Below are 45335 nucleotides of genomic sequence, written 5' to 3' on the forward strand. Positions count from 1 at the left end.
TGCTTCGCAGCCGGACGCAGCCTTCGGCAGCTGCTACAAGGAAGGCGTAGCGTCTGGGTTCGCCTGACTGATCGGCAATAGGCCATTGCCACAACGCAATCAGTAGCAGCTGGCGTAGCCTGCGTCCGGCTGCGCAGCAGTCGTAAAATCAGCGTTCGCGGTACGTCAGAGAGGTCGTGCAAGCCGGATTTACGACTGCTTCGCAGCCGGACGCAGCCTTCGGCAGCTGCTACAAGGAAGGCGTAGCGTCTGGGTTCGCCTGACTGATCGGCATTAGGCGAGAAGGGCCGCTTTTGACTGTGAATGGGCCAGGTTTCAGGCTTTCGCCAACCACGCCTGCTGGCGAGCACGAACAGACATGGCGGATTCGCCAACCAGTTCGGCATAGACACCTGGAGCCGTGGCGCCCTCAGTGCTTATCAAAAGAATCCGTGACTGAGCGTCGATGCCGACTTCAGCGGCAAGGCTTGGCGAGTTTGTGATGCGTATCAGGCCTGCAAGCCCCGCAACGGCCGATTCACCTGCTTCCAGTGGAATGTCCCGCTGGCTGCCGGCCGCGAGGCGACGCATAGCATTGACCGCTTCGTGGTCTTGAATCGTCATGAAAAAATCGATGCTGGGTTGCAGGAACCTCCAGGCCAAGGGGGACGTTTCGCCACAAGCCAGGCCGGCCATCACCGAGTCCACCGAACCCGTGGCCCTGGCAGCTTTCCCCGCTATTACACTTTGGTACAGGCAGTCCGCCTGCTCCGGCTCAACGACAATAAACGTCGGTCGCTGCTCGCCTTGAAGCTCCCAGAGATAGCTGGCGATACCCGCTGCCAGACCACCGACGCCGCCCTGGAGGAATACATGGGTAAATGCCAGGCCGGTTTCGATGATCTCGGCTGCGATAGTGCCGTAACCCTGCATCACGTCGCGGGGGATGTCCTCGTAACCCTCATAGGAGGTGTCGGAAACCACTCGCCAATCGTTCTTCCGGGCAAGCGCTGCCGCGTCCTCCACCGACTCATCGTAATTGCCGCTGATCCGTATGATCTCGGCACCGTAGGTGGCAATCGCTTGCTCACGTTCGATGCTGACGTTTGCATGCAAGACGATGACGCATCGACACCCGACACTCTGGGCCGCTGCCGCCAATGCTCGACCATGGTTGCCGTCAGTAGCACTGATGACAGTGAAGTCGGCGAGTGCCGAACTGTATTGTCCCGAAAGCAATCCGTGGGGCTCGAAGCGCTGATCCGGGAATTCGCGCAAGATCAGACGAACCAAAGCAATCGGCGCGCCCAACGCCTTGAAACTGCCCAACCCCGAGCGCTTCGATTCATCTTTTACAAGAAGGTCTGCAATCCCGAGTTCTGTGGCCAGATCAGGCAGCGAGTGCAACGGCGTGCTGCCATGGTTAAGTCGCGACCACTGCGACAGCCATGCACTACTCTCATTGGCTTTCTCGACGCTCATGATGTTTTTCAGGGAGTCGGGATAGGCCTGGAATTTTGCTTCAGGGTTGGCAATCAACATAGCGGTTTCCTTTTGGCAAAGCAGGGCCGTCGCCACCGGGGCTGGCCGGTGGCGGGTGAGTTTTTTGGGGAATTACGGGTGAGTGCTCAGTCTATGGACGACTACATCGAGGAGCACTTTTGCGCCATTGAGCAGTTGATCGTCGTCGGTGTGCTCGCGAGGGTTGTGGCTGATGCCTGCACGGCTCGGCACAAAAAATCATCGCTGAGGGTGCAATCCTGGCGATCAGCTGTGCGTCATGGCCTGCACCTGAAGTCATACCCATCATCAAAGGTGCTCGACTACATGGGGCATCTGCTGAGCGCAATGTGCCAAAAATGTTGCCGATGCGATCAACCTGAATCTGCAGGCCAAGTTCCTTCATCCACGCAACGACCTGATCACGCCCCGTTTTTTCTGCATCGGTCAGCGCAATGCGGGTACGACCGCCGTTCACCGGATCAGTACCTACCTCGCCTAAAGCATGGATTTGCTGAAGCAGCACTGGACCGTTGAGGCGAAGATCAGGGTATTTGCTCATGTAGCTCTCCGGGTGCTACGGACGGCCGATAATGCAGCCCACTTGTGAGTTGGCTATGTTTGATGGGTAAATTTTATTTCAATCCAATGCACTATTTTCTTGATTTCTAATCGGTAAATGAATTTTTATTCCGATTTAATCGATGTTAGCGACCTTTTATTCAGAGCCAACGACAAATGAGCCTTGATCATTTTGATTTCGCACTGCTCGAAGCCATCCAGGAGGACGCTACGACCTCGCAGCAGGACCTGGGGGCTCGGGTAAACCTGTCCTCGGCTGCCGTGAATCGCCGTTTGAAGAAGATGAGCACGGATGGCGTCATACGAAAGACCGTGGCGCTGCTGGACCCGGCCCATCTGGGATACAGGCTCACGGTGGTCACAGAAGTAGAAGTGGAAAATGAACGCCTGGATCTACTGGATGAGATGAAGCGCGCATTCCTGGCCTGCCCACAGGTCCAGCAGTGCTACTACGTAGCAGGTGAGTGCGATTTCGTTCTGATCATGTCGGTCAGGAACATGGAGCAGTACACGGAACTGACCAGAACGCTTTTCTTTGAGAGCAATAACGTCAAGCGATTCAAGACATTGGTTTCGATGAGTAATGTCAAGGTAGGACTCAACATCCCGACAACGGTCGGGGAGAGCTGAGGGCGATCAGCTCCTGACCAGGGTCGGTCTTGAACGTGATCTGTCCGGAACAATTTAGTTGGGCACAAAGGTCGTTTCGCAGTCAGGTTTCGTCCTTTAGCGGGCGTGGTTCTCAGGGGGGCCATACCGTAACCTCCCGATCAGAGTCCTTTCAGGAAGCCCAGTAGCAACTCATTGACCTCTGTCGCGCGCTCTTGCTGTATCCAGTGGCCGGCATCTTCGAGGATATGACACCCGCGCAGTCCCGGCAGTGTCTGCGCGAAGGCTTCGATTTGCCGCGGGGAACCCGGAAACCTCAGTACGTCATCGCGCTGCCCGGCAATGAACATCGACGGCTGCCGGATAATGCAACCGCGCCAAGGTGCCAGCAGCGTCCATGAGCGCGTTATGTTGCGGTACCAGTTCAAGCCGCCGCGAAATCCGCTGCGGGTGAATTCGCGGGTGTAGTAGGCAATATCCTCACGGCTTAGCCAGGCTGGCAGGGTTTCGGGCTCGATCATCCCCGCCAGGAAGCCCTGGCCCGGCTGCAGCAGACCGAACATCGGCCGATCAGGCCCGTCCCCCGAGCCACTGAAGTAAATGCGCCGGAGCGACGACTCGACGTCCCTTTCCAACTCGGCCTCGGCCACACCCGGCGTCTGGAAATACTGGATGTAGAAGTTGCTGATTCCCCGGGAGGCAAGTGCGCTCAGGAACTCCACGTGCCCCCGTGGCGAAAAGGGAACGCTCATGCCGACCACTGCGCGGAACAGATCAGGTCGCAGCAATGCTGCGCTCCAGGCCACCGGCGCGCCCCAGTCATGGCCGACGATCACGGCTTGCTGTTCGCCGAGTGCGTTGACCAACTCGACCATGTCGCCTACCAGGTGGAGCGTGGTGTAGGCGTCGAGTTCGGCCGGCGCATCTGTGCCGCCATAGCCGCGCATGTCGGGCGCTACCGCTCTATAGCCGGCGGCCGCCAGTGCAGCAAGCTGGTTGCGCCACGAGTACCACAGCTCCGGGAAACCGTGGCATAGCAGGACCAACGGGCCGGAGCCTTGCGTTGCTACCTGCATGCGGATGCCATTGATGTCGAGCATTTCGAGGTGTGGTTCGTTCATGCGCGCTTCCTGCAATTCAAGCGATGGACCCCAGCAACCGTGGCAGACTCGCCAGAGCCAGCTGCTTGCTGACTGAGAGCCGATGCAGCTGTGCCAGTTTCTCGGTGTCGGTTTCTTGCAGGCCCCTGACTACCGCAGTCTGAAAGTACAAGCGCGCCTGCTTGATCCAGCGGGCCAGGCCTGCGTGCTCTCCCCAGCGTAGTTGGTTACCCAGGTAGACTGCCCAGATTCTGATCCAGTCCGTGGGGACGCGAGGCGCAGGGACCATCATGCAAAGCGCGTTCATTTCCGCTTGATCAGCCAGGTGGCTTTCCACATAAGCGATCAAGGCCGCGCTAAACACGGGTTGGCAGCTGCTTACCATCAACAGGTTGATCTTGCCGCCGTCGAACACCTTCATTTCAGGGAGTGACGGGATTGCACTCGCGCTGCAATCAATGTGCAGAGCATTTGGGCTCGTGGCGATACTGCCCTGGTCGAGCACGATGCGCGTTGGCTCGATAACCCGCACCCTTCCCAGGCGCACGATGTTGTCGATGCGTCGAAGCTCACGTAATTCCGCCTGTGTGACGGTGGCGCAGCGGTAAGCAGTGGGTTCGACGGACTTGTCTATGCGCAGGAGCTGGCCCGCCGCCTCAAGCCTGGAGAACAGGTCCGGGATCGAGTCTGCGGCTGCGATGGCCTCAAATTGCGCCGTGAGGCCGCCGATTGTTCGTTCGAAACTGTCGAGACCAGGTTGCACATTGGCCCGGTCTATCAACCATGGATCGCTCGGCATGATCCAGCAGATTTTTGCGGGCGCAACACCGTTTTGCAGTAACCACAGGCAAGCGTCGATCCCGGTCTTACCCGATCCCACCACTACGTAGCTGGAGTAGGGGTGCTGAATCTTCGGCAGGTTGTTCAGTGGCATGCATTGCACGCCGGGGTCCACCCTGTACTTGGGCGGGTGGGTCGAGGGAACTGCCGTCTGGGCATGGGTGGCATCTACCACCTTTTTGTGCACCTGGATCTGATGGTTTACGCCGCTGACCAGCGAGGTAAAACGGTGGTCGTCAATGCGGTCGCCGGTGTAGTTACACAAGGGAAAGTAACGGACACGACCTGACGGCAGAAACTGTTGATTCATCACCTGGTCGAAGTAACTCACCACTTCGGCGCCGGAGGCTAGCTCATACAAGCCCTCATTCAGTTCCGACTGGTCTTTCGCTCCGCTGCCCAGTTCGCGTGAGTTGACGCCATAGCAGGCCGAGGGCTGGTGCAACCGGACGAACGGGTAGGCATCGTTCCAGTGCCCGCCTGGTCGATCGTGTCGATCCACCATCACGATGCGTGCATTCGTTTCCTTGAGTAGCGTATCGACGAAAGCCATGGCCGTCGCGCCAGCACCGATGATCAGGTAGTCGGTTTCGATCAGATTTTCGTCCATAGGGTTTCGCCTTCCTGAAGGTTGCCTCCCGCTCAACCTCAGTAGATTAGCCACCTGTACCGGGCGCAATAGAATTTATGCTCCTCACACACATAACCAATGGAATTAATCGCTGTAGCCTGAGTGACGACTCAACAGTCGTTCCTGGTTTTGCTGTTTCGATCCCGTCCCGGCTCCGGGCAGACCACTGCCGCTCTGCAATTCACTGCTTGTAGCCAATCTGCCGCAACAGGTTCTTGCGCCACAGGATGTCTTCATCGCCTTCAATGTCTTTGGCACAGAAGCCATCCACCACGCCCAGGATCGCTCGCCCTTGTTCAGTCTCTGCGAGAATCACTTCGGTTGGATTGGCTGTTGCACAAAAAATACGGCATACCTCTGGAACCATTTTTAGGGTGTTTAGCACGTTCAGCGGATAGAAACCGTCGCCCAGGAAAATGATGAAGCTATGGCCTGCGGCAATGGCTCCCGCATTCTTCTGTGCAAGTTCAATCATTGAGATGTCGGTGCCAGACCATCGCACCAGGCATTTGCCAGAGGCCTCACAAAAGGCCACGCCAAACTGGATACCTGGCACGGCATTGACCAGCGCTTCGTGGATGTCCTCGACGGACTTGATGAAGTGCGTCTGGCCCAGAATGAAGTTCGTCACATCCGGCTTGTCGATTTTCAACGTGATGAGTTGCATCTCAAACGCCTCCTTCCACGATGTTGCTACCAGAGTCCGGCAACAAACCAAGCATAGCTACTCATTTGTTGTTGCTCCGTCCACTGACTGCTTTTGGCTGTGGATTCAACCGGGGGATTTGTGATTCATCGGTCATGCAGGATCGGGCGTTATATCACCGTGGACCTAGCGAATGCCGGTACCCGCCATGGTCTCTGGCACCCACTGCGCCGTCGATAGCGGCTCGATGTAGTGGATACCGCCATGAGGGCCGACCACGCCATTGATGTTATAGGTGCCAAGCGACAGGTCATACGTCATGAAAGGGGTGGCATCCGGGACCTGCTGGTCATAGCTCTGGCTGAAGAACGCGAAGGAGCCACGGTAAAGCTGGCCACTGGTGTCGTACTGATCGGAGGCCAGAGCGGCCCAGGTATCTTCATCCAGGTAAAAACGGCGCTTCTGGTAGATGTGCTTTGCCCCAGGCTTGAGGTTGCCCTCCACGACGTAGACCCGGTGCTTTTCCCAGCGTACGAAATCCGGGGCAATGAAGTTTGGCGTGGTCAGCGATTTTGCATCGCGAACGTAGGTCAGTTTGTAGGTGTTGTAGGGCACGATCATTTCTTGCTTGCCCACCAGCGTCCAGTCATACAGCTCCAGTGCTCGGGCGGTACCGGGGTTGGGTGTGTCGTAGGCCAGGATCGAAATCTGTTTGACGCGGCGCTGGGCAGGCATGTACTGCCAGGCGCGGCCAGGACGCTGCAGCGGGTTGGCGGCGTTCTTGAGCATGATCGACTCACCGGCCCGGCGCGCAGGTCCGGTGTAGGACAGTTTCATCTGATGATAAATGTCGGAGTTGTTGAAGGGCTTCGACAGGTTCTCGTAAATCGGGAAGGAGACGAATGCCTCGCCGGTGACCGCCAGGCTCGGCACACCCGCCGAGTCGACGTTCCAGGAGTCGTACTTGGAATGGATGTTGACGCCCTGGTAGCGCAGCAGGAAGTTCCACATCGCTTCGGCGCCTGACTGCGGGATCGGGAACGGCACTCCGGGCATGACATTGTCGATGGCTATCCCGCCATTGAGGGATTTGGCGTTAGTGGCATTAGTGCGACTGTTGTCCAGTATCGCCTGGGGGAGCGACGCGGTGCGGTGGGTTGGATACACGTCGATGCGGTAGCCAGGATAGCGTTTGGCTAACGCGACGGTGGTGGCGGTCAGCATGCCTTTGTACGAATCGACGTTCTTGCCGTTAATCACCAGCAGCGGTTTTTCGCCTGCAAAGGGGTCCGGGCGCATGCTGTCGCCGGCCTTGAAACTGGCCGGGGCGGTGGTCAGGCCACCGTTGTAGGGCGGAATGGAGCCATCGGCATTGCCGGCCTTTTCAGCACCTACCCACGTCAGGCTGGTGCCCAGTCGGGCGGCTTCCTGACCCGATACATAGGCTTGAGCATCAATGGCCAGCGCCATGAAGAGTGGGGCAGCCAAAAGACTTTTCACGAATTTCATATTGTTATTCTCCTGCCTGGCGTACCCGGCAACTCGTGACTCAGGCGCAGCGGTCGCATCCGTCGGCTCAAGCGCCAACAAGACCGGTTCAATCGCCAGAGGCTTTTTCATGACTGCCATTAAAGAGCCCCCGAATCGGGGGCGCTTTTCATTCGACGACAGTCTCTTGGCTATTCATGACAGGCCCGGAATTACCCTCGCAGGCAAGGTGGCTGTGGTTGCCCCGGACAGCTTGCAAACCTGCACCACAAGCCAGTTCTTCTGCCTGGAACAAACCGGGTGTTTCGAAGGTATTGGCGCGGCAGGTGAGCGTGACAATCGCTTGGCTGTATTTCCCTGAGGAATCATTAAGTTACTAAATGGTCATAACCATATGGCTAATCGCTGTCCGGATGAAAACTTCGAGCAGCCACAACCATTCCAAATCTCTGACGTTTAGGACCTTCATATGAATCGCGCAATCATCATGATCCTGGCCATTTTCAGCTCCTTCCTGTTGGGAGGCTGTGCCCCTCACTGGGATGATGGAGAAAGGTATGGCGGATATCACAACCATGATCATCGAGGTGGTTACTACCAAAGGGACGACGATGATCAAGGCTATAACCGCCAATATGATCGTCGTGACTATGATCGACGTGACTATGATCGCGATCACCGTCGCTACCGCGATCGCGACGACAACGACGACTGATGCATCAACGTCCTGGAAAGGTGGGGATTGGTTGATCAGCTTCCGGCCCCACTACCTGGACAACCTCTCTTGCCTGGTAGCAATGGCATAGGACGACGGTGCGGCGAGGCGTTGTTTTTTGGTAATGCTGGCTTAATTCTGATTCGTTGATATCGCACGCTCTCTGCTGCGTAAGGCAGCCGGGAACGTGCGTTCAACCGATTGTTTGTATTATTTCCGACGACTACACTGCAACCCCATGAAACGCTATCTGCGGTTTTTCCTCATCTTCATGATCAGCCTGGCGCTTCCCCTCAGCGGGATGGCGGGCGTTCAGGCAGCGGCAGAACCGTGCCCGATGAAGACGATGGGCATGGCGATGATGGACGACATGGGGATGGACTGCTGCAACGATATGAAAAGTCCTTCCGAGCACGGCAAGCCTTGTAAGCCGGGCCAGGAATGCAAGACGGGGGGGATGCTGCAAGTCTCGATCTTCAAACCTCCTGTAACGATCTTCAGCCCCGAAGTGATTTCATTTTTCAGCGACTCCCTGCCCGTACAGACCCCGTCCGGGGTATGGCGACCCCCTCGCGTTTGATTCCTGCACCTCATTGAGCCTTATTCCGCATTAGCGGGATGGACTGGCTGTGCGCATGTCTTTTGATGCGTGCAGTGGATGATTACAGGAATCGTAAACATGAACTCCAAGTGCTATTGCACAGGTTGGTCCCTTGTGGCTGGCCTGGCGGCAAGCGTACTGGCATTGCCGAGCCTCGCCGCCGCATTGACGCTCGATGAAGCGTTGCGACTTGCCGAAACCAATGCGCCGTCGCTGACCGCACAAGACGCCAAAATTCAGGCTGCCAGCAGCGCAGCCATTCCAGCCGGTGAGCTGCCTGACCCAAAGCTGCTACTGGGTGTGCAGAACTACCCCGTGGGTGGTCCTGATCGCTGGAGCATCGACCAGGACTTCATGACCATGCAAATGGTCGGGGTCAGGCAAGAAATGCCGAACAGCGCCAAGCGCAAGGCGCGCATTGAAGTTGCCGATGCAGCTGTGGATCGAGCAACTGCGGAGCGTCGCGTTGAGCGATTGAACGTTCGCCAGTCCACGGCATTGGCCTGGATCAGCAGCTATTCAATTGAACGTAAAGATGCGCTGTTCCAGGACTTCTACAAAGAAAACCGCCTGCTGGCCGAGACCGTCCGAGCGCAGATTGCCGGTGGCCGCGCTCAACCCGCCGATGCGGTAACGCCCAGGCAAGAAGCGGCTCAACTGGCAGAGCAGCAGGACGATTTGATTCGTCAGCGATCACAGGCCCGGGCAGCCCTCAAGCGCTGGATTGGCTCCGCCGCTAACGACAAACCTGTGGGCCGCTTGCCTGAATGGCCTGTCGATACCTCAGACTACTCCCATAAGCTGCAACACCATCCAGAGTTGGCAGCCTATGCGCCGATGACCCGCGAAGCACAAGCCAAGGTTCGGGAAGCAGAAGCGCAGAAGCAGTCGGACTGGAGCTGGGAACTGGATTACCAGCACCGTGGCCGTGAGTTTGGCGACATGGTCAGCGTGCAGCTTTCATGGGACCTGCCGCTGTTTCCTGACTCTCGCCAGAACCCCAAAATTGCAGCTCAACAGGCTGAACTCAGCCAGCTTGAGGCCGAACGCGAGGCCCTGTCACGCGAGCATACCCAGCAACTGGAGAACGAACTGGCTGACTATGAGCGCCTGAATCGTGCCGTGCGTCGAAACCAGGAAAGCCTGTTGCCGCTGGCCAGGGAAAAGGTAGAACTCAGCATGGCCAGTTATCGTGCCGGCAACGGCGATTTAACCGCCGTGATTGCCGCCCGACGTGAACTCATCGAAGCGCGACTCAAACAGATCGACGTGGAAGAGCAGCGGGCACTGACCAATGCGCGTCTGTATTTTGCTTATGGGGAGTCCAGCCAATGATCCTTAAAAAATGGAACGGGGCATTACTGGTGGGCATCTCGCTGGCCTTGGGAGGTGCCGGTGGATACTGGTTCGCTCAACAGCGTGTGAGCGCAGTACCGGTTACCGCTCCGGAGAAGGGTCCTGATTCACCGGACGAGCGCAAGGCTCTGTATTGGTACGACCCCATGTACCCGCAGCAAAAGTTCGACAAGCCGGGTAAGTCCCCCTTCATGGACATGCAACTGGTCCCCCGGTACGCCAGCGGGGCAGGGGATCATGCGACCGTCAGTATCGATCCAGGCCTTACCCAGAATCTCGGTCTGCGCTTTGCCACAGTCACCCGTGGAATCTTTGACTCCAGCCTCGAGGTGACAGGTGTCCTGGCGTTCAATGAGCGAGATGTCGCCGTGATTCAGGCACGCACCACGGGCTTTGTGGAGCGCGTCTATGCCCATGCTCCCGGCGATGTGCTCAAGGCCAACGCGGCGCTGGCGGATATCCTGGTGCCGGAGTGGGCCGCCGCCCAGACAGAGTTCCTTGCCCTCAAGCGCAACGGGGATGCTGACCTGTTGGCTGCGGCCCGCCAGCGACTACGACTCACAGGGATGCCGGCGACACTCATTACTCAGGTTGAGCGTGGCGGCAAGGTTCAGCCCTACCTGACGCTCACCAGCCCCATTGGCGGTGTGCTGCAAGAACTGAATGTACGTGCCGGTATGACCGTGGCGGAGGGTGAGACTCTGGCCCGCGTCAATGGCTTGAGTAGTGTCTGGCTAGCCGTGGCCGTTCCCGAATCGGATGCCGGATCTATCACCGTGGGGCAGGCAGTCGAAGCGCGTTTGCCAGCCTTCCCCGGGACAATCCTCAGTGGCGAGGTCAGCGCCATTTTGCCCGAGACCAATCCGGACAGTCGCACCCTTCGCTTACGTGTGGAACTGCCTAATCCGGACGGGCGCCTCAGGCCGGGTTTGACGGCGCAGGTACGCCTGAGCCGTTCGACTGAGAAAAGTGTGTTGTGGGTGCCGAGCGAGGCGGTCATTCGCACTGGCCGACGTGCCTTGGTGATGCTTGCCGAGGACGTCGGTCGATACCGTCCGGTGGAGGTGCAGCCCGGGGAGGAAAGCGATGGCAAGACGGCGATATTGAAAGGTCTGGAAGAAGGCCAGAAGGTTATTACGTCTGGCCAGTTTCTGCTCGACTCGGAGGCCAGTCTCAAGGGCATTGTTGCAAGCTCGCAGGAAGAGTCAGCACCCAATGCAGCAGCCTCCAGTTTGCATGAGGCGGATGGGCAGATCGTTGAAATCAACGACAAAGAAGTCACACTCGCCCATGGCCCATTCAAGACGCTGGGCATGCCTGGTATGACGATGACGTTCCCACTCGCCAATCCGGCGCTGAGGCAGGGTCTCAAAACGGGCGACAAGGTTCGGGTTGCGGTGAGCCAGACGGATGACGGTTTGCGTGTCGAGCGCCTGGACAAATCGGGGAGCCAGCCATGATCGCTGCCCTGATTCGTTGGTCGGTAGCCAACCGATTCCTGGTGCTGCTGGCGACTCTGTTCGTCACGGCCTGGGGTGTCTGGTCGGTGCAAAGCACGCCCATTGATGCGCTGCCTGACCTCTCTGATGTACAGGTGATTATCCGCACTCCTTATGCAGGACAAGCGCCGCAGATTGTCGAAAACCAGGTGACCTACCCGTTGGCCACTACCATGCTTTCGGTGCCGGGCGCCAAGACCGTGCGTGGTTATTCCTTCTTTGGCGATAGCTTTGTCTATGTGCTGTTCGAAGACGGTACTGACTTGTACTGGGCCCGCTCGCGTGTGCTGGAATACCTGAGCCAGATACAAAGTCGCTTGCCGGCCAGCGCCAAACCCGCGTTGGGGCCGGATGCAACAGGAGTCGGCTGGATCTATCAGTACGCACTGGTAGATCGCAGTGGCGGACACGACCTGGCGCAATTGCGCGCATTGCAGGACTGGTTCTTGAAGTTTGAACTCAAGACTTTGCCGAACGTTGCGGAAGTGGCAACGGTGGGTGGCATGGTCAAGCAGTACCAGGTGCAACTTGATCCGCTCAAACTGGCCAGTCTTGGCATCACTCAGGCAGAGGTGAGCGACGCTATCGGCAAAGCCAACCAGGAAACCGGTGGGGCCGTGCTGGAGATGGCGGAGACCGAGTTCATCGTGCGGGCTTCCGGCTACCTGAAGACGCTCAATGACTTTCGGGCGATCCCGCTCAAGTTGGGTTCGGGGAGTGTGCCGGTAACCCTTGGCGACGTCGCCACGATTCAGTTGGGACCGGAAATGCGGCGCGGCATCACCGAACTCGACGGTGAAGGCGAGACGGTAGGCGGCGTGGTGATATTGCGCAGCGGCAAGAACGCTCGCGAGACCATTGCAGCGGTCAAGGCCAGGCTCGACGAACTGAAAAGCAGTTTGCCGGCCGGGGTGGAAATCGTCACCACCTACGATCGCAGCAAGCTGATCGACCGCGCCGTTGAAAACCTCAGCCACAAGCTGATCGAAGAGTTCATCGTCGTCGCGTTGGTCTGCGGGATCTTTCTCTGGCACTTGCGCTCATCCCTTGTGGCGATCATTTCGCTGCCGGTGGGGGTGCTGATCGCTTTCATCGTCATGCGCTACCAGGGGATCAACGCCAACATCATGTCCCTGGGCGGGATAGCCATCGCCATCGGTGCGATGGTCGATGCCGCCGTGGTGATGATCGAGAACGCCCACAAGAAAATTGAGGCTTGGCACGTGGCCAATCCAGGAGAGGAATTGAGGGGCGAGCGTCATTGGCATGTAATGACCGAAGCGGCGGCAGAGGTAGGGCCGGCACTGTTCTTCTGTTTGTTGATCATCACCCTGTCGTTCATTCCGGTGTTCACCCTGGAAGCACAAGAGGGACGACTGTTCGGTCCACTGGCGTTCACCAAAACCTACGCCATGGCCGCAGCGGCGGGATTGTCAGTGACCCTGGTGCCAGTGCTCATGGGCTACTGGATTCGCGGACGGATTCCCAGTGAACAACAGAACCCGTTGAACCGCTGGTTGATCAGGATCTACCAGCCAGCCCTGGACGCCGTCTTGCGTCAACCCAGAATCACACTGCTGGTGGCGCTGTTGGTTTTTGTCAGCGCGCTATGGCCAATGTCTCGCCTGGGTGGCGAGTTTCTCCCGGCGTTGGACGAGGGCGACCTGCTCTATATGCCATCGGCCCTACCGGGATTGTCGGCGCAGAAAGCGGCGCAACTGCTGCAACAGACCGATCGCTTGATCAAGACCGTTCCAGAGGTCGAACACGTCTTCGGTAAAGCCGGGCGTGCTGAAACCGCGACAGACCCGGCACCGCTGGAAATGTTCGAAACCACCATTCAGTTCAAGCCGCAAGAGCAATGGCGTCCAGGCATGACTCAGGAAAAGCTGGTGGAAGAATTGGATCGCGTGGTGCGCGTTCCCGGTTTGACCAACATCTGGATACCGCCGATTCGCAACCGTATCGACATGCTGGCTACCGGGATCAAGAGCCCCATCGGCGTGAAGGTTGCCGGCACCAATCTGACGGAGATCGATGCCGCGACTCAGGCGGTCGAGCGGGTGGCCAAAGATGTGCCCGGTGTCAGTTCGGCTCTGGCCGAGCGCCTGACCGGTGGTCGCTATATAGACGTGGACATCGACCGCAAGGCCGCCGCCCGCTATGGGCTGAACATCGCCGATGTGCAATCCATCGTGGCCGGTGCCATCGGTGGTGAAAACGTAGGGGAGACCATTGAAGGGCTTGCGCGTTTCCCGATCAACGTACGTTATCCACGTGAGTGGCGCGACTCGCCAGGTGCCTTGGAGCAATTGCCGATCTACACCTCGTCAGGCAGCCAGATCACCCTCGGCACCGTGGCGAAGATCAAGATCACGGACGGTCCGCCGATGCTCAAGAGCGAGAACGCACGTCCTTCAGGCTGGGTGTACATCGATGTGCGAGGTCGGGACATTGCATCGGTGGTCGCCGATCTGCGTCGGGTCGTCAATCAACAGGTCAAGTTGCAGCCAGGAATGAGCCTGAGCTACTCGGGGCAGTTCGAGTTTCTCGAAAGGGCAAACGCACGCCTGAAACGGGTGGTGCCTGCCACGCTGTTGATCATCTTCGTGCTGCTCTACCTGACGTTCGCTCGCTTCGATGAGGCCTTGCTGATCATGGCCACTCTGCCGTTTGCACTGACGGGAGGGGCGTGGTTCCTCTACCTGCTGGGGTTCAATCTGTCGGTGGCCACGGGGGTCGGTTTTATCGCGCTGGCCGGTGTTTCTGCCGAGTTTGGCGTCATCATGCTGCTCTATTTGAAGAATGCCTGGGCCGAACGTGAAGACCTTGGCGACAGCACTGAGCGCGGGCTGCTGGCAGCGATTCGTGAAGGCGCTGTGCAGCGCGTTCGCCCCAAGGCCATGACCGTCGCCGTGATCATTGCGGGTCTGTTACCCATCCTGTTGGGCAGCGGAACCGGCAGCGAGGTGATGAGTCGCATCGCCGCGCCCATGGTCGGCGGTATGGTCACGGCTCCCTTGCTTTCCCTGTTTGTCATTCCGGCAGCTTATCGCCTGATGCGCCGCCGACACCTGATTGCTGAACCCACTCACCACCAAGGAAAAATCCTATGAAACTGATCCGGATCGCAGTTGCAGGCTCCCTCGTGACGCTGTCTCTTTCGGCCCTGGCAGAAGACATGCCGGGCATGAAAATGGACGGCATGGAGGGCATGCAGATGAAGCAGGAAACAAAGCAGACTCCAGTGGCCAACGCCGACGGAACGATCAAGGCTATCGATACGACGAAGCATACGGTGACCATCTCTCACGGCGCTGTACCAGCCGTGCAATGGCCACCGATGACCATGGCCTTCTCCGTAACGGAAGACCAGCTGACAGGGCTCACGGCCGGAGACCGCGTATCGTTTTCCTTTCGGATAGAGGGCGGCAAGGCCACGATTGTGTCCATTAAAAAGTAAAACAGCAGTAGTGAAAATGACCGACACGCTTTGTCGTGCCGGTCATTACCAATGGATCTACTCGCCGAGGGAGCCGGTATTCAAACGCCGTAACATGCGGCTATAACAGGGCCGTTGACATCAAGGGCTGAAATCACGAACACGATGACGGCAAAGACCGGCAGATTTTCCACACAGTTGGCGTGTGCCCTTGTCCCGCGCCGATACCAGTCCTCGCCTTCAAGCTGATCGCTACGGAAGGAGGCAATCGGAACACTCCCTCGCCACAGGTTGCTTATTGTTCACTCTATCTCTTGAGTGAACAGCATTAGGCTCTTGAGGTGGGTATGTCGCGTTCGGTATTTGCGGAGCGATTCACGGCATTGGTCGGACAGCCACCGATGCAACACCTGCGCGAAGGTCGCGGTAATGTGGCGCAAATCGGCTTTGCAGTTGGCTACGAATCCGAAGCCGCGTTCAGTCGCGCATTCAAACGCCAGATCGGCACATCCCCCGGCACATGGCGCAGACAATCAGCATGAGAAGGGCCGGTGCCGACGGACACTCTGATCAGGCTTAACCTGTTGAGCTCAAGGATTTCGAGGAGGCTCTGGCTGGGCCGCGCTGGCTCTTAGCACTCTGGCTACCTGGGTTTGAATCGCGTAAGCGGGCGCCTCGACGGCTGAATAATCCCGGGTATAGCGAGTGGCAAACTCGTGAACGCCCCATTGCTGGTACTGCTGCACGTGCTTGAGTTCGTGTGCCCACAGCGCGACATTGTTGAGTGCATCATCGGGACTGCGAAAGACGATGATGTCTATGAGGGTGACAGCACTTACATCGGGATTCTGCAGCATTGTGTGTGCGGCGTTCAGCTCCACATCATCACCTACCTTATAGCGAGCCGAATCGAGCACCTGAATGTCGTAGATGGATTCGAGTTGGGCTCGGATATTCAGCGGGATTGTTCGAATATCGCCAGTTGCTGCGGTGTTGCGCGATTGCTCAATCCAACTCTGTAAACCAGAGGCCGCCATTTGGTTCATGTTTTTGAAGATCGTCCCAATTTCCTCTTCGGAGCCCGGAGCACAAAAACAAGCGACCATGCAGACTTGGTACTGCCCTCCTGGGCAGGCCAAAACAGAGGACGAAGAGCCAATGGAAAAGAGCAATATCGCTAAGCGGGAAGCTTGACGCAAAAAGACAGCTAACAATGGGTTCTCCCAAAGGCAATGGCGGTTGGCAGGTGATACTTAGGGCATTTCGCGCCCGTTGTCCGGCACGGGTTGGACCGCTGCAACGGCCGTTCGATTCCCTGGGTTCCAAAGCTTTTTCAGGCCATTTCCGACATTGCCTGAAGAGCCGCTCCTGGCCGATTTCTGCCCGTCGCGACAGACCGAAATCGATCCGAAGCTGTCGTTGGTCAAAGGCTGAAATCGGCCACGGGCAGCCATTCTCGGCAGTCTGATCATTCATCCGCCACAGGAATGACTGCCTCTACGTATGACGAAAGTCGTATGGCGGCCGATCTTGGTGCGTGTTAGTGATCGCTTGTCTTGAAAATGCAATTGGTAATTTGTATCATTCGTTTTCAATTCAGCGAAGCAGGGAACGCAGCGCCCAAACAATAATAAGGTTAAGGCAATGCTCAAAATGCTTCTCGTATACGGTCATCTGCTCGCTACGTGTATTGCCCTGGGGAGGGTGTTGCAGGCTGATCACAAGCTTTGGAGTTGGCGCAAGGAAATACTGGACCGGGCGAGGCTTGAGTACCTTGATGAAACTCAGAAGATCGTCAGCCTCGCACTGCTGGCCCTTTGGGCAAGCGGATTGTTGCTGATGCTTCAGGGTTATCTCATTGAAGGCGACGCCTATCTGCTCAATCAGAAACTCTGGGCGAAGGTGACTGTCGTCGCGCTGCTTAGCCTGAACGGTGCGTTATTGCATCGAGTCGGCTTCCCGCTGCTGCAAAAGGCTCCATTTGTCGCACTGCGCAGTGCAGGCCGTGCGCGGCTCGCCTTGTTGGGTGCACTTTCCATGAGCGGTTGGCTATTCGCCGCTTTCCTGGGGGTGGCTCGAGCCTGGAATCACGTGCTGCCTTATCTGCATGTGATGGGCGCATTCGCCGCATTCTCGTTACTGGCTTGTTGCGTTGCCCTTGGCGTCGCGAGTAGGGCGGGCAGTGTCGGTGCGCAAAAAAACTCGGTGCCGGGGTAGCTATCAATAGCGAGTCGGGGTTCAGGCCTGCGCCGCGCAGACGAGGACCAGAACCCTGTCGGTGAGCGGATCAGGCAATGCTCGTGGGGGTGGCCGGGCTTGCGCCCCATTCGAGGAAACGGATCTTGTGAACCTCGCCCTCGCTGTCTTCATAGACCAGGGTCACCGGTACCATGCCGGTCTTATCGGACGTATCGGTGCGCTGCAGTACCCGCTTCACATCGATTTCCATACCGTAGTGGTATTCGACGGCTGAGACATGCGCGCCGGGCTCTTGCAGGCCGTTCTGGTCAAAGACACTTGGTGCGAGACTGGAAATCACGGCGCTTACTACTGTGGCTATGTTCATAAGGCTGTACCTCTACTGACGTTCGCTTTACAAGGACTGCATGTGACCCGCGGTGAAAGTGAAGTTCACTTCACCGCGACGAACGCGCCTGCCTGCAAAGCCTGTAGTGGCTTCAACCCTTCGGCAATTCCCCGCCCTTGACGCCTCTCGACCGTTCGTCCTTTAAACGCCGTATTTGTTGGCCGAAGTCCGTTCCTGAATGAGGTCATAACATGTCATGACGGATTTTCACGCACGGCGAATCAGCGCTTCCAGTTCTGTCGGCTCAAGTCGAGCGATAGCGAACGGGTGAATCCCGGCTGTCCTTTAGTGATCAGCATTCAATGTCGATGTCCGTTTCGTCCGCAGCTATTTCTTCGGGATCCGCGGACCAGGCATCGATCACCGATTGCAGGAATTGCTCCGACAATCCAGGGTTGTCCAATGCTCTGGCGATCAGTATTGCCCCGGTGATCGATGAAAGGATGCGCAAGGCTTCCTGGTGTTTTTCATCATCGGTTTCACCATCGACCAGTGGCAGCAGTGTTTCGATCAGGGTCTGCACGCCTTTGGTGAACGAATGGCTGATGGCGCCGCCGTTGCGCGCGACATCGGCGCCCAGGGCGGGGATCGGACAGCCTTCGGTCCAGTTGGTCAGGTGGCCTTGGGTCAAGTAACCCTTGAGCAGTTCGGGGATGGATTTAGCCGCTCGCCAGTCTTCGATATTGGATTCGAACGTGCGGCTCACGGCCTCCGACGCCAATTGCTCCTTGCCACCGGGGAACTGTCCGTAAAAGCCGCCATGGGTCAGGCCCACCGAGCGGGAAAGCTCGCCGATACCAATGCCGTCGATGCCTTTTTCCCGGTACATCTTCGAGGCCGCAGTGAGGATTGCATCCTTGTTGGCTGCGGCCTGGTCTTTCGTCACTTTCATGAATGGGTCCTGTCATCCGATGGGCGCCTTGGCAAATTTTTGCTGAGGGGCTGGTATTGATGATGAGTGTCATATAAATTCGCGGCAATGGTTTTGCCGGTTCCGAGCCCATGGCTCAAGTCAAAACACCTCACAGGGTGCTGACCCATGAAACGTAATGATCTGCGCAACATCGACCTCAATCTGCTGGTGGTTTTCGAGGCGCTCATTCAAGAGCGCAATGTCTCGCGCGCTGCAGAAAGGCTTGCCCTGGGACAACCGGCGGTCAGCGGTGCACTGGGTCGTCTACGTACGCTGTTCAACGACCCTCTGTTTAAACGTATTGGTCACAAAATGGAACCGACCACCCGAGCCTTGCAGGTGGCACAAACGCTTGGGCCAGTGTTGGACTCCATTTGTTCCGTCGTCAGTCTGCCGGCTTCCAGTAAAAAACCCAGTTAATTCATAAGCTTGATTTGATCGCTCGTTTTTTTTGCTGTTAAACATGATGGTCATCATTATAGATGATAACCAAGTTCACTCCGTTCAATTCGTCGCTGCCCCATGTGAGGCCGAGAATTCCCCAACCCCTAAACCTCTGGCGGACACTACCCATGGAACAGTCACTCAAACCTTTGCGTTATCCCCTTGCTGCATTGGCGTTGGCGACCATCACTGCTTGCGGCCACGCACCCGATGCCGCCCAGGCTCCGGGTGCGCCGCATGTCACGGTCGCCAAGGTGCTTGAGCAACCCATCACGGAATGGGATGAAGTCACTGCCCGTCTGGAAGCACCGGAAACCGTTGTGGTTCGCCCGCGGGTTTCGGGGCAGATCGATCGTGTCGCCTTCACTGATGGCGAGTCGGTAAAAAAAGGGGATTTGCTGTTCCAGATCGATCCACGTCCGTTCGAACACGAAGTGCATCGCCTCGAAGCGCAGTTGCAACAGACTCGCGCCGCGCTGGTTCGAACCGCTAATGAAGCGCAACGCGGCCAGCGCCTGCTGAGCAGCAATGCGATCTCTGCGGAACTGGCCGACACCCGTAGCACCACCGCCCAGGAAGCCAAGGCCGCCGTCGACGCTGTGCAGGCGCAACTCGATCTCGCACGCTTGAACCTGAGCTTCACTCGCGTCACCGCGCCGATTACCGGCCGGGTCAGCCGTGCCGAAATTACCGCCGGCAACATCGTCACCGCCGATACCTCGGCACTGACCAGCGTGGTCTCCACCGACAAGGTTTACGCCTATTTCGACGCCGATGAGCGCCTGTTCCTCAAGTACGGCCAGCTCTCCCGTCAAGGCCAGCGCAGTCAAACCACGCCGGTGTACATGGGCTTGTCGAACGAGGAGGGCAATAGCCATTTGGGACAGATGAACTTTGTCGATAACCAGGTCAATCCCAAGACGGGCACCATTCGTGGCCGCGCGGTGTTCGACAACGCCGACGGCCAATACACCCCCGGGTTGTACGCCCGATTGAAACTGGTAGGCAGCGCGGCCTATGCCGGCCTGCTGATCAAAGACGAGGCAGTGGGCACCGACCTCGGCAAGAAATTCGTACTGGTGATCGACCAGGACAACAAGGCGGTTTACCGCAGCGTCGATCTGGGTCCGAAGCTGGAAGGCTTGCGCATCGTGCGCAGCGGTTTGCAGAAAGAAGACCGGATCGTCATCAACGGTCTGCAACGGGTTCGTCCCGGCGCGGTGGTCGCCCCTCAGGATGCGCCGATGGCCGATGCGCAAACCGTCGCGACCCTGGCCCGTCAGCGGCAGGCCATCGAGGCGGGCAATCAGCCCGGCGCTCCGTCACCGGCGCTGGTGAAAACCGATGCTGCCGTTTCACCTCGTGGATAAAGGAACACCGTCATGAAGTTCTCTCAGTTCTTTATCACGCGACCGATCTTCGCTGCGGTGCTGTCGCTGCTGATCCTGATCGCCGGCGCCATCGCGCTGTTCCAGTTGCCAATCAGCGAATACCCCGAGGTGGTGCCACCGACCGTCGTCATTCACGCCAACTACCCTGGCGCCAACCCCAAGGTGATTGGCGAAACCGTTGCCGCGCCACTCGAGCAAGCCATCACCGGCGTCGAGAACATGCTGTACATGTATTCGCAGTCCACAGCCGATGGTCGGCTCACCCTCACGGTGACCTTCGCCCTGGGCACCGACCTGGACAACGCCCAGGTGCAGGTACAGAACCGTGTCACGCGCACCGAGCCGAAACTTCCCGAAGAGGTGACGCGCATCGGGATCACCGTGGACAAGGCTTCGCCCGAGCTGACGATGGTGGTGCACCTGACCTCGCCGGACAAACGCTATGACATGCTGTACCTGTCCAACTACGCGATCCTCAACGTCAAGGATGAGCTGTCGCGCCTGAACGGTATCGGTGACGTAAAGATGTTCGGTATCGGCGACTACTCGCTGCGTATCTGGCTCGACCCGAACAAGACCGCTTCACGCAACCTGACCGCGACCGATGTGGTCAACGCGGTCCGAGAACAGAACCGCCAGGTCGCTGCCGGCCAACTGGGCGCACCGCCTGCGCCCAACGCCACGAGCTTCCAGATGTCGATCAACTCTCAGGGACGGCTGGTCACCGAGGAGGAGTTCGAGAACGTGATTATCCGCAGTGGTCCGGACGGCGAAATCACTCGCCTCAAAGACATTGCCCGGATTGAACTCGGCTCCAACCAGTACGCCCTGCGCGCCTTGCTCAATAATCAGGAAGCGGTGGCGATGCCGATCTTTCAGCGCCCGGGTTCGAATGCGATCGACGTCTCCGACCAGGTGCGGGCGAAGATGGCCGAACTGAAGAAGAGCTTCCCGGAGGGCATGGACTACGAGATCGTCTACGACCCGACCATCTTCGTCCGCAGTTCGATTGAAGCGGTGGTTCACACCCTGTTCGAAGCGCTGATCCTCGTGGTGCTGGTGGTGATCCTGTTCCTGCAAACCTGGCGCGCCTCGATCATTCCACTGGTCGCCGTACCGGTGTCGTTGATCGGCACGTTTGCCGTGATGCACCTGTTCGGTTTCTCGCTCAATGCCTTGTCGCTGTTCGGCCTGGTGCTGGCCATCGGGATCGTGGTCGACGATGCGATCGTGGTGGTGGAGAACGTCGAGCGCAATATCGAGTTGGGCCTCGAGCCGATCGAGGCAACCAAGAAAGCCATGGGTGAGGTGACTGGCCCGATCATCGCCACGGCGTTGGTGTTGTGCGCGGTGTTCGTGCCAGCAGCTTTCATCTCGGGATTGACCGGGCAGTTCTACAAGCAATTCGCCCTGACCATTGCCATCTCGACGGTGATCTCGGCCTTCAACTCCTTGACCCTGTCGCCGGCGTTGGCTGCGGTCTTGCTCAAGGCCCACGGTGCGCCGAAAGACCGTTTCTCCAAAGTGCTGGATCGACTGTTCGGTGGCTGGCTGTTCAAACCCTTCAACCGCGTATTCGAAAAGGCCAGCCATGGTTATGTGGTTGCCGTCGCCAAGGTCATTCGTGGCAGCAGTGTGGCCTTGCTGGTGTATGCCGGGCTGATCGCCATGACGTACATGGGCTTCAGCACCACGCCGACTGGTTTCGTGCCGACCCAGGATAAAAAATACCTGGTGACCTTCGCGCAATTGCCGGACGCCGCAAGCCTTGATCGTTCGGAATCGGTGATCCGTCGCATGAGCACCATCGCCATGAACGAGCCGGGTTTCGACAGCGCCGTGGCATTCCCGGGGCTGTCGATCAATGGTTTCACCAACAGCCCGAACGCCGGTATCGCCTTCATCGGCTTGCGGCCCTTCGATGAGCGCAAAGACCCGAGCCTGTCGGCAAAGGCGATTTCCGCTTCACTGAACGCAAAATTCGGCAGCATTCAGGACGCCTACATCGCCGTGTTCCCGCCACCGCCCGTTCAAGGATTGGGCACCATCGGTGGCTTCAAACTGCAGATCGAAGACCGCGGCAACCTGGGCTATGAAGCTCTGTACAAAGAGACCATGAACGTCATCGCCAAGAGCCGTAGCGTTCCGGAACTGGCCAATCTGTTCACCAGCTTCACAGTGAACGTGCCGCAGGTCGATGCCGCCATCGACCGGGAGAAAGCCAAGACTCACGGCGTGGCCGTCAGCGATATCTTCGATACGTTGCAGGTGTACCTGGGTTCGCTGTATGCGAACGACTTCAACCGTTTCGGCCGCACCTGGCAGGTCAACGTTCAGGCTGACCAGCAATTCCGTCTGGAGCCGGAACAGATCGGCCAGTTGAAGGTGCGTAACGACCACGGAGAAATGATTCCGCTCGCCACGTTCATCAAGGTCAGCCCGACGTCGGGGCCTGATCGGGTCATGCACTACAACGGCTTCATCAGTGCGGAAATCAACGGCGCGGCGGCGCCCGGCTTCAGCTCCGGCCAGGCCCAGAAAGCCATCGAGAAGCTGCTCAAGGAAGAACTGCCCAACGGCATGACCTACGAGTGGACCGATCTGACCTATCAGCAGATTTTGTCCGGCGACACCGCGTTGCTGGTGTTCCCGCTCTGCGTATTGCTGGCGTTCCTGGTGTTGGCTGCCCTGTATGAAAGCTGGAGCTTGCCGCTGGCGGTGATCCTGATCGTACCGATGACTCTGCTGTCGGCGATTGCCGGGGTGATCATTTCCAAGGGCGACAACAACATCTTTACCCAGATCGGCTTGATCGTGCTGGTGGGCCTGGCGTGCAAGAACGCGATCCTGATCGTCGAGTTCGCCAAGGACCGGCAGGACCAGGGCCTGTCGCCGCTGGATGCCGTGCTGGACGCTTGCCGCATGCGTCTGCGGCCGATCCTGATGACCTCGATCGCTTTCATCATGGGCGTGATTCCGCTGGTGACTTCCACTGGAGCCGGTTCGGAAATGCGTCGGGCCATGGGTGTCGCCGTGTTCTCCGGGATGCTTGGGGTGACTTTCTTCGGCTTGCTGCTGACGCCGGTGTTCTTCGTCCTCATTCGTCGCTACATCGAGCGCAAAGCCGCGCGCAAGGCGGCCCACGTTCACTCGCTCAACGTTATTGATCCGGAGGCACACTGATGAACGCTTTCAAACTCTTTCTTCCCAGCCTCCTGGTCGCCGCATTGGCTGCCTGCACCGTAGGGCCGGATTACAAAGCGCCTGACACGGCGCCAGCGAATGTCGTTTCGGCACAAGGGGCCAACTACGATCAAACGCGTTTTGAAACGGTGTGGTGGCAGCAATTCGATGACCCCACGCTGAATCAGTTGGTCGGCAAAGCGCTCAATGGCAACCGCGATTTGCGTGTGGCCTTCGCCCGCTGGAAAGCCGCTCGGGCCATTCGCGATGACATCAGCAACGACAATCTGCCAGTAGTCACCAGTCGGGTCAGCAGCCAGCAGGGCAAGTCGCAGGTGCCGGGACAGACCGTGAATCGGGTCAACACCGAGCGCTACGATCTGGGCCTGGACATGGCCTGGGAGATCGATCTGTTCGGGCGCATCCAGCGTGAACTGGAATCCAGCGATGCCCGGGAAGACGCCACGGCGGCGGACCTTTATCAACTGCGCGTGACCATGATCGCCGAGTTGGTGGATGCCTATGGTCAGCTGCGCGGTGCGCAACTGCGGGAAAAAATCGCCCTGGCCAACCTCAAGAATCAAAGCGAATCGCGCAGCGTGACGGTGAGTCTGCGTGATGCGGGTGTGGGTAACGAACTCGATGTGGTGCGTGCCGATGCGCGGTTGGCGGCCGTCGAGGCGACCGTGCCGCAACTGCAAGCGGAGCAGGTGCACCACAAAAACCGCATTGCCACGCTGCTGGGCGAGCGCCCGGACAAGCTGAGCACCGACTTGAGTCCAAAGGACTTGCCGGCCATCGCCAAGGCATTGCCGATTGGTGATCCCGGCGAGCTGTTGCGTCGGCGCCCGGATGTGCTCGCGGCAGAGCGCCGGTTGGCGGCCTCCACCGCCGATGTCGGCGTGGCTACCGCCGACCTGTTTCCACGGGTGAGCTTGAGTGGGTTCCTCGGGTTCACGGCGGGGCGTGGTTCGCAAATCGGCTCCAGTGCCGCTCGCGCCTGGAGCCTGGGTCCGAGCATCACGTGGGCCGCGTTTGACCTGGGCAGCGTGCGGGCGCGTATTCGTGGCGCAAACGCCGACGCCGAGGGTGCATTGGCGACCTATGAGCAACAGGTGTTGCTCGCACTGGAAGAGTCGGAAAACGCGTTCAGCGACTACGGCAAGCGCCAGCAACGCTTGCTGTCGCTGATCAAGCAAAGTGAGTCGAGTCGTGCCGCGGCCGATCTGGCGGCGACGCAATACAAGGAAGGGGTGGTGGACTATCTGGTGCTGCTGGACGCACAACGCGAACGGCTGAACGCCGAGGATGCCCAGGCACTGGGTGAAACCGATCAGTACCGCGCCATTGTGGCGATTTACAAATCCTTGGGCGGTGGTTGGGACAGTGGTGAAACGAAGCTTGCGAAACTCGACTGACTGACCGTTGTGGGAGCGGGCTTGCTCGCGAAAGCGGTAGTTCAGCCACCGATGATGTTAGCTGTGCCGACGCCTTCGCGGGCAAGCCCGCTCCCACAGGGATTTTCAGTGGGCAAAAGAACTGTGTTTGGCACAACACCAATGTAGGAGCAGTCTCGCTCCTGCAGTCAGCGGTGGCCGGAGACGCATTTTCGTTCAATGACCGTCCACAAGGCGCGGCAACCCCAAGGGATTGCCTTCGCGCAGCGGCTCTGGCAGCAGGGCATCCGGAAAGCCCTGGTAGGCCACCGGGCGCAGGAAGCGCTCGATGGCGGTCATGCCCACTGAGGTAAAACGACTGTCCGAGGTGGCCGGAAACGGCCCGCCATGCACGGTGGCGAAACACACTTCCTGCGGATGGGCGAAGGCGTTGACCACGATGCGCCCGGTGCGTCGCTCCAGGGGTGGCAGCAAGCGCCGGGCCAGTGGCAAATCGTCCGGTTCAAGATGAAGGGTCGCGCTGAGTTGCCCCTTGAATGAGTGTGCGACCCTCAACAGTTCATCTTCATCCCGGACCTTCACCAGCAGCGCTGACGGACCGAATACCTCCTGTGAAAGCAACGGTTCGGCGAGAAAGCGTTGGCCATCGACTTCGAACAGCGCTGAACGGCCATCCACCTCTGCGGTCGATGTCGAGCCAACGGCGACGAGGCTGGCACCGGCGTTTTCGATGGCGCACAGACCGTTCAGGTACGCCGCATGGATGTCCGGTGTCAGCATCGTGCGTGCGGGGGCCTCGGATACGCGTTTGATCATGGCGTGGCGCAGCGCTTCAAAACCAGTGCCTTCGATGACCACAAGAATGGCCGGCTTGAGACAGGCTTGCCCGACATTGACCAGCATGCGTTCGGCAAAACCATCGCCGATCTGTGCGCCGCGTTCGGCGAGTGCCTGGGGCAGGATGAAGGTCGGGTTGACGCTGGTCATTTCGGCGAAGACCGGAATCGGGTCGGGGCGTTGCTGCGCACGCCGATACAGCGCCATGCCACCTTGTTCGGAACCGGTAAAGGTCACGGCCTTGATCAGTGGATGATCGACCAGCGCTTCGCCGATGGCATTGCCGGAGCCGCGCACCATTGAAAACACGCCTTCGGGCAGCCCGCACGCTTGCACCGCTTCACGAATGGCGCGGGCCTGGATTTCCGAGGCGCCGGGATGCGCGTTGTGCGCCTTGAGAATGACGGTGGCGCCTGCCGCCAGTGCCGATGCGGTATCACCGCCGGCGACTGAGTAGGCGATGGGGAAGTTGCTCGCGCCGAAAATCGCCACCGGGCCGATGGCGATTTTTTGCAGGCGATGGTCCATGCGCGGGCGTGGCTGGCGCTCCGGTTGTTCCGGGTCGATGGCCAGTTGCAGGAAGCGTCCTTTGCGCACGACATCGGCGAATTGGCGGAACTGGGTGGCGGCCTTGATTGCCTCACCTTCCAGTTGCGCCTCGGGCAAGCCGGTTTCCAGGGCGGCCCGTGCGGCCAGCGCCTCGCGTACTCTGTCGAGGTTGTCGGCAATGCGTTCGAGAAACGCCGCACGCACGGCGAGCGAGGTATGGCTGTAAGCGTCAAATGCTTCGTCAGCCAGGGTCGCGGCGCGGTCGACGTCGGTCGGGCCACCCAGTGCGAACGCCGGTTCAATCGGCTGATTGGTCGCGGGATTGAGCGCCTTCAGGGTGCCTTCGCTGGCGGCGACATCACTGGCACCGATCAGCAGGTTGCCGGTCAACTGCATCACGCACCTGCCTGTGCCAGCGCGGCAACGAGTTCATTGGTGGTCACGATGGAGTGGGCGAAAGTCGGGCCGTTCAGCTCATGGGCGGCATGCATCATTTCCGGCTTGAAGGCCGCGGTCGCATCGCGTACCAGGGTGACGTGATAGCCGAGTTCCTGAGCGTAACGGGCGGTTGCCTCGATGCAGGTATTGGCCAGCAGGCCGACGATGATTACGTGGGTGATACCCTTTTGCTTGAGGCGAAAATCGAGGTCGGTATTGGCAAAACCGCTCGACCCCCAATGCTCTTGCACGACGATGTCGCCGTCCTTCGGCGCGAATTCGGGGTGCCATTCTCCGCCCCATTCCCCGCGTGCGAAGTGATGCATATGCATGATCTTGCACTGGGTGGGACTTGGGTGATCCCAGTTTTCGTAGTCGCCTTTTTCCCAGCGGTGGTGCGGTACGATGACCACTGGAATGTTGAGCGCGCGGATGGTGCGATCGAGCGTACGCAGGTTGTCGAGCAGGCCGACTTGCTTGGCAATTGGCTCGATCAAGTGGTAGATCTTTCCGCCATCCGACAGAAAGTCGTTGTAGGGATCGACCAGCAGATAGGCCGTCCGATCAAGAGGGTAGGTGGCGTTGGACATGGCGGTTCTCCGCAAAATTATCCGTGGATTGTGAAGTGTAGTTGCTCAGAATTTACGTTGATATGATAATCATAGTAACTATGAAAGAGGCAATACCGCATGTCGGTGAAAAAAACCGTTTCTGAAACCCTGTGTCCGATTTCCCGGGCCGAAGCCGTCGTGGGCGACCGCTGGACGGTGCTGGTCTTGCGTGAGTTGTTCATGGGCAGCCACCGCTTTGACGACCTCCAGGCGCAGACCGGCGGAACGCCACAAATGGTCGCGGCGCGCTTGAAGAGCATGGAGGCTGACGGGCTCGTAGAGCGCCGCGCTTACAGCGAACGGCCACGGCGCTACGAATATCACCTCACGGAAAAAGGCGACGCGTTCTACTCGGTGGTCCTGGCGTTGCGGGCCTGGGGTGAAACCTGGTGCAAGTCACCCGAGGAAGGACTGGCGGTGGTCTATACCCACCGCAGTTGTGGCGAGCCAGCCGGACTCGGACCGCTTTGCGCGCATTGCGGGCAGCCCTTGCGCCGAGCGGACCTGATCAGCGAACCGAGCGCCGCCTATCGCGCTGAACGCAGCACCCGGCGCGATGCCTTCAAGGGCAGTCGCGGGGCCGATCCGGTAGCCACGGGCGAATAAGATCATCGACGTGCCCGCACGGCGGGTTTGTATCTGCAGGTATCCGCATCGCCCGCCGTTACCCTGACATACAAATCCGCCGTTTCCTGACACCCGGGGGATACACAGCGGCCTTCAAATGGAACCACCGGCATCGCGTCCTTTCGGCGCGGCCTGGCGTGGTTTAACTGGAGGAAAGACAATGTTGCGTATCAACCCCCGTCACACCATTGGCAGGCTTGGTTTAGTGCTGGCCGCCGCCGGGCTCGCCACCGCCGCGAGCCTCTCTCAAGCCCAGGAAGCACAGCCGGCCCCGGCGATGAAAAGCTGGCAGCAGGGCCTGCATCGCACGGACCTGATAAGCGAAGACCTCGGCGCCGCCGATCGCGAAGTCCTTCAAGTGCGCGTGGACTTCGATCCAGGTGTGGCATCGCCCAAACATGCTCACCCGGGTGTCGAGGTGGCGCACGTGATCAGCGGCACTTTTGAATATCAGCTGGAGGGGCGGGCACCGGTGACGCTCAAGGCCGGTGATTCGTTGTACATCCCCGAAGGCGTCGCGCACGTGGCGAAGAACGTAGGTCAGGGCAAGGCCTCGGAGTTGGCGACCTACATCGTGAAGAAAGGCGAATCGCTGCTGATCCTGAAGGAGTAGGAGCGAGCTTGCTCGCGATGGTCTCGAGAGCGATACGTTGATCCAGTAAACACGCGTTATCGTTAACGACCATCGCGAGCAAGCTCGCTCCTACAACGATTGCGGTGTTCAAGAAGCCTGGCCTGACTGGTATCAAGACGTCAGGCCAGGCTTTTCTGCGTCGGTCAAACCAGATTGATCTCGACGTCGATGTTCCCGCGGGTCGCTTTGGAGTACGGGCAAGTCTGATGCGCCAGGTCCACCACCGTGCGTGCGACGGTCGGGTCCAGGCCCGGCAGGCTGACATTCAGACGGGCTTGAAGAAAGAAAGCGTTTTCGGACTTGCCCAGATCGATTTCGGCATCCACCGCAACGTCGCTTGGCAAGGCCACTTTCAGTGCGATGGACGCCTTGCCCATCGCTCCGATGAAACAAGCCGACCAACCCGCCGCCAGCAGTTGCTCAGGATTGGTGCCGGCACCCGAAGAGCCGGGAGGCGAAAACTTGATGTCCAGACGTCCATCGGTGCTGCGCGCCTGGCCGTCGCGGCCGCCGGTGGTGTGGGTTTTGCCGGTGTACAGCACGGTATCGATTGCATTGATCATGGTGGTTTTTCCTGTCAGTGGGTCGCTGGAATGCTCGGAAAACCTGCGCTTTCCGATGCGCCCCACTTTTTCATTTCCATGTACTGCACATATGTCCCGAACCTGGCGGATTTGTATCGCTGTGTAAGGTGGCCGGGGGAAATACAGTTCGATACAAATCGCTTGAATGCGCGCGGCACCGGGGGGCGCTGATTGGCGCCGATGCCCGGGGGTTTATTGACTGCAAACCTCCCACACACAACCGCGCAACCAACGATGTGCCGGGTCGGCGTCCATGCGCGGGTGCCACAGCATCGAAACCGTGATCGATGGCGTGGGGAACGGCAGGGCAAAGCAATGCATCCCCTGGCACAGGTTGCCGACGTGCCGCTCCGGTACGCTGGCGACCAGGTCTGAAGCCCGCGCCAATGCAATCGCAGAAGCGAAACCCGCGACGATGGTGATGATGTCCCGCCTCAGTCCCAGCTCGTTCAAGGCGTCGTCCATGACGCCTTTTTCGTGGCCCCGGCGCGAGACCAGAATGTGCCGGGCGTCGGCATAACGAACCGGTGTCATCTCACCTTGAGTCAGAGGATGACCCTGGCGTACGACGCCAATGAAGCGGTCACGAAACAGCATCCGGGTCCGCACTTCCGGGCTGGTCGCTTCACCGAGCACACCGGTTTCCAGATCCACTGAGCCCTCGCGCAGCAGGGTGCTGTCCTTGTTCAGTTTCTGTACGAAACTCAAGCGGACACCGGGCGCCTCCTGGTTGATGCGGGCGATGAGTGGCGGTCCGAAATTTTCCACGAAGCCATCGCTGGTGCGCAGGGTGAAGGTGCGGGCCAGTTGATTGAGGTCGAGTGCCTCGGCAGGGCGCAGGACGGCTTCGGCGTCTTGCACCAGCACGCCGACGCGTTCACGCAACTCCAGCGCCCGAGGCGTGGGCACGAGTCCGCGCCCGGCCCGCACCAGCAGCGGATCGCCCGTGGTTTCGCGTAATCGCGCCAGCGCCCGGCTCATGGCTGACGGGCTCAGGCGTAAACGCTGCGCGGCGCGGGCCACGCTGCCTTCTTCGAGCAAAACGTTCAGGGTGATCAGCAAATTCAGATCGGGCATTGGAATTACCTGTGGGAGCGGGTTTGCTCGCGAAAGCGGTGTGTCAGCCAACGTTAATGTTGAAGCTAATGGCCCCTTCGCGAGCAAGCCCGCTCCCACATTAGATGGCGTCTGGTACACGTATAAAGTGCAAATGCTGCGTCTTCCGCCATGTTATGGCTGGGCTTAGGCTCGGGACAACCTATTTGCGGAGTCGCGAGAAAATGAAGTCCATATCGATCCGGGGCGCATTGTCCGGCCTGTCGTTATCCATGTTGCTGTCGTCCCTGGGCACGAGCATCGCCAACGTTGGTTTACCGACATTGGCCGAGGCGTTTTCAGCGTCGTTTCAGGCTGTGCAGTGGGTGGTGCTTGCCTACCTGTTGAGCATCACGGCACTGATCGTCAGCGTTGGACGGCTCGGCGATCTCGTGGGGCGACGGCGATTGTTGCTGATCGGCATTGCTGTGTTTACCGTCGCCTCAGTCCTGTGCGCCCTGGCGCCCGATCTGTGGTCGCTGATTGCTGCCCGGGCCTTACAGGGTATCGGCGCGGCCATCATGATGGCGTTGACCATGGCTCTGGTGGGCGGGGCGGTGCCCAAGGAAAAAATGGGCAGCGCGATGGGCGTACTCGGCACGATGTCGGCGCTAGGCACTACCCTGGGGCCGACGCTTGGCGGCGTGTTGATTGCCCATGTGGGCTGGCAGGGGATTTTTTTGCTCAACGTACCGTTGGGGGTATTGGCGATCGGGCTCGCCTGGCGCTTTTTGCCGGTTGATCGCCACGAGATGCAGTCCACCCGGCCTGACTTCGACGCGCTCGGCACGCTGGTGTTGGTCCTGACGTTGTTGGCTTACGCGCTGGCAATGACCCTTGGACGCGGCAGCTTTGGCCCGCTCAATACCGCACTGCTGCTGGTCGCCGTGATCGGCTTGATTCTGTTCGTGTTCGTCGAGCAGACGGCCGAGTCGCCGCTGGTCAAACTGGAGATGTTGCGCAGTCCGCTGCTGAGCGCAGGGTTCGCCATGAGCACCCTGGTGACCACGGTGGTCATGGCCACCCTGGTGGTCGGCCCGTTCTATCTGTCGGGTGCGCTGGGTTTGAGCGCCGCGAGTGTCGGACTGGTCATGTCGGCCGGTCCGCTGGTGGCGGCATTGGCCGGTGTGCCTTGCGGGCGGCTGGTCGACCGATTGGGCGCGCAGCGTTCGAGCGCCGTCGGGTTGATTGCCATGTTGACCGGCGCTTGCATTCTTCCCTCTGTGCCGATGAGCGTCGGCGTACTCGGCTATCTCGCTCCGCTGGTGGTCCTCACGGCCGGTTATGCGTTGTTCCAGGCGGCGAACAATACTGCCGTGATGGCGGACATTGCGCCGCAGCAACGTGGTGTGATTTCCGGTTTGCTCGGCCTGTCACGCAACCTTGGGCTGATCACCGGCGCTGCGGTGATGGGCGCGGTGTTTGCCTTCGGCACGGCCGGCAGCAACATCCTGCACGCACAACCGGAAGCGGTCGGGCAGGGGATGCGGGTCACGTTCGCCGTCGCGGCGGCGTTGATCGTCGTTGCGCTGGTCATTGGGACGTACAGTCATTTTGTGTCACGGCGCCTGGCACCCTCGTGCTGAAAAACGGCGCGACTGTCGTGAAAACGACCTGTTTGCGCTGAACGCGAAGCCTTGTGAGTTTTCTGTTGAACGAGTGTTCAGTCTCGACTATGTTGGGGTCACCTTCCCCCGGCTGGTTGCGGGCTTGCGTTTCTTCAATTCGAACGAGGCACTGGCATGCGGTTTTCACCCTTTGTTGAGCGGATCAGTGGCCAAGGCGTTGCCGCCTGGGATATTCACTACGCGGCCAATGCGGCGCAGCGCAATGGCGAGGACGTGATCATCCTCAGCGTCGGCGACCCGGATTTCCCCACCCCCGATTTCATTACCGATGCCGCCATCCACGCCTTGCGCGAAGGGGATACCCACTACACCGAAATCGCCGGCCGCCAGGCCCTGCGCGAGGCCATCGCCGGTCGCTACAGCCAATTGATCGACCGTGAACTGCAGGCGTCGAACATCATTCTCACCGCAGGTGCACAGAACGCCTTGTTCGCCACCTCGATGTGCCTGCTCGGTGCCGGCGACGAAGTGATCGCCCTCGATCCGATGTACGTCACCTACGAAGCCACGCTCAAGGCGTCCGGCGCCACGCTGGTACGGGTGCCCTGTGCGGCGGACTCGGGTTTTCGCCTCGATGCCGCCGTACTGGCCAAGGCCATTACCCCGCGCACCCGGGCGATTTTCTTCTCCAATCCGAACAACCCCACCGGTGTGGTGCTGGGTCGCGAAGAACTGCAAGCCATCGCCGACCTCGCCATCGCCCACGACCTGTGGGTGGTGGTGGACGAGGTCTACGAAAGCCTCGCCTACGAGCGTGAACACCTGAGTCTGGCGGCGTTGCCGGGCATGGCCGAGCGCTGCGTGGTGATCGGTAGCCTGTCGAAATCCCATGCCATGACCGGGTGGCGCATCGGCTGGGTCGTGGCCAATGAAGCCCTGGTCAATCATGTCGAAACCCTGGTGCTGAGCATGCTGTACGGCTTACCCGGGTTTGTCATGGAAGCGGCGCTCAAGGCCGTGCAGTCCCACGACGAAGTCACCCATGGCATGCGCGAGATCTATCGTCGGCGCCGCGACCTGGTGGTGTCCGGGCTGGCGGATTGCCCGGGCATCAGCGTGCTCAACCCCGATGCCGGCATGTTCGTGCTGGTGGACGTGCGCGGCACCGGCCTGACGTCGCTGGAATTCGCCTGGCGCCTGCTGCGCGAAGCCGGTGTCTCGGTACTGGATGCAGCGGCATTCGGTGAGCCGGCCCAAGGCTTTGTACGGCTTTCGTTCACGCTCAGTGAAGAGCGACTGGCCCAGGCCTGTCAGCGGATTCGCGATTTTGTCAGGGTGCTCAACGGCGAAGCGCCGAGACCGGTGATCGGCACATTGACCAGCACCGCGACCGTCGAACCGACGGCGGCCAAGACCATGATCGAAGTCGATCGCCTGCACAAACGCTTCGGCAATATCGAAGTGCTCAAGGGCGTTTCCCTGACCGCCCGCGAGGGCGAAGTGATCTCCCTGATCGGTGCCAGCGGCTCGGGCAAAAGTACCTTGCTGCGCTGCATCAACATGCTCGAAGTGCCGGACCAGGGCCGCATCCTGGTTGATGGCGAAAGCATTCACCTTAACCAGAATCGTCCCGGTGCACCGCTGGTGTCGGACGCTAAACAGCTTGTTCGCATAAGGTCCAGCCTGGGCATGGTGTTTCAGAACTTCAACCTCTGGCCCCATCGCACGGTGCTGGAAAACCTCATCGAAGCGCCGACCCAGGTCTTGCGTGAAAGCCGTGCGGAGGCCACTGAACGGGCCGAAGCCCTGCTCGAACGCGTCGGGCTTGCGGCCAAGCGCAACGAGTACCCGGCGTTTCTTTCCGGGGGACAGCAACAACGGGTGGCCATCGCCCGGGCCCTGGCCATGCGGCCCAAGGTCATGCTGTTCGATGAACCCACCTCGGCACTCGACCCGGAACTGGTCGGGGAAGTGCTGCGGGTGATCCGCTCCCTCGCCGAAGAAGGCCGGACCATGATCCTGGTGACTCATGAAATGGCTTTCGCACGCGATGTCTCTTCCAAAGTCGCCTTCTTGCATCAAGGGCTGATCGAGGAAACCGGTTCGCCGGACGAAGTGTTCGTACACCCACGCAGCGAGCGTTGCCGACAATTCGTCAACGCTCATCAGACTCGCTAACTCATCATAAAAAGACGGGAAAACAACATGGGAAATCGACGTTTTGCAAACTGGTTGACCGGTGCGGCCTGCGTATTGCTGGCTGGCATGAGTGCGGCACAGGCGCAACCGATCAGGTTTGCGGTGGCAGCGGAACCCTATCCGCCGTACACCGAAAAGCAGGCCAACGGTGAGTGGAAGGGTTTTGAAGTCGACCTGATCCACAAGCTGTGCAGCGAAATGAAAGCCGATTGCGAGATCAAGGAAGTGGCGTGGGACGGCATCATTCCGTCGCTGCTGGCGAAGAAGATCGACGTGATTTTTTCCTCGATGTCGGTGACCGAAGAACGGGAAAAACAGATCGCCTTCAGCAAGGCCTACTACGATTCGGCGATTGCCGTCGTCGGCCCGAAAGAGGCGTCGGTCAAGAAGTACCCGGATGACCTTAAGGGCAAGATTATCGGCGTGCAGAACTCGACCGTGAGCGCCAGTTACCTGAAGACCTACTACGAAAAAATCGCCGACGTTAAGTACTACGACACCCAGGACTCGGCCAACGCCGACCTGATTGCCGGCCGCATCGACCTGATGATGGCCGACGGCACCGCCATGGCTTCGTTCGTCAAAACCCCGGATGCCAAGGACCTGGCCTACCTCGGCACCGTGCCTTATGACCCGATCTTCGGCAAAGGCGTAGGCGCCGGCCTGCGCAAGGACGACACCGAACTCAAGGCCAAACTCGACAAGGCCATCCAGCAATTGCTGGCGAGCAAGGACTACGACGACCTCTCCCAGAGCTACTTCGGCACCAGCGTGAAACCTGCGTTCTAACCAGCACACAGATCCTGTAGGAGCCGGCTTGCCGGCGAAGGGGCCCGTGAGGCCACCAGAAGCTTCGCTGGCAAGCCAGCTCCTACAAGGGCTGGTGTGGTTCTGTAGGAGCCGGCTTGCCGGCGAAGGGGCCCTTGAGGCCACCAGAAGCTTCGCTGGCAAGCCAGCTCCTACAAGGGTTTGGCAGTGTTTTCATGGCCGTTACTGGGGGTTGAAATGCCAGCAATGTTCGATTTGATCAATTTCACCGAACAGGGATGGGGCAGTGCGCTGTTGAAGGGGCTCTGGATGACCCTGCAGATTTCCGCCGGGGCCTTTGTGCTCGGGTTGGCGATCGGGCTGGTGGTGGCTTGCCTCAAGCTCGGCGCGCCGAAGCCGATTGCGGCGCTGATGCGCGGCTACACCACGTTGTTCCGGGCGGTTCCGGAATTGCTGCTGATTCTGTTGCTGTACTACGTCGGCTCCATGCTCCTCAACTCACTGATGACCCAACTCGGTTACGGCGTGGTGAATGTCAGCGGTCCGCTGGCGGCCATTGTGGTGCTGGGGCTGGTTCAGGGCGCCTATGCCTCGGAGATTTTTCGCGCGGCGATCCAGGCAATTCCCTTCGGCCAGATCGAAGCGGCCAAGGCATTCGGCCTGAGCGGATTCGGTCTGTTCCGGCGTGTCACGCTGCCGATCATGGCGCCTTACGCCATGGCCGGGATGGCCAACCTATGGATCAACCTGATCAAGGACAGTGCGCTGATCAGCGTGGTCGGCACCAACGAGCTGCTGTACACCGCCAAGCAAGGCGCGGGGTCGACGCGCCACTATCTGTTGTTCTACCTCACGGCTGCGGCGTTGTATTACGCGGTGACGTTGGCGTCGAACTATCTTTCGGGACGGTTGGAGCGACGTATTCGTCGCTGGATGCCTCTTGTTGACTGAACCGGCAGAGAGAATGAAATGATTCCAGCGTGGATAGTTGAATACGCGGCACTGTTGGGCCGAGGGCTGCAAACGACCCTCATCATTCTGTTGGTTTCCAGTGTGTTCGGTTACCTGCTGGCGGTGCTGGTGGCGCTGGCGCGGATCTCGAAAAACAAGGTGATCGCCAAGGTCAGCCTGTTCTACACCAGCGTGACGCGCGGCACGCCGTTGCTGATCCAGATCTACATCTACTACTACGGGCTGGGCAGCCTGTTTGCCCAGTTCCCGCTGATTCGTGGCAGTTTTCTCTGGCCTTATCTGCGTGATGGTTACTGGTACATCGTGTTCGCCCTGGTGGTGTCGATGGGGGCCTATGTCGGCGAAGTGATTCGCGGTGGCCTGCTGGCGGTGCCCAAGGGTGAGATGGAGGCCGCGTCGGCCTTTGGCATGACGGCGCGCCAGTCGCTGTTGCGAGTGCGCTTGCCCCGGGCCCTGCGTCTGCTGTTGCCGACACTGGCGGGTGAAACCGTGATGCTGCTCAAGTCCACGGCGCTGGCCTCGACCATCGCCGTGATCGATCTGCTCGGCGCCGCCAACGTGGTCCGCGCGCAAACCCTGCAAGTGTATGAACCGTTATTGCTGGTGGCCGGCGTGTATGTCTGCCTGACGTTCCTGATCGAAGCGCTGTTTGCCTTTGCCGAACGGCGCGGAACACCCGTGCGCAGGTCGGCCTGATGAACTCGTCGAAAGTCGACCGCTCGCTGCAAGGCATTGGCCTGTGCACCCTGGGCTATGCGTTCCTGGCGTTGCAGGATGCGGCCATCAAGTGGCTGGTGGCCGATTATTCAGTGGTGACCATACTGTTCTGGCGCAGCCTGGTGGTGGTCGCCGCGGTGTTGCTGGCAGGGCGCATGCGTCTGATCCAGCGGGCCTGGCACTCGCCGAGCCGACGCCTGTTGGTGGTGCGCGGTTTACTGTCGATTGTCGCCTGGCTGCTGTACTACACCGCGGCCCGGGACCTGACCCTGGCCGAGATGACCACCCTGTATTTTTCCGCGCCGATCATGGTCACGGTGCTGGCGGCGGTGATTCTCAAGGAGCGCGCCAGCGGCTGGCAATGGTTCAGCCTGATTATCGGCTTCGTCGGAGTGGTCATTGCCTGTCGCCCCGACAACATGACTGATCCGCTGCCGATCGTCCTGACCCTGCTGGCGGCGATGTGCTGGGCGTTCACCTATATCCAGTTGCGACAGGTGGATGAGCAGACGTCAGTGCTTGAGCAGATGCTGATCACCAACGTGGTGTTTGTGCTGTGCATGACGGTCGCGTTGCCGTGGACCCACACGCCGTCACCGACGCCTGCCTGGCTGGGCATGCTCGGCGCCGGTCTGGTGGGCGGTATCGGTCAGTTCCTGTTGTTCGCCAGTTTCCGCCGCGCCACCGCGACCTTGCTCGCGCCGTTCGAGTACACCGGCCTGATCTGGGCGTTTGCGCTGTCGAGCCTGGTCTGGGGCACGCTGATGGATACGTCGCTGATGATCGGCGCCGGGCTGATCGCCGTCAGCGGCACCCTGGCGATGATCTTCGGCCGGCACGCCTCACAAGACGTCGTCGGTGCTGAATGCTCCGTGACGCAGCCCCTTTATCCAGCAACGGCAGATATGCAGTCCGTTGGCGGCGCTGAAGGTCTCGGGGTTCAGGCACCACTCGAGCCAGAGACCGTCGAGCATCGCCGATAGGCCGATGGCGGCCAGGCGGGTGTCGTGAATCACGAAGCCTTCGCTGGCGGCCAGGCCGTCGAGCAACTGGCGGATCAGATCGAGGTAGGCGCGGTAGCTTTTTTCGTGGGACTGGCTGACGTGTTCGGAGTGACGGATCAGGCTCCAGAACACCACCCACACGCCGAGCAGTTTCGGGTCCATGACCCTGGGCGAGAACGAGCCTTCCAGGAAGGCATCGAGCTTTTGCGCGGGTGTCTCGGCCTGCTCGATTTCCTGGAGCAGGGCCGTGGTCAGTTCGCTTGCGAGCCGCTGGTAGGTGTCGGCGATCAGTGCCTCGATGCTACCGAAGTGATGGTTGAGCAGACCCACGGACACCCCGGCCTCGGTGGCGATGCGCCGTACGGAAATCCCGGCGTGACCGTCGCGCCCGAGGCAGCGCAGGGTGGCGGCCACCAGCATTTCGCGACGGTCATCGGGTTCGGCGCGGCGGTTTTTCGGGGCATCGGTTGTCACAAGGCTGTCCTTGGGTGAGATTCCACGGTGTCGAGCTTAGTTGAACGCCTGTTCAATCACCAGCCTCGACAGCAGCGATACAACGTTTTTCAACGTTCATGACGGGAGGGAAAGCCAATGCCGCAGGACATTTCATTCAGTGTTCGCAACAACAACGGCGATGCCGTGCGGGTCGGTGCGTGGCGTTATGCAGGTGATGGCAGCGGGCCGAACGTGCACCTGCAGGCCGGCGTACATGCCGATGAAATCGCCGGGATGCTGGTCCTGCACCTGCTGATGCAACGGCTTCAGGTCGCCGAAGCCCAAGGCCGGCTCAAGGGCAACCTGACCGTGGTGCCGCAGGCCAATCCACTGGGTATCGGGCAGTTTCGCCAGGGGCGGATCCTCGGCCGTTATCACGATGCGACCGGGCATAACTTCAATCGCTCGTTCGACCAGTCGGCGGCCATGGAGCGAACTTCGACCTGCGTTCAGGAATGGCAAAAGAAACTGGTGCAACTGGCCGCCACGGCCGATGTGATGCTTGACCTGCACACCGACGACGAGGCCTTGCCGTACCTCTACGTACACCGCAGTTTCTGGCCACGCGGTCGCGAGCTGGCGGCAGCGATGAAGATGGACGTGGCGATCATCTGGGATGACGGCGGCGATGGTTCCTTCGAAGAAACCATCATTGCTCCATGGTTGTGTGAAGGCGTCACCGAGCACCGCATGGCCGCAACCCTGGAGTTGCGCGGGCAGGGCGATGTCAACGACCGCCTCGCCGAACAGGATGCCGAAGGGCTGTACAACTGGTTGTGCGGTTACGGTGTCATCGATGAGTCCGTGTCGCCTGCAGACTGGCCTGTCGAGGCTGTGGAAATGGGCCACATGGAAACCATCATCGCTCCGCAACCCGGCGTGCTGATCTTCGAAAAGGAGCTGGGAGATTTCGTCGAAGAAGGGCAGCGCTTTGCCCGGATTCTCAGGACCCCGGGCGATCCGTCCTCTGAAGTGGTGCTGCATGCCGAGCAAGCGGGGCGCCTGGTGACGCGCTATCGCGATCGCCTGATATCCCAGGGCATGGGCGTGGCGAAATTCACCGGCAGCCGGGTGTCGCGTCACTGGAGCGGCGGGCTGCTGGACCCCAATTGATGCGACGCGACCCCGTGAGTCAACGCAGCGGCCGAAACGCCGTGCGCAGCTCCTCGGTAAAGAGCTCCGGCTGTTCCCACGCTGCGAAATGGCCGCCCTTGGCAGCCTGATGGAAGTAGATCAGGTTGCGATAGGCGCGTCGGGCCCAGCTCTCCGGCGGAAAATAGACATCATCTGGGAATACCGTGACGGCCACCGGCAGGGTGATTTCGCCGGTTTTCTGTGCCGCAGAAAAAAGCGGGCTGCGACCTTTGTTTTCCCAATAGAGCCGACTGGCCGAGGCACCGCTGTTCGTCAACCAGTACAACGTGATGTCGTCCAGTACTTCATCCTTGTTTGGCGATTGCTTGGGGTCGGCGCCATACGTCCACTTGGCAAAGCCCGGGTGACCCAGCATAAACGCCGCGAGGAATGCCGGGGAGTCCGTTACGCCGTAGCCAATCATTTGCGGCCGCGCGGCCATCATTGCGCTGTAGGCCAGGTTTCCCTGTTTAATCGAAGCAGCCAGCGCGTCGTAAGTCGCGCGTTCCTGCTCGGAATACCCCGCAGGTGCGGGGCCACCGGCCGCGAGTGCGGCGGTCGCTTCCGGCGGGACCGTCGCCGGCAGGTTGAGGTGAATGCCCAGTAACCCGGGCACGGACTGGCGCGCCATGGCGCTCGTGATGGGACCGCCCCAGTCGCCACCCTGGGCAACGTAGCGGGAGTACCCCAGTCGCTGCATCAATTGCCCCCAGATCCGGGCCACATGGTCCGGGTCCCATCCGGGTTCAGTCGGTTTGCCGGAGAAGCCGTAGCCAGGGATCGACGGAATCACCACGTCGAATGCATCCGCGTTTTTGCCCCCGTGAGCAGCCGGATCGGTGAGCGGGCCGACCACCTTGATGAACTCCAGTACCGAGCCTGGCCAACCGTGGGTCAGGATCATTGGTAAAGCATTTGGCTGCGGCGAGCGCACCCAGATGAAATGGATAGCGACCCCATCGAGGGTGGTCGTGTACTGAGGCAAGGCATTGAGCTGCGCCTGGGCCTTGCGCCAGTCATAGTTCGTGCCCCAGTAGCGAACCAGTTCCTGCAGTTTCTCCAGCTGTGCACCCTGTGATCGATCGCCCACCGTCTCCTTGTCTGGCCAGCGCGTCGCCGCGATGCGGTTGCGCAGATCAGTGAGTTGTTGATCCTGAATATCGACATGGAAGGGCAGAACCGCGTCGGCGGCGGGAGCGGCGCTCAAGAGGGGCGAGTTGCAGAGTGCGAGGGTCATTAGCAGGACGACGAAAGCAGATTTCATCTTCATTTCCTCGTTGAGAGGTCTGCCTACATCCTTGCCCGGAGCGCATGGGCGAAGGCAGATGCTGCTCCTGAGACTGATCCCGTTCGACGGGACGCGCAAGCAGGTTTTATCAAACACACAAAACCTGTGGCGAGGGAGCTTGCTCCCGCTGGACTGCGCAGCAGGTCCCGCTTTTCAGGTGAAGAGCTGGGGGCCGCTACGCGCCCCAGCGGGAGCAAGCTCCCTCGCCACAGGCAAGTGTCCTGGCCACAGGTAACCTTGTTTATTCGGGCGCCTTCATGCGATGCAGATGTTCTGCGCGCACCTCGTTCTCAAGGCATGCTGAGGGTAATCAGGTAGTTTCCGGAACGGACTGGCGAGCCTGCATCATCCAACAACACATATTGCTGATCGAAATAACGACTTTCCCGGCCACTGTCAGCGAGCAGTTTTACGTTGACGCTGGTTTGACCGACAGCGCGGACGTTCGCGCTCGGCTGAATGGCGCTTGCTTCAACCTTCATTGCGCGACTGTGCGCAGGACATCCATGGAGCGCCAATGTGGCACCCGTGCCCACGCCAGACTTGCAGCCTGGCTCCACAACACTGCCCTGAAAGGCAATGGAGCCCGCCGCCAGGCACACACCATTAAGTGCGAAGAGAAGACTGAAGCCTGCCGTCATACGCTTGCCGTTCATATCTCACGCTCCTTGAGTTGTAAGGTCTACGTCGTCCATGAAGGGTAGAAGCTTGAGGCGTTTCTTGTATCGCCGTGTATCAAGCCACGACATCCTCATACAGCCATACAAAACCGGCGCTTTGCGGATACAGCCGGGATACACCACTGGGGCCAAATAGACCTGCCAAAGCGAGATGCACAACGCACCTCGCACAAGGTTCATTAACCCTTGTGGCACGACCAGAAAGGTCCAGCCACGCCATTGCTCCGGAGTATCAACATGTCTCGTATCCAGTTCCCGAACAAAACCCGTATTGGCCTGATCGCAGTTGCACTGGTCGGCGGTATCAACTTCGCTTCCTCGGCGTTTTCGGCCGAAGCCCTGCCTCAGGGATATCAATTGGCTTCCGCAGAGAAGACCAGCGAAGGCAAGTGTGGCGAAGGTAAATGCGGTGCCGAAGCCAGCGCGCAAAAGACTCAGGCAGAAGGCAAATGCGGTGAGGGCAAGTGCGGCGATGCTTCTTTCGCCAGGACCGACGCCGATCATGACGGCCGCGTGTCACTCAAGGAACTTCTGGCAGTGGCGCCCAAGGGCACTGAGGAGTTCAAGGCGATGGACGCCAACGGCGACGGTTTCCTGTCCGAGGGGGAGGTCTACAAATTCCGCACCAACCAGTACATTTCCAACGGCAAGAAAGTACCGACCGAGCTGTTCACCAAGTTGAGTCAGGCTAAAGACTGATCAGCCGCAACGAAAAAACCCTTCCTGTGTTGGCGCGCAGGAAGGGTTTTTTGCGTTGGGATTACACGCTACCCGTCAGGCTTTGACCCAACGCTGCCGACTCCAACTACTCAACCCATCAACGGCAAACACCAACAGCAACATGGCCAGAATCACCGTGCTGGCCTGAGCCTCCTGGAACAGGCTGAGGCTGACATAAAGCATCTGCCCCAAACCACCGGCACCGACGAAACCGAGCACGCTGGCCATGCGAATGTTGTTTTCCCAGCGGTACAGGATGTACGCCAGCAGTTGCGGAAACAGGTTGGGCAGGGTGCCGTAACAGAAGGCCCAGACCGCATTGGCGCCCTGCAGGCGCAGAGCGTTGGCCGGTCCCGGCGGAGTGTTTTCCAGCGCTTCGGCGAAGAGTCGACCGAGCACGCCGGTGGTGTGCATGGCCAACGCCAGGGTACCGGCGTTCGGGCCGAGACCGGCAGCCAGCACCATCAGCGCGGCCCACACCAGTTCGGGAATGGCGCGCAGGCCATTGAGCACAAGGCGAGACGCACTCTGCAACGGCCAACCGAAGCGCCCGGCCGCCGGCAGCGCCAACAGCAGGCCGAACACCGCCGCGAGCAGCGTGCCCAGGGCCGACATGGCGAGAGTTTCCACGGCGCCGCGGCTGATGGCTTGCAAATGGCCGGCGCTCAGGTCCGGGCTGAGAAAACGCAGCACGTAGGCGCCCATCTGCTTCAGGTTGCTGCTGCCACCCAGTTCACCGAGATCGATACCCAGATAGTTGAACGAGGCGACGACCGCCGCACCGATGCACAGGATCATCAGCAGGTTGATCAGACGATTCATGCCAACCTCCAACGCAGCAGGCGGCTGATCTGATCGGCCAGCAGCACCAATACGAAAAAGGTCAGCAACATGCTCGCCACTTCACCGCCGGCGAACATGCGCAACGACAAGTCAATCTGCTGGCCCAGCCCGCCGGCTCCGACGAATCCCATCACCACGGACGCGCGGATCGCGCACTCCCAGCGGTACACCGTATACGACAGCAGCTCCGCCCCGACGTTGGGCAGAATGCCGTAGCAGAAGGCCGTCAGCCGACCACAGCCGGCTTGCAGCAGCGCATGGGCGGGACGCTGGTCGACCGACTCGAAGATTTCCGCATAGACCTTGCCCAGCATGCCGCTGTAGGTGATGGCAATGGCCAGCACCCCGGCCGTCGGGCCGAGGCCGACGGCGCGCACGAACAGCAAGGCCCAGACGATTTCCGGCACGCTACGCAGGAAGATCAGCAACCCGCGCACCGGCCAGCGCAACAGCCGACCCAGGGCGCTCGGGCGACCACTGCGCGAGGCCGCCGACAGCGACAGCGCCCGGCTGGCCAGCAGGCTGGCGGGGATGGCCAACAGCAGGGCCAGGGCCATGCCGGCAGTGGCGATGGCCAGTGTCTGCAGGGTGGCTTGCCACAGCAACTGCAAGAACTCTTCGCCATGGGCGGGTGGCCAGAAGGCCGAAACAAAATGGCCCATTTCACTCTGGCTGTCGGCCTTGAGCAGCACACCCAGGTCCAGTTCGCTGTAGTGGATACCCGGCCACAGCAGGGCAATGGCCAGCAGGGTCAGCAGCAGGCGCAGGCGCGTGGCCGGATCTCGTGTATCGCGCTTCAGCATCGGGGAATCTGCAGGATCAAGGGCGCCACCGGAGCGGGCGGCGATTGCAGTTGCTCGTTGGCGTAGAGCCTGTCGAGCAAATCGTGGTCGACGTCGCTGGCGGGAAGGTCGAACAGGACCTGACCGTCACGCAATCCGATGATGCGTGAAAAGTGCGCCAGGGCCAGTTCCACCGCATGCAGGCTGGCGACCAGTGTCACCTTGTGTTCCTGCGCGTGGCGGCAAAGGACTGTCAGGGTGTGTCCGGCCAGCACAGGGTCCATCGCCGACACCGGCTCATCGGCCAGCAGCACTTCGGGCGCCTGGTACAGCACGCGGGCAATGCCCACGCGCTGCAGTTGGCCGCCGGACAACTGCTGGCACTGGGCGAACAGCTTGTCACCGAGGTCGAGTTTAAGCAGGGCCGCGCGGGCGCCAGGCACATCCACCGGATGCAGCAGGCTTAGCAGGCTTTTGGCAAAACCCCATTGCCCAAGCTTCCCGGCCAGCACCGCCGTGACCACCCGCTGCCGCGGTGGCAGCGGTGGCGCCTGGTGGACCAGACCGATGCGCGCCCGCAGTTGCTGACGCCGATGCGCACCCAGCTGCCAGGCGTGCTCGCCGAGTACCTCGACTGCGCCGTTGTCAGGGCGCAGGGCGGTGGCCAGCACGTTGAGCAGGCTCGACTTGCCGGCGCCGGACGGACCGATAATGGCGACCTGCTCACCGGCACCGATGTGCAGGTCGATCTCATGCAGCGCACGCACGCCATTGCCGTGGGTGAGGCTGACGCGGTTCAGATGCAAGGTCATTTCAGCAGGTCGGCAGCGCGCGCGGCTTCCTCGATGCCCTTGTAGTTCTCAGGCTTGGTCTCGATGAAACGGCTGGCGGCTTGCAGGTCCAGAATCGCTTTTTGCTCCGGGTTGGCCGGGTCGAGCGCGAGGAAGGCTGTCTTGATTTTGCCAGCCAGGGCCGGGTCGAGGGTGCCGCGCACGGTCCAGTTGTAATCGAAGTAGGCCGGCGTGGTGGCAAAGACCTTGACCTTGTCGGTGTCGACCTTGCCGGCCTTGACCAGTTTTTCCCAGACGCTGGCGTTGAGCACGCCGGCGTCCACTTTGCCAGCCTGAACCCAGGCGACCGTGGCGTCGTGGGCACCGGAGTAACCGACGCGGCTGAAATAGCTTTCCGGCTTGATGCCGTCCTTCAACATGAAATAACGCGGCATCAAACTGCCGGAAGTGGAAGAAACCGAACCGAAGGCAAAGGACTTGCCCTTGAGGTCGGCCAGCGACTTGACGGCCGGGTCGGCGGTGATGAATTTGCTGGTGAACTGGGCATCCTGCTCACGCTGTACCAATGGAATGGCATTGCCGGTTTTCAGTCGTGCCTGCACGAACGTGAAGCCGCCCAGCCAAGCCATGTCGATGCGGTCGGTGGCCAGGGCCTCGACCACCGCCGGGTAGTCGGAAACCGGCACGAATTCGACTTTCATCCCCAGTTGTTGCTCCAGATACTCGCCCAGTGGCTTGAACTTGCGCAGCAGTTCGGTGGGGGCTTCGTCAGGAATGGCGCTGACTTTCAACGTGTCGGCGGCCTGTGTCAGCAGGGCGGAAAAGGATAGGGTCAGGCCAACGGCCAATGCCAGGGTACGGTTGAGCATGGAAGTTCTCCGGTTCAATAGCGGAAAAATGTCGATGCGCCTCGCACAAGCTGTTTGCTGCACGACGCTTCGTGAGGGTAGACGAAAACGCCGCGATTATAGGGACTCCTGCGTGCTTGACCAGCTTTGCAACAGGGCTTAAGGCTAAAAAGACCTGTGGGAGCGGGCTTGCTCGCGAAAGCGGTGGATCAGTCGGCAATGACGTTGACTGACACACCGCTTTCGCG

General features: G+C 59.9%; 42 protein-coding genes and 3 pseudogenes. 24 read left to right on the plus strand and 21 right to left on the minus strand.

What is annotated here, in order from left to right:
* Positions 1–315 precede the first annotated feature (315 nt).
* Positions 316–1521 (minus strand): diaminopropionate ammonia-lyase, encoded by a 1206-nt coding sequence (locus tag AC07XF_RS22965; RefSeq protein WP_495028301.1) that lies wholly within the window; start codon positions 1519–1521, stop codon positions 316–318.
* Between the two features lie 91 nt (positions 1522–1612).
* Positions 1613–2041 (minus strand): hypothetical protein, encoded by a 429-nt coding sequence (locus AC07XF_RS22970; RefSeq protein WP_495028302.1) that lies wholly within the window; start codon positions 2039–2041, stop codon positions 1613–1615.
* A 176-nt stretch (positions 2042–2217) separates the two neighbouring features.
* Here AC07XF_RS22970 and AC07XF_RS22975 point away from each other — a divergent pair, with 176 nt between their 5' ends.
* Positions 2218–2691, plus strand: a complete 474-nt coding sequence (locus tag AC07XF_RS22975; RefSeq protein WP_204930730.1) for an Lrp/AsnC family transcriptional regulator — start codon at positions 2218–2220, stop codon at positions 2689–2691.
* 140 nt (positions 2692–2831) lie between these two features.
* Here AC07XF_RS22975 and AC07XF_RS22980 read toward each other — a convergent pair whose 3' ends face one another.
* The 4 genes from AC07XF_RS22980 to AC07XF_RS22995 form a co-directional block, all read right to left on the minus strand.
* On the minus strand, positions 2832–3791 hold the full coding sequence (locus AC07XF_RS22980; RefSeq protein ID WP_495028303.1) for an alpha/beta fold hydrolase: 960 nt from the start codon (positions 3789–3791) through the stop codon (positions 2832–2834).
* 16 nt (positions 3792–3807) lie between these two features.
* Positions 3808–5220: an NAD(P)-binding protein gene (locus AC07XF_RS22985; RefSeq protein ID WP_495028304.1), complete on the minus strand. Its 1413-nt coding sequence runs from the start codon at positions 5218–5220 to the stop codon at positions 3808–3810.
* Positions 5221–5422: 202 nt separating this feature from the next.
* Entirely contained in the window at positions 5423–5908 is a 486-nt protein-coding gene (locus tag AC07XF_RS22990) for an adenosine-specific kinase (protein WP_495028305.1), read from the minus strand.
* 165 nt (positions 5909–6073) lie between these two features.
* A complete protein-coding gene (locus AC07XF_RS22995) occupies positions 6074–7396 on the minus strand; it encodes a DUF1329 domain-containing protein (RefSeq protein WP_495028306.1) in 1323 nt (440 codons plus the stop codon).
* 109 nt (positions 7397–7505) lie between these two features.
* On the opposite strand from AC07XF_RS22995, the gene AC07XF_RS23000 reads away from it, so the two are divergent.
* The 7 genes from AC07XF_RS23000 to AC07XF_RS23030 all read left to right on the plus strand — a co-directional run bounded on the left by AC07XF_RS23000 (position 7506) and on the right by AC07XF_RS23030 (position 15009).
* Entirely contained in the window at positions 7506–7736 is a 231-nt protein-coding gene (locus AC07XF_RS23000; RefSeq protein WP_495028307.1) for a hypothetical protein, read from the plus strand.
* 108 nt (positions 7737–7844) lie between these two features.
* The gene (locus AC07XF_RS23005) at positions 7845–8090 is read left to right on the plus strand and encodes a hypothetical protein (RefSeq protein ID WP_495028308.1); all 246 of its coding nucleotides are present in this window, start codon (positions 7845–7847) and stop codon (positions 8088–8090) included.
* 238 nt (positions 8091–8328) lie between these two features.
* Entirely contained in the window at positions 8329–8670 is a 342-nt protein-coding gene (locus AC07XF_RS23010) for a hypothetical protein (protein WP_495028309.1), read from the plus strand.
* Positions 8671–8769: 99 nt separating this feature from the next.
* Positions 8770–10026, plus strand: coding sequence for a TolC family protein (locus AC07XF_RS23015; RefSeq protein WP_495028310.1), 1257 nt, complete (start codon positions 8770–8772; stop codon positions 10024–10026).
* Positions 10023–11507: an efflux RND transporter periplasmic adaptor subunit gene (locus AC07XF_RS23020; protein WP_495028311.1), complete on the plus strand. Its 1485-nt coding sequence runs from the start codon at positions 10023–10025 to the stop codon at positions 11505–11507. The genes AC07XF_RS23015 and AC07XF_RS23020 overlap by 4 nt, the downstream gene beginning before the upstream one ends.
* On the plus strand, positions 11504–14662 hold the full coding sequence (locus AC07XF_RS23025) for an efflux RND transporter permease subunit (RefSeq protein WP_495028312.1): 3159 nt from the start codon (positions 11504–11506) through the stop codon (positions 14660–14662). Before AC07XF_RS23020 ends, AC07XF_RS23025 begins: the two co-directional genes overlap by 4 nt.
* Positions 14659–15009 carry a copper-binding protein gene (locus tag AC07XF_RS23030; RefSeq protein ID WP_495028313.1) on the plus strand — a complete coding sequence of 117 codons (351 nt, stop codon included), beginning with the start codon at positions 14659–14661 and terminating at the stop codon, positions 15007–15009. Before AC07XF_RS23025 ends, AC07XF_RS23030 begins: the two co-directional genes overlap by 4 nt.
* 101 nt (positions 15010–15110) lie before the next feature.
* On the opposite strand, the pseudogene AC07XF_RS23035 reads toward AC07XF_RS23030, so the two are convergent.
* Positions 15111–15266, minus strand: a pseudogene (locus tag AC07XF_RS23035) (MAPEG family protein); the annotation flags it as partial.
* A gap of 54 nt (positions 15267–15320) precedes the next feature.
* Here AC07XF_RS23035 and AC07XF_RS23040 point away from each other — a divergent pair.
* Positions 15321–15530: pseudogene (locus AC07XF_RS23040) on the plus strand (helix-turn-helix domain-containing protein); the annotation flags it as partial.
* A 48-nt stretch (positions 15531–15578) separates the two neighbouring features.
* Here the strand turns inward: AC07XF_RS23040 and AC07XF_RS23045 are convergent.
* On the minus strand, positions 15579–16202 hold the full coding sequence (locus tag AC07XF_RS23045) for an eCIS core domain-containing protein (protein ID WP_495028314.1): 624 nt from the start codon (positions 16200–16202) through the stop codon (positions 15579–15581).
* A 430-nt stretch (positions 16203–16632) separates the two neighbouring features.
* Between AC07XF_RS23045 and AC07XF_RS23050 the strand changes: the two genes are divergently transcribed.
* A complete protein-coding gene (locus tag AC07XF_RS23050) occupies positions 16633–17205 on the plus strand; it encodes a hypothetical protein (protein ID WP_495028315.1) in 573 nt (190 codons plus the stop codon).
* 70 nt (positions 17206–17275) lie between these two features.
* On the opposite strand, the gene AC07XF_RS23055 is transcribed toward AC07XF_RS23050, so the two are convergent.
* On the minus strand, positions 17276–17554 hold the full coding sequence (locus AC07XF_RS23055) for a DUF2790 domain-containing protein (RefSeq protein ID WP_204930726.1): 279 nt from the start codon (positions 17552–17554) through the stop codon (positions 17276–17278).
* 313 nt (positions 17555–17867) lie between these two features.
* The gene (locus tag AC07XF_RS23060) at positions 17868–18467 is read right to left on the minus strand and encodes a TetR/AcrR family transcriptional regulator (RefSeq protein WP_495028316.1); all 600 of its coding nucleotides are present in this window, start codon (positions 18465–18467) and stop codon (positions 17868–17870) included.
* Positions 18468–18614: 147 nt separating this feature from the next.
* Between AC07XF_RS23060 and AC07XF_RS23065 the strand changes: the two genes are divergently transcribed.
* The 4 genes from AC07XF_RS23065 (at position 18615) to AC07XF_RS23080 (ending at position 24924) form a co-directional block, all read left to right on the plus strand.
* On the plus strand, positions 18615–18908 hold the full coding sequence (locus AC07XF_RS23065; RefSeq protein WP_007981919.1) for a LysR family transcriptional regulator: 294 nt from the start codon (positions 18615–18617) through the stop codon (positions 18906–18908).
* A gap of 152 nt (positions 18909–19060) precedes the next feature.
* On the plus strand, positions 19061–20302 hold the full coding sequence (mexE, locus tag AC07XF_RS23070) for a multidrug efflux RND transporter periplasmic adaptor subunit MexE (RefSeq protein ID WP_495028317.1): 1242 nt from the start codon (positions 19061–19063) through the stop codon (positions 20300–20302).
* A gap of 12 nt (positions 20303–20314) precedes the next feature.
* Positions 20315–23506, plus strand: a complete 3192-nt coding sequence (locus AC07XF_RS23075) for an efflux RND transporter permease subunit (protein ID WP_495028318.1) — start codon at positions 20315–20317, stop codon at positions 23504–23506.
* A complete protein-coding gene (locus AC07XF_RS23080; RefSeq protein ID WP_495028319.1) occupies positions 23506–24924 on the plus strand; it encodes an efflux transporter outer membrane subunit in 1419 nt (472 codons plus the stop codon). The genes AC07XF_RS23075 and AC07XF_RS23080 overlap by 1 nt, the downstream gene beginning before the upstream one ends.
* A gap of 195 nt (positions 24925–25119) precedes the next feature.
* On the opposite strand, the gene AC07XF_RS23085 is transcribed toward AC07XF_RS23080, so the two are convergent.
* Both AC07XF_RS23085 and AC07XF_RS23090 read right to left on the minus strand, forming a co-directional pair.
* Entirely contained in the window at positions 25120–26685 is a 1566-nt protein-coding gene (locus AC07XF_RS23085; protein ID WP_495028338.1) for an aldehyde dehydrogenase (NADP(+)), read from the minus strand.
* On the minus strand, positions 26685–27317 hold the full coding sequence (locus AC07XF_RS23090; protein WP_495028320.1) for a cysteine hydrolase family protein: 633 nt from the start codon (positions 27315–27317) through the stop codon (positions 26685–26687). Before AC07XF_RS23090 ends, AC07XF_RS23085 begins: the two co-directional genes overlap by 1 nt.
* 99 nt (positions 27318–27416) lie before the next feature.
* Here AC07XF_RS23090 and AC07XF_RS23095 point away from each other — a divergent pair, with 99 nt between their 5' ends.
* Positions 27417–27944, plus strand: coding sequence for a winged helix-turn-helix transcriptional regulator (locus tag AC07XF_RS23095; RefSeq protein WP_495028321.1), 528 nt, complete (start codon positions 27417–27419; stop codon positions 27942–27944).
* Positions 27945–28125: 181 nt separating this feature from the next.
* Entirely contained in the window at positions 28126–28578 is a 453-nt protein-coding gene (locus AC07XF_RS23100; RefSeq protein WP_495028322.1) for a cupin domain-containing protein, read from the plus strand.
* Positions 28579–28742: 164 nt separating this feature from the next.
* Here AC07XF_RS23100 and AC07XF_RS23105 read toward each other — a convergent pair whose 3' ends face one another.
* The gene (locus tag AC07XF_RS23105; protein WP_495028323.1) at positions 28743–29162 is read right to left on the minus strand and encodes an organic hydroperoxide resistance protein; all 420 of its coding nucleotides are present in this window, start codon (positions 29160–29162) and stop codon (positions 28743–28745) included.
* Between the two features lie 213 nt (positions 29163–29375).
* Positions 29376–30260 carry a LysR family transcriptional regulator gene (locus AC07XF_RS23110; RefSeq protein ID WP_495028324.1) on the minus strand — a complete coding sequence of 295 codons (885 nt, stop codon included), beginning with the start codon at positions 30258–30260 and terminating at the stop codon, positions 29376–29378.
* A 203-nt stretch (positions 30261–30463) separates the two neighbouring features.
* Here AC07XF_RS23110 and AC07XF_RS23115 point away from each other — a divergent pair, with 203 nt between their 5' ends.
* The 6 genes from AC07XF_RS23115 (at position 30464) to AC07XF_RS23140 (ending at position 37485) form a co-directional block, all read left to right on the plus strand.
* A complete protein-coding gene (locus tag AC07XF_RS23115; protein WP_495028325.1) occupies positions 30464–31864 on the plus strand; it encodes an MFS transporter in 1401 nt (466 codons plus the stop codon).
* 156 nt (positions 31865–32020) lie between these two features.
* The gene (locus AC07XF_RS23120; protein WP_495028326.1) at positions 32021–34024 is read left to right on the plus strand and encodes an aminotransferase class I/II-fold pyridoxal phosphate-dependent enzyme; all 2004 of its coding nucleotides are present in this window, start codon (positions 32021–32023) and stop codon (positions 34022–34024) included.
* Between the two features lie 27 nt (positions 34025–34051).
* Positions 34052–34834 carry a transporter substrate-binding domain-containing protein gene (locus AC07XF_RS23125; RefSeq protein ID WP_495028327.1) on the plus strand — a complete coding sequence of 261 codons (783 nt, stop codon included), beginning with the start codon at positions 34052–34054 and terminating at the stop codon, positions 34832–34834.
* Between the two features lie 216 nt (positions 34835–35050).
* Complete coding sequence (locus AC07XF_RS23130; protein WP_495028328.1) at positions 35051–35764, plus strand: ABC transporter permease; 714 nt, start codon at positions 35051–35053, stop codon at positions 35762–35764.
* 18 nt (positions 35765–35782) lie between these two features.
* A complete protein-coding gene (locus tag AC07XF_RS23135) occupies positions 35783–36481 on the plus strand; it encodes an ABC transporter permease subunit (protein ID WP_007981893.1) in 699 nt (232 codons plus the stop codon).
* Complete coding sequence (locus AC07XF_RS23140) at positions 36481–37485, plus strand: DMT family transporter (protein ID WP_495028329.1); 1005 nt, start codon at positions 36481–36483, stop codon at positions 37483–37485. The genes AC07XF_RS23135 and AC07XF_RS23140 overlap by 1 nt, the downstream gene beginning before the upstream one ends.
* On the opposite strand, the pseudogene AC07XF_RS23145 reads toward AC07XF_RS23140, so the two are convergent.
* Positions 37441–37926 (minus strand): annotated as a pseudogene (locus tag AC07XF_RS23145) (TetR family transcriptional regulator C-terminal domain-containing protein); the annotation flags it as partial. The gene AC07XF_RS23140 and the pseudogene AC07XF_RS23145 sit on opposite strands and share 45 nt — an antisense overlap.
* A 171-nt stretch (positions 37927–38097) precedes the next feature.
* On the opposite strand from AC07XF_RS23145, the gene AC07XF_RS23150 reads away from it, so the two are divergent.
* Positions 38098–39114 carry a M14 family zinc carboxypeptidase gene (locus AC07XF_RS23150; protein WP_495028330.1) on the plus strand — a complete coding sequence of 339 codons (1017 nt, stop codon included), beginning with the start codon at positions 38098–38100 and terminating at the stop codon, positions 39112–39114.
* 19 nt (positions 39115–39133) lie between these two features.
* On the opposite strand, the gene AC07XF_RS23155 is transcribed toward AC07XF_RS23150, so the two are convergent.
* Both AC07XF_RS23155 and AC07XF_RS23160 read right to left on the minus strand, forming a co-directional pair.
* Positions 39134–40399, minus strand: a complete 1266-nt coding sequence (locus tag AC07XF_RS23155) for an epoxide hydrolase family protein (protein WP_495028331.1) — start codon at positions 40397–40399, stop codon at positions 39134–39136.
* Between the two features lie 314 nt (positions 40400–40713).
* Positions 40714–41079, minus strand: a complete 366-nt coding sequence (locus tag AC07XF_RS23160; protein ID WP_495028332.1) for a type 1 fimbrial protein — start codon at positions 41077–41079, stop codon at positions 40714–40716.
* Between the two features lie 261 nt (positions 41080–41340).
* Between AC07XF_RS23160 and AC07XF_RS23165 the strand changes: the two genes are divergently transcribed.
* Positions 41341–41802: an HvfA family oxazolone/thioamide-modified RiPP metallophore gene (locus AC07XF_RS23165; protein ID WP_495028333.1), complete on the plus strand. Its 462-nt coding sequence runs from the start codon at positions 41341–41343 to the stop codon at positions 41800–41802.
* Positions 41803–41877: 75 nt separating this feature from the next.
* Here the strand turns inward: AC07XF_RS23165 and phnE are convergent, their stop codons facing one another.
* The 4 genes from phnE to AC07XF_RS23185 are packed head-to-tail and all read right to left on the minus strand — an operon-like array spanning position 41878 to position 45108.
* On the minus strand, positions 41878–42645 hold the full coding sequence (gene phnE / locus AC07XF_RS23170; RefSeq protein WP_495028334.1) for a phosphonate ABC transporter, permease protein PhnE: 768 nt from the start codon (positions 42643–42645) through the stop codon (positions 41878–41880).
* Positions 42642–43469: a PhnE/PtxC family ABC transporter permease gene (locus tag AC07XF_RS23175; protein WP_495028335.1), complete on the minus strand. Its 828-nt coding sequence runs from the start codon at positions 43467–43469 to the stop codon at positions 42642–42644. The genes phnE and AC07XF_RS23175 overlap by 4 nt, the downstream gene beginning before the upstream one ends.
* Entirely contained in the window at positions 43463–44260 is a 798-nt protein-coding gene (locus AC07XF_RS23180; protein WP_495028336.1) for a phosphonate ABC transporter ATP-binding protein, read from the minus strand. Before AC07XF_RS23180 ends, AC07XF_RS23175 begins: the two co-directional genes overlap by 7 nt.
* Complete coding sequence (locus AC07XF_RS23185) at positions 44257–45108, minus strand: putative selenate ABC transporter substrate-binding protein (protein ID WP_495028337.1); 852 nt, start codon at positions 45106–45108, stop codon at positions 44257–44259. The genes AC07XF_RS23180 and AC07XF_RS23185 overlap by 4 nt, the downstream gene beginning before the upstream one ends.
* Positions 45109–45335 lie beyond the last annotated feature (227 nt).

The organism is Pseudomonas sp. GW821-FHT01C01, assembly GCF_059422645.1.

What these genes read in the sequence shown, in the direction of transcription:
- AC07XF_RS23095 (WP_495028321.1), top strand. Translation starts at nt 27,417, where the DNA reads ATGTCGGTGAAAAAAACCGTTTCTGAAACCCTGTGTCCGATTTCCCGG.
- AC07XF_RS23080 (WP_495028319.1), top strand. Translation starts at nt 23,506, where the DNA reads ATGAACGCTTTCAAACTCTTTCTTCCCAGCCTCCTGGTCGCCGCATTG.
- AC07XF_RS23000 (WP_495028307.1), top strand. Translation starts at nt 7,506, where the DNA reads ATGACTGCCATTAAAGAGCCCCCGAATCGGGGGCGCTTTTCATTCGAC.
- AC07XF_RS23150 (WP_495028330.1), top strand. Translation starts at nt 38,098, where the DNA reads ATGCCGCAGGACATTTCATTCAGTGTTCGCAACAACAACGGCGATGCC.
- AC07XF_RS23100 (WP_495028322.1), top strand. Translation starts at nt 28,126, where the DNA reads ATGTTGCGTATCAACCCCCGTCACACCATTGGCAGGCTTGGTTTAGTG.
- AC07XF_RS22980 (WP_495028303.1), bottom strand. Translation starts at nt 3,791, where the DNA reads ATGAACGAACCACACCTCGAAATGCTCGACATCAATGGCATCCGCATG.
- AC07XF_RS23160 (WP_495028332.1), bottom strand. Translation starts at nt 41,079, where the DNA reads ATGAACGGCAAGCGTATGACGGCAGGCTTCAGTCTTCTCTTCGCACTT.
- AC07XF_RS23090 (WP_495028320.1), bottom strand. Translation starts at nt 27,317, where the DNA reads ATGTCCAACGCCACCTACCCTCTTGATCGGACGGCCTATCTGCTGGTC.
- AC07XF_RS23005 (WP_495028308.1), top strand. Translation starts at nt 7,845, where the DNA reads ATGAATCGCGCAATCATCATGATCCTGGCCATTTTCAGCTCCTTCCTG.
- AC07XF_RS23115 (WP_495028325.1), top strand. Translation starts at nt 30,464, where the DNA reads ATGAAGTCCATATCGATCCGGGGCGCATTGTCCGGCCTGTCGTTATCC.
- AC07XF_RS23075 (WP_495028318.1), top strand. Translation starts at nt 20,315, where the DNA reads ATGAAGTTCTCTCAGTTCTTTATCACGCGACCGATCTTCGCTGCGGTG.
- AC07XF_RS23085 (WP_495028338.1), bottom strand. Translation starts at nt 26,685, where the DNA reads ATGCAGTTGACCGGCAACCTGCTGATCGGTGCCAGTGATGTCGCCGCC.
- AC07XF_RS23110 (WP_495028324.1), bottom strand. Translation starts at nt 30,260, where the DNA reads ATGCCCGATCTGAATTTGCTGATCACCCTGAACGTTTTGCTCGAAGAA.
- AC07XF_RS23175 (WP_495028335.1), bottom strand. Translation starts at nt 43,469, where the DNA reads ATGCTGAAGCGCGATACACGAGATCCGGCCACGCGCCTGCGCCTGCTG.
- AC07XF_RS23020 (WP_495028311.1), top strand. Translation starts at nt 10,023, where the DNA reads ATGATCCTTAAAAAATGGAACGGGGCATTACTGGTGGGCATCTCGCTG.
- AC07XF_RS22975 (WP_204930730.1), top strand. Translation starts at nt 2,218, where the DNA reads ATGAGCCTTGATCATTTTGATTTCGCACTGCTCGAAGCCATCCAGGAG.
- AC07XF_RS23165 (WP_495028333.1), top strand. Translation starts at nt 41,341, where the DNA reads ATGTCTCGTATCCAGTTCCCGAACAAAACCCGTATTGGCCTGATCGCA.
- AC07XF_RS22970 (WP_495028302.1), bottom strand. Translation starts at nt 2,041, where the DNA reads ATGAGCAAATACCCTGATCTTCGCCTCAACGGTCCAGTGCTGCTTCAG.
- AC07XF_RS23055 (WP_204930726.1), bottom strand. Translation starts at nt 17,554, where the DNA reads ATGAACATAGCCACAGTAGTAAGCGCCGTGATTTCCAGTCTCGCACCA.
- AC07XF_RS22995 (WP_495028306.1), bottom strand. Translation starts at nt 7,396, where the DNA reads ATGAAATTCGTGAAAAGTCTTTTGGCTGCCCCACTCTTCATGGCGCTG.
- phnE (WP_495028334.1), bottom strand. Translation starts at nt 42,645, where the DNA reads ATGAATCGTCTGATCAACCTGCTGATGATCCTGTGCATCGGTGCGGCG.
- AC07XF_RS23140 (WP_495028329.1), top strand. Translation starts at nt 36,481, where the DNA reads ATGAACTCGTCGAAAGTCGACCGCTCGCTGCAAGGCATTGGCCTGTGC.
- AC07XF_RS23135 (WP_007981893.1), top strand. Translation starts at nt 35,783, where the DNA reads ATGATTCCAGCGTGGATAGTTGAATACGCGGCACTGTTGGGCCGAGGG.
- AC07XF_RS23015 (WP_495028310.1), top strand. Translation starts at nt 8,770, where the DNA reads ATGAACTCCAAGTGCTATTGCACAGGTTGGTCCCTTGTGGCTGGCCTG.
- AC07XF_RS23180 (WP_495028336.1), bottom strand. Translation starts at nt 44,260, where the DNA reads ATGACCTTGCATCTGAACCGCGTCAGCCTCACCCACGGCAATGGCGTG.
- AC07XF_RS23050 (WP_495028315.1), top strand. Translation starts at nt 16,633, where the DNA reads ATGCTCAAAATGCTTCTCGTATACGGTCATCTGCTCGCTACGTGTATT.
- AC07XF_RS23125 (WP_495028327.1), top strand. Translation starts at nt 34,052, where the DNA reads ATGGGAAATCGACGTTTTGCAAACTGGTTGACCGGTGCGGCCTGCGTA.
- AC07XF_RS23060 (WP_495028316.1), bottom strand. Translation starts at nt 18,467, where the DNA reads ATGAAAGTGACGAAAGACCAGGCCGCAGCCAACAAGGATGCAATCCTC.
- AC07XF_RS22985 (WP_495028304.1), bottom strand. Translation starts at nt 5,220, where the DNA reads ATGGACGAAAATCTGATCGAAACCGACTACCTGATCATCGGTGCTGGC.
- AC07XF_RS23065 (WP_007981919.1), top strand. Translation starts at nt 18,615, where the DNA reads ATGAAACGTAATGATCTGCGCAACATCGACCTCAATCTGCTGGTGGTT.
- AC07XF_RS23030 (WP_495028313.1), top strand. Translation starts at nt 14,659, where the DNA reads ATGAAACTGATCCGGATCGCAGTTGCAGGCTCCCTCGTGACGCTGTCT.
- AC07XF_RS23010 (WP_495028309.1), top strand. Translation starts at nt 8,329, where the DNA reads ATGAAACGCTATCTGCGGTTTTTCCTCATCTTCATGATCAGCCTGGCG.
- AC07XF_RS23185 (WP_495028337.1), bottom strand. Translation starts at nt 45,108, where the DNA reads ATGCTCAACCGTACCCTGGCATTGGCCGTTGGCCTGACCCTATCCTTT.
- AC07XF_RS23155 (WP_495028331.1), bottom strand. Translation starts at nt 40,399, where the DNA reads ATGAAATCTGCTTTCGTCGTCCTGCTAATGACCCTCGCACTCTGCAAC.
- AC07XF_RS23025 (WP_495028312.1), top strand. Translation starts at nt 11,504, where the DNA reads ATGATCGCTGCCCTGATTCGTTGGTCGGTAGCCAACCGATTCCTGGTG.
- AC07XF_RS22990 (WP_495028305.1), bottom strand. Translation starts at nt 5,908, where the DNA reads ATGCAACTCATCACGTTGAAAATCGACAAGCCGGATGTGACGAACTTC.
- mexE (WP_495028317.1), top strand. Translation starts at nt 19,061, where the DNA reads ATGGAACAGTCACTCAAACCTTTGCGTTATCCCCTTGCTGCATTGGCG.
- AC07XF_RS22965 (WP_495028301.1), bottom strand. Translation starts at nt 1,521, where the DNA reads ATGTTGATTGCCAACCCTGAAGCAAAATTCCAGGCCTATCCCGACTCC.
- AC07XF_RS23120 (WP_495028326.1), top strand. Translation starts at nt 32,021, where the DNA reads ATGCGGTTTTCACCCTTTGTTGAGCGGATCAGTGGCCAAGGCGTTGCC.
- AC07XF_RS23105 (WP_495028323.1), bottom strand. Translation starts at nt 29,162, where the DNA reads ATGATCAATGCAATCGATACCGTGCTGTACACCGGCAAAACCCACACC.
- AC07XF_RS23130 (WP_495028328.1), top strand. Translation starts at nt 35,051, where the DNA reads ATGCCAGCAATGTTCGATTTGATCAATTTCACCGAACAGGGATGGGGC.